Below are 57,280 nucleotides of genomic sequence, written 5' to 3'. Positions count from 1 at the left end.
ATCCAACCTTATCGCCAATAAAGGTCACCGTGCAGGAGGCCTTCACAGCAATACCCGGTACCGCACCGGTGTCGGCAACCAATCCAGAGGGAATATCAATCGCCAGGACTGGCTGCTTTGCAGCGTTGATCGTTTCAATAGCACGCTTGAAGCGCCCCTCTACTTCACCGGTCAACCCGGTACCCAGCAATGCATCAACAATCACTTCGCCGGTGAGCTCAATCCCAGCGTGCCACTCCTCGCAGCCCACGCCCGCGGATGTTGCTAATTCTGCGGCACGGGTCGCGGCGCCGCTGAGCTCTTCAACGGACTTAAGGGTTATCCGCTGTACTTTGAGGCCCGACTGCATGGCTAGCGCTGCCAGCACGTGACCATCGCCACCGTTGTTGCCACTCCCACATAGCACGGTGATACTACGTGCTTGTGGCCAGCGGGAGCGGAAGCTGTGCCAGGCGCTTGAGGCGGCGCGCTGCATCAATGCAAAGCCATCGATACCCCCGGCGATCGTGCGCCGATCGAGTTCCTGAACCTGGGCGGCTTTATAGAGGGGGCGTAGCATGGAAGTATTCGGGACTGTCACGATCGCTCCTTTCACATGTTTTGATGGCTGCCAATGCGTTAGCATAGCGCGCTTAATGCCTTGCTGTTGATTGACTATGTCGAATTCCACTGCCTTTGCACGTTCTGATGGTGCAATGACTGACCAGAAACTTGCTCGCCTTGCCGACCTGATTAAAACCTGGGGGCGAGAGCTGGGTTTTCAGCAGGTGGGCATCACCGATACTGAACTGTCGGCTCATGAAGACCACCTCGACGCGTGGCTGGAAAAGGGCTACCACGGCGAAATGGGCTTTATGGCCAAGCATGGCACCAAGCGCACTCGCCCAGAGGAGCTGGAACCCGGCACTCAACGCATTATCAGCGTGCGTATGGATTACCTGCCCGCCGAGGTGGAGAGCACCAAGGTGCTCGGTCAGCCCAACCGCGCCTATGTATCGCGCTACGCCCTTGGCCGTGATTATCACAAGCTAATCCGCAAACGGTTAGCCCTATTAGCAAAAAAAATTGAGCAGGAAGTCGGCAGCTTCGGTTACCGCGCTTTTGTCGACTCAGCGCCGGTGATGGAACGCGCCCTGGCTCAAAAAGCGGGGCTCGGCTGGTTTGGCAAAAACGCCATGCTGCTCAACCCCAAGGCGGGTTCGCTGTTTTTTGTTGGCGAACTCTATACTGACCTTCCATTGCCCATTGACGCACCGTTTGAGCACGAACACTGCGGTAGCTGTAACGCGTGCAAAGTGGCCTGCCCCACCGGTGCCATTGTTGACGATAAAGTGGTCGACTCGCGCAAGTGCATTTCGTATCTCACTATTGAGTTGCACGGGGCGATTCCAGTCGAGTTTCGTCGCGCCATGGGCAACCGTATTTACGGCTGCGATGACTGCCAATTGGTATGCCCTTTTACGCGTTTTACCCATATTACCCAGGAAGATGACTTTGAGCCGCGCCATGACCTGGATCGCGCATCGCTTATTAGCCTGTTTGGCTGGGGCGAAGCGGAGTTTCTGGATAAAACCGCTGGCAGCCCCATTCGGCGCATTGGCTACCAGCGCTGGCTGCGCAATATCGCCATTGGCCTGGGCAACGCGCCCTGGAGCGAGGCCGTTGAAGCCGCGCTCTGGGCGCGCAGAGCCTACCCAAGCTCGCTGGTGCGTGAACACGTCGGCTGGGCGCTTGAGGAGCAGCGCCTCAAACGCGGTGAGCTAATTACTACTGACGGGGCTTAAGCGCTTACTCTTCTTCGTCGCTGCGCTGATCAACGCGTAAAAATGTATTGCGGTAGTGGGCCAGCTCGGCAATCGACTCTTTAATATCGTCCATGGCCAAGTGCACATTCTGTTTACTAAAGCCCGCCAGCGCACCGGGGTTCCAGCGTTTGGCCACTTCTTTTATGGTAGACACATCAAGATTGCGGTAGTGGAAAAAGTTGAGCAACGCAGGCATTTCACGCTCGAGAAAACGACGATCCTGATGGATGCTGTTGCCACACATGGGCGACGAACCTGCCACTGCGTACTGCTGCAAAAACGCCAGGGTTTGCTGCTCAGCTTCCGCGGTTTCCACTTGGCTTGCCTTCACGCGTGCGACTAAGCCTGATTCGCCGTGGGTTTTCTGGTTCCAGTCATCCATCTGCGCCAGCAGACTATCGGGCTGCTTCACCGCAATAACCGGCCCCTCGGCGACCACATTCAAATCCGCATCTGTAATGAGCGTGGCTACTTCAATGATGCGCTCTTTATTAGGATCGAGACCGGTCATCTCTAGATCAATCCACACCAGCAGATCATTCCGCGGCGCTGTTTTTCCTTCTGTTGCACCCGTCGTATCGTTGCTCATTACCGTTATCCTTTTGCCTAAATGGCTATTCAAATCATGCCATTGTGCCTTAAATTTACGCTTACAGTTAAACAAGGGCCTGTGGACGTTTCAGCGTGAATCACGACGAAACGTCCACAGGCCCTATAAATTCTCGCACTTTAACACGAGAGGAAACAGTTCTGCATCTGCCGCTGAAGCTATATCATCAGCAAACTATGCCGTTTTAATTATGGGTAAAGATTCACAAGCAGATCTCTGATTTAATTGGCATTTAAGTAGAAACAATGTTCACAAGATCGCCGTCACCCTTGGAAAGTTTATTAATATTGCGTGCCATCGTTAACTGGCGGCGCTTTACCGTACCGTGTGTCCATCCTGACATGTGCGGGGTCATAATCACGTTGTCTAATTCATGGAAAGGAAGAGAAGCGGGTAAAGGGTTAGACTCTGAGCCTGCTGGATAGACATACCAAGTATCTATGACCGCGCTAGCAATTCTCGACTCATTTAGGGCATCAAATAACGCTTTCTCATCAACCACGCGGCCACGACCAACATTGACAAAAACAGCGCTCCTCTTCATATCTTTAAACTCTTTTTGACCAATAAAACCTTCAGTATCTTTAGACAGCGGAAGCGTATTAACGACAATATCGACATCTTTCAACATAGAAGATAGATCATCAAAAGCATAATATTTTTTTATTTGGTTAGACGCTTCAACTATGCTCCTATTTGCTATTGAAACATCCATTCCAAAAGCATGAGCTCGACTTGCCAATTCTTTCCCAATATGTCCAAAACCGATGATACCTATGGATTCAGAAGATAGCTCAGTGCGTAGGCCTGATGCACCACCAGCCCAATACTCCCAGTCACCATGTCTTAATTTTTTATCAGCATCCGCTAGAGGAACATGTCTCAGCAGCAGAGCTGATATAATATACTCAACGATGGCTTGCTCATGGCCAAAACAATTACAGACCGTTGTTGTGCTTGGAAGCAGAGAGAGGTCTAAACCGTCATAACCAGCGCCTGGGACATGAAACAACTTTGTTTTTGTTAAAGTAGGTAGCGATGAATCATGTTTGACACCAACAATGACATCGGCACCAGCATAGCAAGCAATATCTTCTTCGGATTCGAGCGTATCTGGCAACAGTTTTATGGTGTGATCGTCCTCAAGAAGGGATTCAAAATTGCTAAAAAATGTTTGTGCATTTTTGCCATGAAAGACTATGTCCATGGAAGCTCCAGTATTGTTATTAAATTAAGGTTGTTTAAATTCCATTCTTACATCAAAGACACTAGGAGGTAATTCATCGCTTAAAACCGGCAACATATCTTTCACAAAGTCAATAAGCTTATCAGATGCCAGTGCGGCTTGTTCTGGCTTACCGGAAAGTATGGCATCCAGGACAGCGATATGACCTTCCACGGTACTATCAAGACTTTCCCCACCGGCAGTATAGGAATGATAAACCCAGCCAATTCTTCGAAAAATAGTATGCAGAGGTCTAAGCGTATACTGTAGAAAAGGCTCACCGCACGCGGAAAGCACCATTTGGTCTATTTTGCTATCATAAGCATTGAATTCAGAGATAGTTAAAGACTCACTTGTTTTTAACAAGTTAGCTATGTGGCGAAACTGACTTCTTTGCGCGTCGCTTGCCCTTTGGCTAGCCAGCGATATAACAAACCTTTCAAGGTCTCGACGTAAGTCAAGCAGTAATGAAGCACGAGACAAGTCTATTGGTGAAATCTGGACACCTTGTCGCGGATGAATAATCATTAACGTATCAGCAGCCAAACGAGTTGTCGCCTGATACACCGGCATTCGATTAAAGCCTGTCATCGTTTGTAAGTCTTGAATCCTAAGATGGCTGCCTGGCTTTAGCTCGCAGGTGACAATGAGTTCTTCAAGCTTATCATAGGCGAGATCAAGCAGGTTCTGACCCGCATTACTAGTTTTATTGCTCATATCTATTCAGCCATTGTTATCGGACAAAACTTACCTATTTTTCCATGCATAAGCTCGCCAAATAAAATATTATGCTTGGTAAATAAATAAAAATACTCATCGCACCTTTCATAGCAAACATAAATTTAACATTCAATCAACCTCTATCAAAAAAGCACAAAAAATTACCATGTAAAAAACTCATTTTCCGTCAAAATCAAGCTGAACTTTCATGGATTTTTCACGCAGAGAAGCTAGATCGAAAGCAGACTTTGCCTCTCCAAAAGGTATAACTGAAGATACGAAAGGTTTTAAATCAACCACCTTTCTATCAATAAGATCAGCTGCCTGGGAAAATTCCTCGTCAAAGCGGAAGCTCCCCATCATCTTAATCTCTTTAGCAACCGCTAAATTTAAGGGAAATGGAATCTCACCACCTAAACCGACCAAAATAATAATACCGCCGGGCTTAATAATCTCTAATGCCGACGCAAGTGCTTTGGGGCTACCCGAGCATTCAAAGATAACATCTTGGCTACCCTTCCCGTGAGCAAGGGAGGTCAACGCATCTGGTTGGCTATTGAGATTAACACTACGATGCGCACCTAATTGAGCCGCAATCGCTAAAGGAGCATCAGAAAGATCTGTCGCGGTAATATATTGAGCCCCAGCACGAGCAGCAGAAAGTACCGTTAAGCAGCCAATCGGCCCGCATCCCGAGACTAATACGTTACTCCCGACCAAAGAGCCTGCTTGGCGTACAGCATGGAGGCAAACGGCTAAAGGCTCTGCGCAAGCAGCATATGTCAGGTCAGTATCGGGTTGTAGCGGGTAGAGTTGTTGGGCTGGAATCGTGACATTTTGGCGAAACAACCCCTGTTGATGAGGAAAACGCATGGCACTTCCAAAAAAACGCATGTCTTCGCATTGGTTTCGTTGGCCATTTTGACAGTACTGGCATGTGCCACAAGGCATAGAAGGATTCACAGCCACCTTATCGCCCACTTTCAAATGTGAAACACCTATGCCAAGTTCCGCGACAACACCAGCTACTTCATGCCCTAGAACCATAGGCTCTTGCAACCTTACCGCACCAAAACCGCCGTTATGGAAGTAATGAAGGTCAGAGCCGCAAATACCACCTTTACTAATCGTTATTTTTGCTTCACCTGAACCAGGCGGATGCGCTTCTTGATGCTCTTCAACGCGCAAGTCACCGGGGGAGTGTATAACTATTGTTTGCATAAAGGCCCCCTATAGCACTGATATCATGCCGCCATCAGCATAAATTATTTGTCCATTAACATAGGCTGAAGCAGCGGAGCTAAGGTAAATGGCTGTTCCTGCGAGTTCCTCAGGCTTTCCCCAACGACGGGCAGGTGTTCGGCTTTTTACCCATGCATCAAAATCTGGGTTTGAGGTTAGGGCTTCATTCATATCAGTCAACATATAACCAGGCCCAATGGCGTTAGCCTGGATACCATGCTCTCCCCACTCAGCTGCCATCGCCTTAGTCAGCATTTTAACGCCGCCCTTGGCTACCGTGTAGGGAGCAACCGTTGCCCGGGCTAGCTCACTGGTTAGGGATCCAATATTAATGATCTTGCCGTAACCACGCTCAATCATTCTTTTTGCCGCTTCTCTGCCGACAACAAAAGCTGAGGTTAAATTAGTATCAATTACACGATGCCAATCGGATGTTTCAAGCTCAACCATCGGCTTTCTAAACTGCACCCCGGCATTATTAATCAAAATGTCAATATTGATACCAGCTTTATCGAATTTAGCGAAGGCTGATTTAACCTCGCTTTCATCGGTAACATCAAAAGCAGCGATTTCGACATGATAGCCACTCTGAGTCATCTCTCTTTCAGCAGCTTCTAGTCGCTCTCGGTTCATTCCGTTAAGGATGATCGAAGCTCCAGCACTGGCAAGCCCCTCGGCAAAAGCGCGACCCAAGCCCCGTGAAGAGCCGGTAATGAGAGCGGTTTTACCTGTTAAATCAAAAAGATTCGTTGCCATGGGTATCTCCTTTAAAGTGACGTTTTTCTCACGCTCAAATCGGAGCGTTTAAAGAAAGTGGGCAGAAGCTCAACACCAAGCCCTGGCCCTTCCATGGGGTATACAAAGCCATTCTCGATTTTGGGTACAGCCGTTACCAACTCGGTGTACCAGCCTCGATAAAAAGCTCTTACACTCTCCTGAATGAGCGTGTTTGGCTGGCTAAACGACATATGAATGGTGGCCACAAACCCGACCGGGCCAATACAGTCATGAGGAGCAAAAGGGCGATGCCAGGTTTCGGCAAGGGAGGCTATTTTGCGCCCTTCTGTTAACCCCCCAGTCCAGCAGAGATCGACCATGACCACATGGGTTGCGTCACGATCCAGCATGTCTTTATAGGGCCAACGAGAGCCAAGCGTTTCACTGGCACACGTCCAAACAGAGGTAGAAGCAGCAAACTCAGCAAGTGCTTGCGGTGAGTTCATTCGAATTGGGTCCTCATACCAAGTAGGATTAAATTGCTCCAATTCCTTAGCAATATTTTTTGCAGTAGGTAAATTCCACTGAGAATGGAACTCAACCATAATGTCCATATCATCGCCAACGGCCTTACGTATTTCTTCGAAGGGCTTTATGGCTTTTTTCATTTGCGGTGAGGTGATGTACTGGCCACGCGTTTCAGCAGCAATAGGGTCAAATGGCCAGATTTTCATTGCCGTAATACCCGACTCCAGGAGATTTTCAGCTAACTGCGCTGGGCGGTTCATAAAGCCGTCCAGATCCTCATAAGGCCCCTCTGAGGCACCTATATTCCAATTTGAAACCGGCTTGATATTGTTGGTTCGAACGTAACGATAACCTGCGCAAGTGTTATATATACGAATTTTCTCCCAACAAAGCCCCCCTAACATTTGGTGGACTGGCTGGTTACATACTTTACCGAAGATATCCCAGAGAGCTATGTCGATAGCAGAGGCTGCGCGGTATTCAGCGCCTGTTGAAGACTGCGCCATGGGGAGTGATACCATCTCTTTGTGCAAAGCCTCAATATGAAGAGGATCTTTGCCCAACAACCGCTCGGAAAGTGTTTCGTGTATATGGGCCTCTACAGCCCCAGCACCATAAAATGTTTCACCTAAACCGACGATACCAGCATCCGTTTCAACGTGCACCCAAAGCACATTGGAAAATTCTTTTAGTCGATATGTTTTTATCGCTGTTATTTTCATTTTTAATCCTTTTTAGCTGAGTGCGGCAGGCAACCAAAGTGCTATACCAGGAAAAGCCAACATAAATACCAGTATTGCTATTTGTATAAGCATAAATGGCCAAAGCGAAGCATATATTGTTTGAAGGCTGATCTCAGGTGGGGCAACACTTTTCAAATAAAATGCAGCCGGCCCAAATGGAGGTGACAAAAATGCAACTTGCATCGTTAGTGAAAAGAGCACACCAAACCATACTGGGTCATAACCTAAATGAGTTACAATGGGTACAAAAATAGGAATTGTAAGAAGCAGTATTCCAATCCAATCCATAAACAGTCCAAGCACAAAAAACACTAGCATCATAACCAAGATTGTTGCAAAAGGAGAAATACCTAGCCCAGCAATAAAGCTAGTAACATACTGTTGCCCCCCTGAGAGATTGTATATTCCAATTAATACCGCTGCGCCAAAAGTTACCCATAAAATGATACCGCATGACAGGAGCGTCCTTTTAAGCGCTTGCCACACTAACTCTTTGCAAAGCTCTTTGCGTGCATATATCACCATAAGGGTGGCGCCCACAGCTACCCCAGCTGCTTCTGTAATTGATGTTACTCCTCCATAGATGCACCCAAACACGATAAAAATTAGCAACAGAAACGGAAGGAAACCATGAATGATGTCCTTCCAACCAATGGCTTCGACTTCTACTTTATCGGGCATTGGGGCTAGGTTTGGATTTAACGTACAACGAATATAGATATAAGCATAATAGGCAAGCGCTAATACAAAGCCTGGAAAAAATGAAGCGAGAAACAATTTATGCACTGAGACTTCGGCGGTGAGCCCATAAACAATTAGCACAATTGACGGAGGGATCATTGTCCCCAAGGAACCGCCAGCACAGATCACTCCAATTGCCAGTTTTTTATCATAGTTAAGCCTCAACATTTGAGGTAGTGCCACTAGACCGAGCAGAACAATCTCACCACCTATGATACCGCTTATGGCAGCCATAAAGATGGATATAACAAGCGTAACGGTCATTACGCCACCTTTTCGGTGCCCAAATAGTTTATTGAGACTATTGTAAAGGTCGTGGGCTATTCTCGATCTTTCTAACAGCGTTGCCATAAATATAAACAACGGAATAGAGAGTAACGCATACTCAGTAGCCAGCCCATATATCGTTTTGTGGGCAATGGCGATGACGGGAGTACCATAATTAAAGTAAGCGATTGTGATCGCAAGAGAGCCCGCAGCAAAGGCCAGCGGCACACCTATAGCCATCAGAAATAGAACGCCAAGAACAAGTACTAGGGTAATTAACTCAATCGACACGTCCCTTCTCCTCAGCCAGTGAGCGAGTGTCGATCCCCCGCATATTGTTGACGAAATTGATAATCGCGTAGATCGCTATTATCAGTGCTGCGAACACTATGGCAGGCTTGACTGTCGCAGGTATGGGAGGGTTCCAAGCGGTACCAAAGCGCTCCCACGTTGACAATGCTTTCCATGAACTGGGCCAACCGAACCAGGATACCGCCAAGCAGTAAGTAAGCACGCAAATAAGCTGGATACAGTCGAATACTCGCTTTAGCCAAGATGGCGAAGCGTCATATAAGACGGTAATACGGAGGTGTTGGTCGAGCTGCATTGCATAGACACCTGCCGCCGCATAAAGAATCGCAGATAACCAAAGTGCCAGCTCATTGGCCCAAAGGGTGGGAGCTTTAAATATATACCTGGCTAACACTTCGTAAAAAGTGACGGCCACAATCACGAGTAGCAGCAAAGAAAAAAGTGCCGTTATTGTTTTTGCAATCGATGACTTATGCTTAGCAGGTGGCATAGAGTCTCTCCTTGAGTAAGCCGAGGCCTAATGGCCTCGGTTTATTGGCATTTTCATCTATTCAAGGATGCCTATTTTCGTCATATAGGCGATATGTGAATCGTACGCGGCTTTCGCTTCAGGACTACGTGTCGACCAATCTTCCCACACTGCTTGAGCTGCCTCCCTGAATGCCTGACGGTCTTCCTCGCTCCAATCGTGTAGAGTTACGCCTTCTTGTCTAAGTTCTACTGCTGCTTGACGATCGAGCATTGTGGAGTCTTGAACTATCTCCAATGCAATGGTATCCAGAGCAGAACGAAGTATTTGTTGCTCTGCTTCACTAAGGCTATTCCACTTTTCAAGATTCATCGCCACGTGCTCAATGGGCATTGAATGAAAACCCGGATAAGTAGCATGCTCTGCTATATCGTAGAGACCTAAACCTTTATTCACTGCCAAGGTGGATGCATCCGCGCCGGAAACGGTTCCTGTGGACATCGCCGTAAACACTTCACCAAAAGGCATTACAACTGGGCCAGCTCCCAAACTTGCAAATATTTCAGACTCCATACCAGGAGGAGAGCGGAACTTCCAACCATCTATATCTTCTATCCCCGCTAACTCAGTAGTCGAGCTGAGCGCTTCAGGAGTCGCGATAAACACTCCAACCAAGTGCATATCAAACTTGTGGTATAGTTCGTTAGCTAGCTCTAATCCGCCTCCATCTTTATACCAACCGATTAACTCGAGAGGTGTGTTGTACCCTCCCATGATATCGCCATAAAATTGAAAGGCTGGATTTTTACCCGTTATATATCCTGCCCCTGTTGCATCACCATCAATAATTCCCATGCTGGCTGACTCAAATGCCTCAGACGCTTTCACTACTGCTGAGTCAGTATGCATTTTTATATCTAAACTACCGCCTGACATTTCGTTTGCCAAATCGGCAAATCTAATAAGAGCCTCCCCTTGTAGCGATGAGGAACTATGATGCGTTTGAAAGTTAAGCGTTGTTACATCTTGCGCGTAACTGTTGGTTAAAGGCGTGAGTAAAGCAATGCCAAGCGCTGCTACGATAGATCTTTTTATAGTTTTCATAAGCTGCTCCATGTTTGCGATGCATGCTGTGATATATCACAAAATATTAATAGCAGTCCTCAGATTGCTGTGTCAAATAGCCCTTGGTGAAGATTTTTTAAAGACCCATAAAAAGACTAGTGAGACCTATGCTTATACAACCCTATAATTCAGCCTGGCTCAGAACATAAAATGTATTCTTATACATTTTATGTTATATAAAACAATTCCTTACGAGAGCCACTCCGATTTCAGGTGCATACGACATAAGGTCATCTGATTTGACGCCCACAGTAAATGCGTAGTGAGCAGCTACAATGCCTTATACTAATTGATGAGTGCTCTTGAGACATTTCACCAGACAGAGCGAGCGCACAACCTCCGCGAATCTCACCTTGAGCACGGTTACGATACCTTGTAATGCTTAGACTTTTTAGGTGTTGATGAGAGCACTGCAATGAGTAGCAGACGTGAATGCAACCTGAATAGTGAAAAACAAAATAATACTTAAAGAGCCTCTGATTAACGTAATGAGTGAAGGCCAGACAAGGCAAAAATCAACGAAAAATCGGAGTTTACGGGTTGTAAATGAGCATTTTGATCGGACTCGCGCACGAGGCGATTTTTAACGCCGTATGGTCGAGCGCAATAGTTAATCAGAGGTTTCTTAAATAACACTGAAAATAGACCCTTCAAGCAGCTACAAAGGAGAGCTTGGCTACTTGATGGCATCTTTGATAAGTACAATCACACCTTTGATAGGTACAATGACATCTATTGTAGCGATCATCAGGTGGTCATGAGCAAACGTAAATTAAGTCGCCAGCAACAGTGGCGCGTCGAGAAAGTCCAGGCGGAACGTGCCCAGCGTGCAGAAAAGCGCGATGTTCAAGACGCTGAAAAGCTCGCCGCCGGTGAATACGGTGCCGAACAGCCAGGCCGTGTCGTTGCTCACTTTGGACGCACCTTGGAGGTGCGCAATAGCGATAATGAACCGGTGCGCTGTCACTTACGCGCCAACTTGGACGGCCTAGTCACCGGCGACAGAGTGATATGGCGCGCAGGGCAAGAAGGCTCCGGCGTGGTGGTGGCCCGTGAAGAGCGCGATAGCGTGCTTAAGCGCCCAGATGCTCGCGGCCTGCTCAAGCCAGTGGCCGCCAATATTGACCAGCTGTTGATCGTGTTTGCGGTGGAACCCGCACCTCACGCCAACCTTATCGATCGCTATCTGGTCGCCGCCGAGGCCACCGGTATAGCGCCAGTGCTGGTGCTCAACAAAACCGATCTGCTGCCAGAAGATGGCGGCGAGTTAGGCAAATTATTAGAACGCTATCGCGATTTAGGCTATCCCGTCGTGCGCACCACCACAGCTACCGAAACCGGGCTGGATGATCTGCGCAGCCAGCTTGAAGGCCGTACCTCGGTATTCGTCGGTCAAAGCGGCGTGGGCAAGTCTTCGCTAATCGACCTGCTGCTACCCGATGAAACCCTGCGCATTGGCGCGCTCTCGGAAGACTCGCGTAAAGGTACTCACACCACCACCACGGCACGCCTCTACACCATGAGTCGTGCTGAAGTGGCCGATGGCGATCTCATCGACTCACCGGGTATTCGCGAGTTTGGCCTGGTGCACCTCAACGAGCAGGAAGTCACCGACGGCTTTATCGAGTTTCACGACTATATTGGTCACTGCCGCTTCCGCGACTGCCGCCACCGCAATGAGCCAGGCTGTGCTTTACTCGCAGCGGTCGAGGCAGGCAAGATTCATCCAGCACGCTTTACCAGCTACCGGCGCATACTTGATAGCTTGGATAGCTAGGATTTAGAGGAGTTACTCATGAGCACCGAAAGCCAATCGTCGGAATCCAACCTGCTGCCGCTAATCGTTGAGCCCGAACAACTGCAGGAACATTTGGATGACCCACAGCTGCTGATTATCGATGTACCGGTCAACGGCGATAGCTATCGCCAGGGCCATGTGCCTGGGGCTATCTTCCTCGATTTTCGCTACTTGATGCGCGGTGAAGGGCCTGTGCCCAGCGACGTTCCCAGCGTCGAGGCGCTATCAAGGCTGTTCAGTGCCCTGGGCTTAACCCGCGATACTCACGTGGTCGCTTACGACGACGAAGGCGGCGGCTGGGCGGCACGGTTACTGTGGACGCTAGACCTGATCGGCCACACTCGCTACTCCTATTTGAACGGCGGCATTCACGCCTGGCGCGATGCGGGCCTGGAAGAGAGTACAGAACCGACCGCCCCAACCCCCAGCGAATACCACGCTGAGTTTCTCAACCCCCAAGCCCTGATTACCTGCGACGAAATCAAAGAAAAGCTCGATGATAGGCAGTTTGCGGTATGGGATGCGCGCTCCAAAGATGAGTACGATGGCTTACGCGGTAACAACAAGCACCTGGGCCATATTCCGGGGGCGGTCAATATGGATTGGCTCCATGCCATGGATCGCAACCGCGCGCTACGTATACGCGATTACGCCGAGCTGATCACCGAGCTAGGCGCCCTGGGCCTCACGCCCGACATGGAAATTGCCACCCATTGCCAAAGCCACCACCGCAGCAGCTTCACCTGGCTGGTGGGCAAGGCGCTAGGCTTTAATATGCGCGGCTATGCGGGTTCCTGGGGTGAATGGGGCAACCGCGACGACACACCGATTGAGAAGTAATAACACACTCTTCCCCAATGTTTAAAACAAATATGTGCTCGATCAAGAGCGCCGGGGACAGGTTGTAGAGGGGGTCATTTGCCATGGCCGGAAAATGTTCCATACCATTCCGGCATTTCCGCCATCCATGGCGGTCAGATGGCAAATGTAGCGCCCAAGGAAGGGTTCACAGCGCCCCCTCGTAGACCTGTCACCGGGGTAGCTCTTAATGACAATATCCCACTACAAGCCACTGCCAAAAAGTAACCACTGTGACTCTTTCCCAAAAAACCTTTTCGCTACTCCAATATCCGCTGCCTCACCACGCGATCTCGCGCCTAACCGGCCAGTTCGCCCAGTGTGACAATCCCTGGGTGAAAAACACCTTGATTAAAGCGTTTATCAAACGCTTCAACGTTGATATGAGCCAGGCGCTAGAGCCAGACCCTACCGCCTACGCTACGTTCAACGACTTCTTCACCCGTGCGCTCAAAGCGGATGCCCGCCCGCTAGGCGACGGTATTCTCAGCCCCGCCGATGGTACGCTCTCCCAATACGGACGCCTACAGGCCGGACAACTGGTGCAGGCCAAAGGCCACACCTACCCCGCGCAAACCCTGCTCGGCGGCGATACGGCACTGGCAGAAGAGTTCTTAGGCGGCAGCTTTGCCACCGTTTACCTCTCCCCTCGGGACTACCACCGGGTGCACATGCCGGTGACGGGTACGCTTAGGGAAATGATCTACGTGCCGGGGCGACTATTCTCGGTCAACCAAGCCACTGCCAACTGCGTGCCAGGCCTCTTCGCCCGCAACGAGCGCTTAGTATGTATCTTTGATACCGAGCACGGCCCCATGGCGATGGTACTGGTTGGTGCGATGATCGTCGCTGCCATCGAAACCGTCTGGTCAGGGCAGGTGACGCCGCTTGCGGGCTGCCCTCAGCGCACACAATTTAGCCAACCTATCACACTTGAAAAAGGCGCTGAGATGGGCCGCTTCAAGCTCGGCTCAACGGTGGTGATGTGTTTCGCCAAGCCGCCCAATTTCGCAAACAATCCGCTGGGCAGCATGGTGCAGATGGGGCAAACGCTGGGAGCTTATTGATGACCTTTCCCCCTGAACGACCTAGGTCGAAGCACTAGCCGCACCTGAGAGGAAGAGCTCGACACAGCGTCGAGCTCGAGCGTTGCACCGCGTCTCGTCAAGACGCACATGGCGACCAAGCAGAGCGTCAATGTGCCATTCACCAAGCAACATGCCCATAAACATACCGGCCGCTTCACGCGGATCGTCGAGGTCAAGACGGCCGCTATCCACCTGCTCGCTTAAGTAAGCAGCTAGCGCCTGACGGGTCTGGTCGGGGCCGCGAGTGAGAAACAGCTCACCAAGCTCCGGAGCCCGTTCGGCCTCAAAGGCTAAGCCGCGAACTAAACGGATCACGCCCGGCTCGAACACCAACGTCAGCATTCGGCGGCCTAGCTCGTACAGCACCTGCTCTAGGGCTTGGTGATCCCGTCGCCCCTCCTCCAGCACTGCCCAAGCGGTGGAGATATGACGCTCCATCGCCGCTGTGAATAATCCCTCCTTGTTACCGAACTGCTTATACAGCGTCGCCAAAGATCCGCCGGCGCGGGCAACCACTTCGTTAACGCTGGCACCGGCATAGCCCTGTTCAAGAAAAACATCCCGGGCAGCATCCAGCAAACGTTCACGGCGCGCCACGCCGCGCGACGTTACGCCATCAGTTATGTTGCGACCGAGCATATCTGGCGCGGTTGAGCGTGGCATTGACACTCCTATAGAGGTATATAAAGAAGGATTAATTATAAAGACGCGGCGCACAGAAGTAATATTTTTGCCCTGGAAATGTAATGTAGCATTCATTACACTATTTGTCTTTTTCCCAAGGGAGGTGTCTTTGCCTCACAGGGAGCCCCTAGCAGGAGCGCTATTGCCTTAAGGAGTGGTCATGACATCGAATACTAAGCCGGGCGAACCCCCGGATGAGCGCCAAAGCAGCCATACCGTCGCGGGTCAATATGCCCACTCCAGCGGCAAAACTAGCCGCAAGTTACTCGCTATGGTGGCGGGGATTATCGTCCTGGCGGCGCTAATTTGGTGGGGCATGGGCTGGTGGCAAACCGGGCGCTTCATGGAAGAGACCGACAATGCCTACGTGCGCACCGACAGCGTCGCGGTACGCGCCGAGCTATCAGCGCGGGTCGTCGAGGTGGCGGTAGATGATAACCAAACGGTCAAGCAAGGCGATCTGCTGATACGTCTAGACGCCGAGAGCTACCGCGACCAGGTGACCCAGGCCGAGGCCCAGCAGGCAGTGGCCGCAGCCTCAATCGCCCAATCACACCGCCAGGTAGATTTGCAACAGGCGGCTATCGATCAGGCCACGGCTCAGCAGCAGGCGGCCCAGGCTAATCTCGACCAGGCGCGCCAGCATCTGGAGCGCTCCTCGTCGCTTGCCGCCAACAACTATGGCTCCCGTCAGCAGCGCGAAGATGACCAAGCCGCACTGAGTGTCGCCCAGGCAAAGCTTGCCGAAAGCCAAGCAGCGGTTGTCTCGGCCAGGCGGCAGCTAGCCGTGGCCGAGAGCGACGTGACCCGCGCTGAAGCCAATCTGGACGCCGCTAGCGCCGATCTTGACTATGCTCGCCACCAGTTGGATAAGACCCGCATCGTCGCCCCCCGGGACGGCGTGATTGGCAATCTACGCGTTGAGGTCGGCACCTTAGCGCAGCCGTCGCTGACGCTTTTGCAGCTGGTACCCATCGAGTCGGCCTACGTGGCAGCCAACTTTAAGGAGACCCAGCTCAAACGGATTCGCGTCGGCCAGCCAGTCGCGGTGCATTTGGATGCCTATCCGGATATTACCTACGAAGGCATCGTCGACAGCCTGTCGCCAGCCACCGGCACCGAGTTCAGCCTGCTGCCCCAGGACAATGCCACCGGCAATTTCAACAAAATCGTCCAGCGGGTGCCGGTCAAGATCCGCGTCACCGGCCCCACCGAGGCGCTGAGCCAACTGCGCGCCGGGCTATCGGCCGTGCCCGAGATCGATACTCGTCATATTGAACCACAAAATGACTCCCGCCCTGCCCAGCAGTTGGCAGCGGAGCGGCCCAAGTCATGAGCGAGACGGTCGCCGGCCCGGTGACGGGCGTTAACGACATGCCACCCTGGCCACAGCGCATTGGCTTCATTGCTGCGGTGTTTGGCATGTTCATGGCAATTCTGGATATTCAGATCGTCGCCAGCTCGCTCAACGAAATCCAGGCGGGGCTCTCAGCCAGCGAGGATCAAATCTCCTGGGTGCAGACCGCTTACCTGATCGCCGAGATTGTGATGATCCCGCTGTCGGGCATGCTGATGCGCATTCTCTCCACCCGAGTAGCCTTCACCCTGTCGTGCGTCGGCTTTACTCTGGCGAGCCTGGGCTGCGCGCTGGCCACCTCGATCGAGCAACTGATCGTGCTGCGCGCTATTCAGGGCTTTATGGGTGGAGCGATGATTCCCATTACCCAGGCTGTTAGCTTTTCGATCTTTCCCCGCCGGGTAATGGGCAGCGTGCAGGCGGTGATCGGCATGGTTGTCACCATGGCACCCTCGGTGGGTCCCACCGTGGGCGGCTACATCACCGAGACGCTCAGCTGGCACTGGCTGTTCCTGGCCAACGTGATCCCCGGCGTTCTGGTCTGCTGGGCCGCCTGGACATTTCTCGATATCGATAAGCCCAACCACGCGGTCGCGCGCCACCTAGACTTGATCGGCCTGGTATTGATCGCGGTGTTTTTGGGCTCGCTAGAGTTTGTGCTTGAAGAAGGGCCCGGCGATGACTGGTTTGCCAGCCAGCGAATCTTGCTGTTCAGCCTGACCTGCCTAGTGGCGGGAGCCTGGTTCTTCATCCGCACCCTACGCAGCGACCACCCAATCGTCGATCTGCGCGCCTTTACCAACCGCAACTTTGCCATCGGCGCCGGGATGGGCTTTATCATCGGCATCGCGCTCTACGGGCTGGTCTACATCATGCCGCTGTTTTTTGGCTATGTGCGCGGCTATTCGAGCCTGCAAATTGGCCAGGTGATGTTCGTCACCGGGCTGACGATGTTTCTTTGCGCGCCTATTGTCGGTCAGTTGTCCAACCGCCTCGATCTGCGCATTATGCTGTTTATGGGCCTGCTGCTGGTCGGTGTGGGCACCATAATGAACGCCAATCTTACCGTGGAGTCGGGCTTTTGGCAGTTCTGCGTGCCGCAGATCGTGCGCGGCATGGGGCTGATCTTGTGTATCATTCCAGCCTCGCGTATTGCCCTGGGCACCCTGCCGCCGAGCGAGGTAGGCAACGCCAGCGGGCTTTTTAACGTGATGCGCAACCTGGGGGGTGCCATGGGACTGGCGCTGATCGATACGGTGCGCGACATCCGCGAGGACTTTCACTGGAATCAGCTCATCCCTGCTATCGATACTAGCCGCGAGGTCGTGGTAGCGGAGATCGCCAAATACCAAGCGATGCTCGCCGGCTCGGTGCCCGATACCTATCACACCGCCGTCGCCATGCTGGCGCAACGAGTCTCTCAGCAGGCACAAGTGCTGGCCTTTAACGACATCGTTACTTGGATGGGACTGATCTACATTGCCAGCGTACCGCTGGTATTCCTACTGCGGAGAATTTCGGCTTGACGGCTTGCAGCCTGTTAGCAACTAGCCGCTAACAGCTGGGCGTTGAGAATGTAAGCACGTCTTCCAGGCGTGCTTTGCCGAGTGCCAACTGAATCAAGCGATCTATCCCCAGCGCCACACCGGCGCCTTCGGGCATTCCGTGCTCAAGTGCGGCCAGCAGCCGCTCATCCACATCCACTTCCGGTAAGCCCAAACGGCGGCGCTCAGCGTTATCTTCAGCAAAGCGCGTGCGCTGCTCAGCCGCATCGGTCAGCTCATCGTAGCCGTTAGCCAACTCAATACCGTTAAGATAGACCTCAAAGCGGGAAGCCACCCACTCACCATCTGCATCTTGATGGCGTCGCGCCAAGGCTGCTTGGCTAGCCGGATAATCAACTACCACGCTTAGCTCCTGCTGGCCTAACTGCGGCTCGATCACCACGCTCATTAACAGGTCAAGACAGGTCTCGCGGCCTTCATCAGCTAAGGATTGGGCAGACATTTGTGCCCGCTCGGCAGCTATCGCCCTCAGCCTATCCAGAGACGTCGTGAACGGATCAACCTCTACGTAAGTATGAAACAACTCCCGGTAGCGGTAATGCACAGGTGGGCCGGGAAAACTGGGCAACAGTGACATAATGAGCGTCGCAGTCTCATCAATCAGTTGATCCAGCGTAAATTGGGGCCGATACCACTCCAGCATAGTGAACTCAATATTATGGCGGGCGCCGATTTCGCCATCGCGAAAACTGCGCGCAAGCTGAAAGATCGGCCCACTGCCCGCTGCAAGCAAGCGCTTCATATGGAATTCAGGGGAGGTTTGTAGCCATAGACGGCGCTGCCCTTTGTCCGTGCGCGCCAGAGTGTGCAGCGAGACCAAATGGATATCCGTGCTTCCCCCCTGCCCCAGCACGGGCGTTTCCACTTCCAGCACGTCACGCTGGGCAAAAAAAGCGCGCACTTTGGCCATTAACCGCGCCCGTTCGCGCAGCGTTTCAAAGGACGCTGAGGGTTGCCAATCAATGGCCATAACGACTCCTTGAAAAAATCACCTTAAATAATAATGGCCACGCACAAAGCGTGGCCATTAAGACATACAAGCGCCCTGGAAAGCGATCAAGCGCGTGAGACGTAGTCCCCACTGCGCGTATCGATTTTCAACACTTCGCCCTGGTTAATGAAGAGCGGCACACGCACCACAGCGCCAGAAGACAACGTCGCAGGCTTAGAACCACCCTGTGCCGTATCGCCTTTCAAACCGGGATCTGTTTCCACGACTTCCAACTCGATAAAGTTAGGCGGCGTCACGGAAATGGCCTTATCATCCCAAAGCGTAATGATATAGGGCACCTGCTCTTTCAGCCACTTGATGGTATCGCCTAGCGCTTTTTTCTCTACCGCATACTGCTCAAACGAGCCATCGGTCTTCATGAAGTGCCACATATCACCATCGGTGTAGAGATACTCCATTTCTAAATCCATGACATCGGCACCTTCCAGTGAGTCACCGGATTTGAAAGTCTTCTCACCTACGCGGCCAGTCATCAAATTCCGCAGTTTAACTCGGTTAAACGCCTGCCCCTTACCGGGCTTGACCAGCTCGTTCTCAACGATCGCACAAGGATCGCCGTCGAGCATTACTTTCAGACCGGCCTTGAATTCGTTGGTAGAATAGTTCGCCATAATGTCTCTCAATCATCCATTTCAGTTATTTGTATCAACAGGTGGTGCGCGAAGCCATACTTTGCCGCTGTCAGCAGGTTTATATACCAGTAGCTATATGCCAGCAGCGTTGCAAATGGCGTCGTTAAATAAGTGCGCGCATGATAACCCGAAGGAGGGCTTTTTTGCAGGAGAACATCATTATTGCCGCGTCTGAAACGCAAAGCCATCGCGACTCACTGGCGCATTCCACTTGGCAGCAGCAGCTTTCTCATGCCATTCGTGATCCGCAAACACTTTGCGAACGGCTGGGCCTAAGCCACGACTGGTTGGCGGGCGCCAAGGCTGGACATGCACTGTTTGACGTATGTGTGCCTGAAGCGTACCTCAACAGAATAGCCTATGCCGACATAAACGACCCGCTGCTGCGTCAGGTACTGCCGCTTGGCGAGGAAGCACTAACGCCACATGGCTACGTCGTCGATCCGCTTGAAGAAGCCGAACATCGGCCCGCCAAAGGGCTGATCCATAAGTATGCTGGCCGAGTGCTGCTTATCGCCAGCCCCAACTGTGCCATCAACTGCCGCTACTGCTTTCGCCGCCATTTCCCCTACAGCGATAACTCACCCTCCAGAGCGCAGTGGCAGGAAGCGCTGGATTACCTGCGCGCTGACACCACTATTCACGAGGCGATTCTGTCTGGCGGCGATCCGTTGGCCGCCAGCGATCGCCAGTTGGCATGGCTGGTGGAGCAGCTAGAAAGCATCCCGCACCTAAAACGGCTACGCATTCATACCCGCCTGCCGGTGGTGATTCCCGATCGGGTCGATGACGCTCTGCTTGGCTGGCTTTCCTCTACACGCCTGCAAAAGGTGGTGGTGTTGCATATTAACCACGCCAATGAAATCGACCAGGCGGTGGTAGACGCCTGCGCGCGCCTTAAGCAGGCGGGTGCAACACTACTCAACCAGAGTGTACTGCTGCGCAATGTGAACGATAGTGTCACGGCCCTTACCGCACTTTCTGAACGGCTATTCGAAGCAGGTATTCTGCCCTATTACCTGCATGTACTGGATCCTGTGCAAGGCGCTGCGCATTTTGATGTGCCGGACAGCGAAGCACGCGAGCTGGTTGCTCATCTTCGCGATCATTTACCCGGTTTCTTAATGCCACGCCTAGTGCGAGAAATTCCTGGAAGGGGAAGTAAAACGCCGTTGTGACGCATGTTGAAGAAACAGCGGCACTGAGACGTTTGAATGGCTCAGTGCTGAAGCCTTAAGCCACAAGTTAGTTATACCCTCCGAATAGGCCCAGCATACTGAGCCACCAGCTCATCCGCAGTAAGCAGCAAAAATCCCTCAGCTTCTGCCTGGGCCACCAAAATTCGATCAAAAGGGTCTTTGTGGATGACTGGTAAATGAGCAACGTTAAGTGTATGCAATGAATTGATAGAAAGTTCTAAATAACCGTTATCCAGCAGCCCACGACGCAGCAAGTGCGGGTCAACGTGAAAATCAGGGCGTTGCAGACTGTTCTTAATGACCACTTCCCATATGCTGGCAGCGCTAAAATAGAGCCTGTTATCTTCGTCATTAATCATAGCTCGCGCATCAGCAGAAAGCCTCTCCGGCGCTGCCGCCGCCCAGAGCAAAACATGCGTGTCCAGAAGTAGATTCACATCAACCTCCAAACATCTCGGCTATTTCCTCCTGTCCCATACGATCAAAATCATTAGGTATCTTAAACTGGCCTGCCAGAAACCCCAGACGCTTTTGCTGGCCAGAAGCAGGGCTATCAATGGCCGTCACGCGTGCCATCGGTTTGCCTGCTTTGGCAATAATAAACCCCTCCCCCTCGGCAGCCCTCGCCACCAGCTGAGACAAACGTGTTTTAGCTTCGTGAATATTGATAGCCTCCATATAAAATCTCCTAAAAATGCGGCTTTGTTAGTAAGCTTAGTTTAATAGGTTTAGTTTAGCCGAGGCGAACGCTTTTACAATGCATCCCCTTCATTGAAAAAACAGCGCTAGGTGTTGCTACAGTTAATCAAGACATGTCACCCAGATCGTAAAAATATCGTTTTCTGCTAAAGTTATAGTGCTAACGATTTCTGACGTTGAATTAGCCTCAACGTTGGGCATCTCACTCAGCAGGAGGCCATAGCGTTATGTCACCATCCCTCTCGTCCAGACCGGGCGCTTTCGTCCTCTTAATAGCCTCGCTTGCCGGGCTTGCCATCGCTTTATATGCCTATTTCACACCACTAACCGGCGTCACTGGAACGCTTGGGGCACTGGTCGCCATTGTGGCCTGCCTCGCCCTTGCGGTGATGGCGTTACTTCTCTTTAAAGTTAGAGGGCGTGGTGCTTCCATCGTACTGCGGATACTCATACTGATGGGGCTTGCCGGTACATCTTTCGCCGGAATGCTGCTGCATCAGTGGTGGATCAGCGCAGCCATGGTAGTCGGTCTGATCGGCTTGATTGTTGATATGGTTCGCGCAACCCATCACGCCCGTCTCACCCACACCTGAGGAGCCGCCCATGCCGACATTATTACCCACCCCGTTTAAATCGATAACCCCAGGCTTAGGCGCAGTCACCGCCCTGGCGATCTGTTTTACGCCCTTGCCGTTACTGGCTCAGGGTCAACCCAGTGAGCAGGAGAATCCCGAGCAAGAAGAAGCGCCCAGTCGCGCTCCCATCCCGCTGGTGCCTGGCGAGCCGACCTGGAACAGCTTCCATGGCCAGCTTAATGCCCAAAAATATAGCCCGCTTGATCAAATCAATACTGATAACGTTGGCGAGCTGGAGAAGGTATGGGAAGTGCATACCGGCGATGTCGCGGATGGCTCAGGTGAGTTGCCAGCCACCGTTTGGTCAGCGACCCCGGTGTTTGCTAACGATACCCTTTATATTGGTACTCCCTTCTACCGCATACTCGCGTTAGACCCCGGTAGTGGCGAAGAGAAATGGAGTTTCGATACTCAATCCTCTCTGGAAGCGCTAACTCAACCCGCCTTGAAAAACCGTGGTGTGGCCTATTGGGAAGCCGACGATCCGGTAGCAGGCGAGCCCTGTCAGAAAATTATCTATATGGGCACCATGGATGCACAGCTTTTCGCGGTTGATGCCGATAGTGGCGAACAGTGCGCCGACTTTGCCGATAACGGTGTGCTCGACGTCAACCAGTGGAACGACACCAACGACCGCTGGCCGCTTTCGCTACTACAACCCCCTACCGTGGTGGGAGACCACTTAGTGCTCGGCTGGGCGGGGATGGACTGGGCCTACGAACAGGCGCCACCCGGCACTGTTTACTCAATTAATGCCCGCACTGGAGAACGTGAATGGACGTTCCAGGCACTTTCAGATGAGATGCGCGATCAAAGCGGCACCGCCAATGTCTGGACACATATGTCCGCCGACGAGGAGCGTGGTTTAGTCTATCTGCCGGTTTCCTCACCCTCGCCGAACTACTGGGGCGGCAATCGCACCGAAGAAGTGCCTCTGGGCACATCCACCACTGCCCTGGATATCGAGACCGGCGAAGTGGTTTGGTCGCGGCAGTGGGTACATCACGATATCTGGGATTACGATATCAATGCCGCACCAACGCTGATGGACATCACAGTAGATGGTGAAGAAATACCGGCACTCATCCAAGCAACCAAAATGGGCTTTCTGTTCGTGGTTAATCGCGAAACAGGCGAAGACGTTTGGCCGATTGAGGAGCGCCCGGTACCCAGCGGCGACGGCAGCGTTGAGGGCGAAGTTTACGCGCCAACCCAGCCTTTCCCGACTAAACCGGAACCGCTGTTAGATCAGTCTGAAAAGCCCAACGTCTGGGCGCTGGCCGACGCGGTTAGCTTCGGAGAGTGTTCCGCATTGTGGGACGATCTTCACTATGAAGGCATGTACACCCCGCCCACTACCCAAGGCGAAGGCACGCTCGGCTATCCGATCAGCGCAGGCGGCGTACAGTGGGGTGGTGTGGCCTTTGATCCGAAGAGCCAAACAGCAATCGTCAATACCTCGCACATTGTGCAGTACATAAAACTCTATAATCGCGAAGATTATGACAAAGCGGATAGCGGATCCGGCAATGAAAGCGGTTTTGCCCCACAGGAAGGCGCGCCCTATGGGATGCGTCTTGAGGTAGCGCTTAACCGGCTAGGCATGCCCTGCTGGGAGCCCCCCTTTGGCGAGCTTGTCGCCCTGGATATGACCAGCGGTGATATCAAATGGCGTCGTCCGGTGGGTGCATCGCAACAGTATGGCTTTTTTATGCCTGAGAGCTGGGGCTCGCCCACCATCGGTGGCCCGGCCGTAACCGCAGGCAATATTATCTTTATTGGCGCTTCCATGGATGCCAAGGTGCGTGCCTACTCCCTTGAAACCGGCGAGGAGCTCTGGTCAGACCAGACCGAAGCCCCCTCCGTCTCGAACCCCGCGGTCTACAAGTACAATGGCCGCCAATATGTCGCCTTTGTTTCCGGTGGCAATACCATTCTGAAGGACCAGGTGGGTGATCAGATCGCGGTCTACGCGCTGCCAGAGTAACCCTTAGCGTAAAACGGGGCGGCCTCAGAGGCTGCCCCGTTTACGTTAACAACTACTTTCTCTCACTGCTTCAGCCAAGATCACGGGTCTGAGGCTTGGTACGCCTGGCTAACTGATTGTTTGCCGCCCTAAAGCATACCCGCATCAGCGGCACCAGCAGCCACAGTATCGGCGTAAGTAGCCAGCGGTAAATAAAGTGCGCAATAAAGAGTACTGGCAGTAGCACGATGAGCCAGATAAGAAACTGACCCAGCCAAACCGGCCAGCCAAGCCAGGAAGAGAGATTGGCGCCAAGTGCGCTTACTAAGCTTGGGTGGCGAACCACCACATAAGCGGTACCCGCCACAGCGGCAACTTTGGCCATGCGAGGCAACGCCGCAAAACGCCCACCACCACTCATTAACGCGCCTTGGCGCAAACCAGCACGAGCGCCCTGTGCTTCTACGTTGCCCACTCGGGCAGCACGAGCGGCCTTGCCTGCCCGCAGCACCTTCACGGTGCTGGCCATCACCAGTAGATCGACACCGGCCCAGCCTAGATCAGCGGCGCCAATGTCGTCGCCCCGCCGCCACTGGCTTTCCAAATCGCGTAAACCACTGGTGAAGAAATCGCTCAGGCCCGCAACCAGACGCTCACCCTGTAGCCACTCCACGTCGCTTTGTTCACTAACCACAAACTGGTTGAGCAGCGCGTGGCCATTGGCATCCAGCAGCGCAATACCCATCTGCCCGCGGCGGTAAGGGGTGAACGCTGAATCCGCATCTCCCTCCTCATCGCTCCACCAGCGGCTGAATTGCTGATAACGCTCACCGACCCAGTACTGCGCCTTTAGCGTGGCCACATCGTGGTTGCGAAAGTAGCTAATGGGAAGTACGGCGTCAGCCCCATAGCGCACCAGTACTCGCTGAAAATTGGGCAGTAAGCCGTACTCCACTAATACATCGCGGGCCATATCACCGTGGCGCAAAATCGCCAAAGAGGCGCTCATCCACAGCGCCTGATCGTCAGCATAACTGAGAAACAGCGCATTGAGCTCCGCTGTTTCCTGCTGAAGCGCCGCCTCTAGCGAGGGCAATGCCCGCTGAGCTTCCAATCTTACCAGTTTGGACTCAAACGGCTCATGAGAGGCCAATGTTGATGCTAGCCCGGCGATCACTATCGCGGTTACTACCATTATCTGCCAGGGCCGCATTGCAATTCACCTCGCTCAACTGGTAACTGCAGTATTACCCCAACGTCTCTGCCGTTACGTTGGCCGCCGCAGGCTGGGTCGAATAGTGGCGATTGATCGCACTCAATACCCCCTTCATCGACGCGCTGGTAATGCTTTCATCGTTACCTACACCGAATACCGCTTTGCCGTCGATACGCACTTCCACATAGGCGATCGCTTCAGCGTCGGCGCCCTGGCCACGGGAGTGCTCGTGGTAGTCAATAATCTCTACATCGTGCCCTGCGGCTGCCAGTGCTTTAACAAAGGCCGCTAACGGGCCGTTGCCCTCGCCCTTTAACGTTTGCCGTGTGCCGCTCTCCTCAATCACGGCGTCCAGCGTGACTTTGGGGCTGTCGGGTTCAGACGACAAACGGTGGTTAACTAATGCAAAGGGCACTCGCTGCTCTAAATACTCATCCGAGAACGCCTGATAGATCATCTGCGAGGTGATCTCACGCCCGGTGCGCTCTGCCACTTCCTGAACGACCTGACTAAACTCGATGGAAAGCCGGCGCGGTAGCTCAATACCGTGTTCCTGCTCAAGCAGGTAGGAAACACCGCCTTTACCCGATTGGCTGTTAACCCGAATCACCGCTTCGTAGCTACGGCCCACGTCCAGCGGATCGATAGGCAAATAAGGCACATCCCAAACGGCATCAGGGTTGGCGCGACGATCCGCCATGCCTTTTTTGATCGCATCCTGGTGAGAGCCGGAGAAGGCGGTAAACACCAAATCGCCCACGTAGGGGTGGCGCGGATGCACCGGCAGTTGGTTGCAGTACTCCACTTCGCGCATGATGGGCGTGATATTGGAAAAATCGAGCTGGGGGTTAACGCCCTGGGTATACATATTCATCGCCAGGGTGACGATATCAACGTTGCCGGTGCGCTCGCCATTCCCAAACAGCGTACCCTCAACGCGATCAGCTCCGGCCATCAGCGTCAGCTCTGCCGCCGCAACGCCGGTACCGCGATCGTTATGGGGGTGAACGCTGACAATCAAGTGGTCGCGGTTTTTGACGTGGCGACAGAACCACTCGATCTGGTCGGCGTAGTTGTTGGGCGAGGCGACTTCTACCGTGGCAGGCAGGTTCACGATCATGGGCTTATCGGCGCGGGTGCCATAAGCGTCCATGACCGCTTCGACGATCTCAACGGCAAAGTCCATCTCGGTGGTAGTGAAGAGTTCCGGCGAGTACTGGAACGTCCAGTTGGTTTCTGGTGCGGCGTCCATCTGCGCGCGAATCTGCTGGGTTGCTTCGACGGCGATTTGCACGCATTCAGCTTTATCGACATTGAACACTACCCGGCGAAACATGGGATCGGTAGCGTTATAGACGTGGGCGATAGCGTTTTTGGCGCCTTGTAGCGCTTCAAAGGTGCGTTCAATCAAGTGCGGACGTGCCTGGGTTAGCACTTGAATGGTCACATCGTCAGGAATTTTATCCTGCTCAATCAGCGAGCGAACGAAATCGAAGTCGGTTTGGGAGGCTGACGGAAAGCCCACTTCTATCTGTTTAAAACCAACACTAAGCAGCATGTCGAATAAGCGCTGTTTGCGCTCCTGATCCATGGGGTCGATCAGCGACTGGTTGCCGTCGCGCAGGTCAACGCTGCACCAGATAGGCGCCGTCTCGATACGCTTGCTCGGCCACTGGCGGTCGGGCAGATCAACGGCCACAAAGGGGCGGTACTTTTTGGCAGGATCAGTCAACATCATGGCGGCTCTCCTAAAATCAGTCAGTTGTGGGCTTGTCGCTGTGCTTACCGCCCGCGTCATTCTGGTGTGTTGGGGCTGTCGAGTATGCTTGAGAGAGCGCTGACTCCATACGGTCAAGCTGCGCTTTCAGCCCGCGAACATCATTGCGCAGCGACTGCAGCTCGGCTTCTTCGCCTTCGCCGTTGTCCAGCGCCATTTGAGCGCTCTCTTTCTGCATCACGTCCAGCACAATACCAATCATCATATTGAGAAAGATAAAGGCGTTCAAAAAGATAAAGGTGAGAAAATAGATCCAAGCGTAGGGGTAGACCTCCATGGCCGGATATAGCACAGCGGTGGCCCAGCTCTCAAAGGTCGCCACCTGAAATAGCGTTAGCATGGCCAGGGAAATATTGCCCCACAGCCCCTCGTCTACATTGTGAAACAGAAAGCTCCCAATGGCAGCGTATATATAGAAGATGATAAACATCAGCAGGACCACATAGCCCATCCGTGGCACCGACTTCACCAGGGCGCTGAGTAGCATCTGAAGTTCAGGAATCATCGACACCAGGCGCAGTACCCGAAAAATGCGCAGCAGCCTGGCCAGTAGCACCATTTCCGAGTCATCCATGGGGATGAGACTGGCAGTCACAATCAGGAAGTCAAAAACGTTCCAGCCCTTTTTGAAGAAGTCGAGCAGGGTACGCTCTGCGGCCATTCTGATTAAAATCTCAATCAGGAAAAAGATCGTTACCGCGATATCGAGATAGAGCAGCCACTGCTCAACCTGAGTGGTTTCGTCGTAGGTTTTTGCCCCTATCACCAGGGCGGAAATGACGATAATGGCGATCACCATCGCTTCAAAAAACTTGTTTGACCGTAGCTTTTCAAAACGGGCCTGCCAGTTAGTAAAGGACTCACTCATGTAACAAAAAATCTCTCAACGGTTAATTCGCACACTTTATACTAAAATTACACACCTGCTACACAAGTGATATCCTGTTGTTTCACTTGATGTATCCTACGCCACCAGAACGCCTCTTTAGACGCCCTGTTGGTACTCTTTTGACTTTTTTTACTTTAGCCGCTGGATGATCCCCATGACACTGCTTTGGATAGCCTTATTGCCTCTGCTAGGCGTACTGGTGCCGGCACTCACCGCACGGCGCGGGCGCGGTTTCTGTTCCCTTGCAACGGCGGTGCTGCCCGCTACCGCCCTAGTAATGACGCTACTCAACGTGCCAGCTCTTTTAGATGGCGAGCAGCTACGTTTTTCGGTCACCTGGATGCCGGAACTGGCACTGAACTTGGCGTTCCGCCTGGATGGGCTATCGCTGCTGTTCAACCTATTGATACTCGGCATCGGTCTGCTGATTATTCTTTATGCTCACTACTATTTAGCCAAAGACGAACCCTATGGCCGATTCTACGCCTTCCTGATGCTTTTTATGGCGTCAATGGTGGGTATTTCAATGTCGGACAACCTGATTCTGCTATGGCTCTTCTGGGAGTTAACCAGCCTCTCTTCGTTTTTGCTGATCGGTTACTGGTCGCACCAGTCGGATGCCCGTAAAGGCGCACGCATGGCGCTAACAGTCACCGGCGCGGGCGGCCTTGCGCTATTGGCGGGCTTACTGCTGTTGGGCGATATGGCGGGCAGCTTCAATATGGGCGATGTACTGGCTAGCGGCGAAGTGATTCTGGCGGATTCCCGCTACCCGCTTATGCTGGGTTTGGTACTGCTGGGGGCGTTTACCAAATCAGCACAGTTCCCGTTCCACTTTTGGTTGCCCCACGCCATGGCGGCACCCACGCCAGTATCAGCCTATCTGCACTCGGCCACCATGGTTAAAGCGGGCATTTTTCTGATGGCACGACTGCACCCAGCCATCGCGGGTAGCGAGCTGTGGAGCGTGGTGGTCTCCCTAGTGGGCATCGTGACGATGCTATATGGCGCTTGGTTTGCACTGATGAAGACCGACCTAAAGGGTATTCTGGCGTTCTCCACCGTTAGCCATTTAGGCTTGATTACCGTGCTGTTGGGTATCGGCAGCCCCATGGCGATTTTAGCTGCCCTGTTTCACATTCTGAATCACGCCACCTTTAAAGCCGCACTGTTTATGAGTGCCGGTATTATCGATCACGAGACCGGCACCCGGGAGCTGAAACAGTTGGGCGGGCTGAAAAAAGCCATGCCAGTGACGGCACTCTTGACCACGCTAGCGGCTGCCTCAATGGCGGGCGTACCGCTATTTAATGGTTTCTTATCCAAAGAGATGTTCTTCACCGAAGCGCTAGCGACGCCCGTGTTAGGCGGCCTTAGTTGGCTATTGCCCGCGCTGGCAACACTGGGCGGTATCCTCTCTGTGGCTTACTCGCTGCGTTTGGTGCACGCCGTTTTCTTCAAACCGGCCCGTGAAGCACCACCGAAATCGCCCCACGAGCCGCCGCACCTTATGCGTTTGCCGGTAGAAATATTGGTAGCCCTGTGCGTGGTAGTGGGCCTGTTCCCGGCTTTTATGGCAACGGGATTATTAGAGCTCGCCAGCCAAGCGGTGATTGGTAGCCCACTGGATTTCCACCTGGCTATTTGGCACGGCGTGAATCTACCGCTCATCATGAGTTTGCTCGCCTTTGTGGTGGGTATTGCACTCTATTGGCGCTATGGCGAGGTGCGTCGATTTACCCAGCAGTTTGCCGGGGTCGATGCCCGGCGGGTGTTTGAGCGCATGCTTGTCTCCATGGGCTATCGCGCCGAGCAGCTTATTGCCAAGCTTGAAGGCAATTCGCTACAGCGTTATGTGGGCTGGCTCTGGCTAGGCGCATTAGTCATGGGTGGGATCGGCCTGGTTCAGATCACTGACTTAACGGGTGCTGCTGGCAATCAAGAGCTGGATGGTATCCTCATACTCGGGGCGGGGATGCTGATGTTTGGCGGCGTGGCCACCGCTGCCACTCACCGCTACCGGCTGATCTCTCTGCTGATGCTATCGGTCGTCGGGCTCTTTGTGGCGCTCACCTTTGCTCGTTTCTCAGCACCCGATTTAGCGCTGACACAGCTTTCGGTGGAAGTGGTGACCATGATCCTGTTGATGCTGGCGCTATTTTTCTTGCCCCAAAAGACCCCGCGCGAATCCAGCCCACTGCGCAACGTTCGCGATATGCTGCTGGCAGGCACGCTAGGCTTGGTGATTGCCAGCCTTAACTACGCGGTCATGACCCGCGAGACGCTGTCGATTTCCAGTTTCTTTGTGGAAAACAGCAAGCCCGGTGGTGGCGGCTACAATGTGGTCAATGTGATTCTGGTCGACTTCAGGGGATTTGATACCCTAGGTGAAATCACCGTACTGGCCATCGCTGGCCTGGCGATATTTAAGCTGCTAAACCGCTTACGCCTGTTTATGCCGCACAGTGACGGCGAAGGCCGGGTATGGTCACCTGACCGCTACCCAGCGGTACTCACATCCATTTCAATGACGCTGCTGCCACTGGCACTGTTGGTATCTGCATTTATCTTCCTGCGCGGCCATAACCAGCCAGGGGGTGGCTTTATCGCGGGGTTGATTACTGCGGTAGCCTTGATCCTGCTGTACATGGCCCGGGGTGTGGCGTGGGCGCAAGAACGTTTGGACTTCCCTTTCCAACCGGTAGCCGTCATTGGGGTGGCGATAGCCACTCTAACCGGGCTGGGTAGCTGGCTATTTGGTCACCCGTTCTTAACATCCGCATTTGGCTATTTCAGCCTACCACTCATCGGTACCTTTGAACTGGCCACCGCGCTGCTCTTTGATCTGGGTGTCTACTTAGCGGTGGTGGGCGCTACGCTGATGATTCTTGCCAACCTTGGTAAGGTCACCACCGCTCACCGCCCGGTGACCGAAGCAAGCGAACAGGATGCAGATGCCAGCGCCGCCGCCACCTCTGCCAAGGAGCCTCGTTAATGGAACTGCTTTATGCGATGACCACCGGTGTATTGACTGCTTCTGGCCTCTATCTAACGTTACGCGGCCGTACTTTCCCGGTCGTGGTGGGCCTTACGCTGCTCTCTTACGCAGTGAATTTGTTCCTGTTTTCGATGGGGGGATTAACCACTGATGGCGCTGCCATTGTCTCTGAGGGTGCAGGTTTCGCCGACCCGTTGCCCCAGGCACTAGTGCTCACGGCCATAGTGATTGGCTTTGCGATGACGGCGTTTGTGGTGATCCTGGCCATGCGGGCGCGGAGTGAAGTGGGGAACGACCACGTCGACGGTAAAAAGGAAGACCGAGAATGATGCAGCATCTAATTGTTTTCCCTGTCGTTCTGCCGCTAGTCGCGGGCATATTGCTGCTCTATCAGCGCCAAGGATTAGTGCGTTACAAGCGCACGGTGAGTGTTGTGGCCACGGTGCTACTGCTGCTGGTTGCGATAGGCCTATTACGCCAAGCCGCCAGTGGGGAGATCACCTACTACGCGCTGGGTGACTGGCAAGCCCCGTTCGGCATCGTATTGGTACTCGATCGCCTCTCGGCGTTAATGCTACTGCTGACTGCCGTATTGGCCGTTGGCGCAGTGGTGTTTGCCTGCGCTGGTGACGATGAAAAAGGCAGCAACTTCCACGGCCTTTTTCAGTGGCAACTGCTGGGCATTAACGGTGCTTTTTTAACCGGTGATTTGTTTAACCTGTTTGTCTTTTTTGAAGTTCTGCTGCTGGCGTCCTACGCCCTGCTGCTTCACGGCGGCGGTAAAGCGCGCATTCAAGCCAGTGTCCACTACGTGGTGCTCAACCTAGCGGGATCTTCGCTGTTTCTGATTGCAGTGGGGATTCTGTATGGCGCAACAGGCACGCTCAATATGGCCGATATGGCGATCCGGGTAGCCGAACTACCCGAAGAGCGTGACGGCTTAGTGAGCGCTGGGGCACTGATGCTGCTGGTCGTGTTTGGGTTAAAAGCCGCCATTCTGCCGCTCTACTTCTGGCTACCCAAAGCTTACGCCTCGGCCCCCGCGCCAGTGGCGGCGCTGTTTGCCATCATGACCAAAGTGGGCATTTACGCCATTCTGCGCGTCTACTCGCTCATTTTTGGCGATAGCGCTGGCGGTTTGGAGGCGCTGGAACAGCCCTGGGTGTGGTGGCTATCGCTCGCTACCCTGGCTGCCGCAGGCGTTGGGGTAATGGCCGCAAGGGACTTACGACTGCTGGTTGCTTATTTAGTGCTGGTGTCAGTGGGCACGCTGCTGGCGGGTATCGGCATGCGCTCGCCACAGGCGGTCTCTGCACTACTCTACTATTTGATCCACACTACGTTGATCACCGGGGGTCTGTTCCTGCTAGCGGAAATGATTGGCCTCCAGCGTGGCAAAGCGGGTACTCGCATAGTCAAGGGCCGCCCTATGGTGCAGGGCGCAGCACTCGCCATGTTGTTTTTTGTCGGCGCTATCGCCGTCGCAGGCATCCCGCCGTTCTCCGGCGCTTTCGGCAAAGCATTGATGCTCAATGCTGCCGAAGGCACCCAGCGACTATGGCTATGGCCGCTGCTGCTGCTAACCAGTTTAGCCTCGCTGATAGCCCTCTCCCGGGCTGGCTCTACGCTGTTTTGGCGTAGCCACCGGGGCACGATCAGCGGTACGCCGCTTTCCCATTGCCAGTGGTTTGGGGTTATTTGGCTGCTGAGTGCAGCCCCTCTATTAGTCGCCATGGCCGGGCCAGTGAGCAGCTACACTCAAGCCACGGCTGAGCAATTAGCCAACCCCCAGGTGCTGATTCGCACGCTACTACCTGATGCTGGAGATGCCCAATGATTGCTCCGCGCTCCTGGCTACCCACGCCTGTTTTATCGATACTACTGCTCGTCGTTTGGCTGCTGCTGGTACGCAGCTACGCCTTTGGTCAATTCGTACTCGGTGGCTCGTTAGCCATTTTGATCCCTCTGCTGACCCACCGCTTTTGGGATGCACGCCCCCGGATCTCTAAGCCTCTCGCCTTACTGCGCTTTGTACTTCGAGTACTAGGCGATATCGTAGTGGCCAATTTCGAAGTCGCGTATTTGATTGCCAACCCCTGGCGAAGGATGAAACCTCATTTTATTGAATATCCATTAATGCTAGAGGATCGATTTACTATCACGCTGCTGGCTAGCACCATTAGCCTGACTCCCGGTACTGTCTCCGCCAATCTGCGCCTGGATGGCAAGTCACTGCTGATTCACGCCTTAGATGTAGACAATGAGGAGGCGCTGATTAACCAGATTCGTGAGCGCTATGAACGCCCGCTCAAGGAGATTTACGAATGCTGAGCATTGCGCTTTATATCACCTTATCCCTGGTGGTGATGGCACTGTTGATGAATCTCTACCGGCTTACCATCGGCCCCAGCCTGCCCGACCGGGTACTCGCCCTGGACACTATGTACGTCAACTCGATTGCACTGATCGTGCTGCTGGGACTATGGCTGAACAGCAAAACCTATTTCGAGTCGGCGCTGCTGATCGCGATGCTAGGTTTCATCAGTACCGTTGCGGTGTGCAAATATATTCTGCGCGGAGATATTATCGAATGAGTACCGTGATCGTCGCCTCCATAAAGAGGCAGCCGCTATGCCAGAAAGGCTCATGCCAGGGGGCGTTATGTCAGGAGTAATAGAGGCGGTTATTTCGCTGCTGCTGGTTGCTGGCGGCATCTTTGTGTTTATTGGTTCGCTAGGGATGGCCCACTTGCGTGACTTTTATATGCGCCTGCATGGCCCGACTAAGGCCACCACTCTGGGTATCGGCTGTATGCTGATCGCTTCGATGATGTATTTCTGGAGCGTGGATGGCAAACCCGATATTCAGGAAATGTTGATTACGCTCTTCCTGTTCATTACCGCCCCCGTTAGCGCCCACTTGCTGGCCAAGTCCGGCTTGCACCTGCGTTTAAAGCACGCTGATAAAACCCAGGGTAAGCCAGTAGAGCTGCGCCCGGAAGAAGTCGGCGATAAACCGGTACCCCACCCGGATAAAGGCCATGGCTGAAAGCTAAGCAACCTCGCTTTTGTCATTGCGAGCGAAGCGCGGCAATCCTGAATCTGTCATTGCGAGCGAAGCGCGGCAATCCTGAATCTGTCATTGCGAGCGAAGCGCGGCAATCTTGGGTTGAACTGCGCCTGCGCAGGTTGAGATTGCCGCGTCGCAGGCTCCTCGCAATGACACTTTGCGCGACTGTGCCAAAGCAGAATTTACGGGGTTAAATCCTGCTGGTGATAGCCCAGTAGATAGAGCAAGCCATCAAGGCCCGAGGTTGAAATCGCCTGGCGCGCCTGGGCACGCACCAGGGGCTTGGCCCGAAACGCAATCCCCATACCCGCTTTGGCAAGCATTTTCAGATCATTGGCGCCATCCCCTACCGCAACCGTTTGGCCCAGGGTAAAACCTTCGCGCTGAGCAATGGACTCTAATAGTTCGGCTTTGCGCTCGGCATCGACGATCGGCTCACTTACTTCGCCGGTTACCTTGCCATTTTCGATGATCAGTTCATTGGCATGGATCTCGTCAAAGCCCAGCTTCTCCTGTAAGTGGCGAGCAAAGTAGGTGAAGCCGCCGGAGAGGATGGCGGTGCGAAAACCTAAGTGCTTCAGGTTAACCATTAAGCGCTCTAAGCCTTCCATTAGCGGCAATTCCTCAGCGATCTCCGCCAGCACGGACTCATCCAAACCTTCAAGTTTGCTCATCCGCTCACGAAAGCTCGCTTTGAAATCCAACTCGCCGCGCATGGCACGCTCGGTGACTTCTGCGACTTCATCACCCACACCATGGCGGCGGGCCAGTTCGTCAATCACTTCAGCTTTGATCAGCGTGGAGTCCATATCGAAACACACCAAACGGGGCTGAACGTGATCACGAGTATCTGCTTGGATAACAATATCAGCACTCAGAGTTTCGCTCAGTACCCGTGCGGCATTACGAACCGCTTCAACATCCACCTCACCTACCAGACGATGCTCGATACAGTCGATGCACTTATTCTGCTGTAACGAGGCGTCGGCAAGTCGCCGGGTGCTCCTTTTCTGCAGACCAAATTGCACGATCAGGGCGTCTACCTGGGATTGAATATCTGCGGTTAAACGTGCCGCTAAAACGGTTAGGATCAAGTCACCGCCTGCCATCACTTAGCTCCTGCCATTATTTACTCTCCTGCCTCTAAACGGTCGACTTTCTGGAAGCCACGGGGCAACTTGCTACCGCGGCGGCCACGCTCACCGCGATAATAAGCTAAATCGTCGGCTTTTAGGGTTAGCTTGCGCTTACCAGCATGAATCATCAGCGCATCACTGGCAGCGAGAACCACAATGCCGGTAACAAACTCCTCCCGGCGGGCAGCGCGTGGGCCGGGGATATCGAGCATCTTATTGCCTTTGCCCTTGGACATTTCCGGTAGTTGATCCAAGGGAAACAGCAGTAGCCGGCCTTCGTTTGAAACCGAGGCAACCCACAGCTCGTCGCCCTCTGGCACTTCAACCGGCGCCATCACATTGCAGCCTTTGGGCAGGCTAAGCACCGCTTTACCTGCTTTGTTTTTACCGGTAAGTGTATCGAGCCGTGCCACAAAGCCATAACCGCCGTCAGTGGCGAGCACGAAGCGCCGCTCCGGCGGTGCGAACATCAGTCCCGCCATTTTCGCCCCAGCGGCAACGTTCGCGCGACCGGTGACCGGCTCCCCCTGCCCCCGCGCACTGGGAAGATTGTGAGCAGACAGCGTATAGGCACGACCGGTGTCATCCAGCAGTACCAGCGGCTGATTGGTTTTACCTTTCGCCGCCAGTTGGAAGCTATCCCCGGCTTTATAGGAGAGCCCCTCGGGGTCGATATCGTGCCCCTTGGCCGCCCGAATCCAGCCTTTATCGGAGAGCACCACGGTAATCGGGTCAGCGCCCAGCAGCTCCACCTCTGAAAGCGCCTTGGACTCTTCGCGCTCGACCAGCGGTGAGCGACGCTCATCGCCATGCTCTTTACCTGCTGCGCGGATCTCTTTTTCAATCAGCGTAGTGAGCTTGGCTTCGCTGCCCAGCAGCCCCTCTAGATATTTGCGCTCTTTTTCCAGCTCATCCTGCTCGCCGCGAATTTTCATTTCTTCGAGCTTGGCAAGGTGACGCAGGCGTAACTCTAAAATGGCTTCGGCTTGGCGCTCAGAGAGACTAAACGTTGCTATCAGCGAGGCTTTAGGGTCGTCCTCCTCGCGAATAATGCGGATCACTTCGTCCAGATCAAGGTAGGCAATTAGCAAGCCTTCCAGGATATGCAGCCGGTCTTCGACTTTGCCTAAGCGGTGCTCTAAACGACGACGCACCGTGCTGCGCCGGAACTGCAGCCACTCACCCAGCATTTCGGGCAGCGGCATCACCCGTGGGCGGCCGTCCAGGCCGATCACGTTCATGTTCACCCGCACGTTCTTTTCCAGGTCGGTGGTGGCGAATAGGTGCGCCATCAACGACTCTACATCAATGCGGCTGGAGCGTGGTTCGATGACCAGTCGAGTCGGCTCTTCGTGGGTCGACTCATCGCGCAGGTCAGCCACCATGGGCAGCTTTTTGGCCTGCATTTGCGCGGCAATCTGCTCCAATACTTTGGCACCGCTGACCTGATAGGGTACGGCGGTGATAACAATATTGGCTTCTTCGCGGATGTAGCGGGCACGCAGCTTGACCGAGCCACGCCCGGATTCGTAGAGCTTCCGAAGATCCGCGGGCGGGGTAATAATTTCTGCATCGGTGGGGAAATCCGGCGCGGGCACGAATTCCATTAAATCAGCGGTGGTCGCCTTGGGGTTACGTAGTAGATGACAGGTTGCTTCGACCACTTCCGAGACATTATGGGGAGGAATATCGGTGGCCATGCCAACCGCAATCCCTGTGCCGCCATTGAGCAGCACATGGGGTAACTTGGCCGGCAGTACCAGCGGCTCTTGCATGGTGCCGTCAAAGTTGGGCGCCCAATCGACGGTGCCTTGGCCTAGCTCGCCCAGCAGCACTTCGGCGAACTTGGAAAGCTTGGCTTCGGTGTAGCGCATGGCGGCGAAGGATTTGGGGTCATCGGGGCTACCCCAGTTGCCTTGGCCGTCTACCAGCGGGTAGCGGTAGCTAAATGGTTGCGCCATCAACACCATGGCTTCGTAGCAGGCGCTATCCCCATGGGGGTGGAATTTACCCAGCACGTCACCGACGGTACGCGCCGACTTTTTGTACTTGGCGTTGGCGTGCAGCGCCAGCTCGCGCATGGCGTAAATAATCCGCCGCTGCACGGGTTTCATGCCGTCGCCAATATTGGGCAAGGCGCGGTCGAGAATGACGTACATCGAGTAGTCGAGGTACGCTTTTTCGGTGTAGTCGCGCAGGGAGAGACGCTCGACGTCTCCTTCCGCTACTTGAATATCCATGTCGATCATATCCTACCTTGACAACAAAACCGCCCCTGTTGGGGCGGCTGATAAGCGGACACGCGGCCACTTAACATGGCTCGCTATGTTAATTGATACCTTTCGTTTGATGCATTGGATAGCGCTGCCGTAGATGACGCTTCTTGAGAACTACCGTGAAACTCGTCTAACAGCCCTTTTAAGCGCTGAGCCTGTAATGACAGCTCATTGGCAGCACTCGCCGCTTCGCTAACCAACCCGGCATTTTGCTGCGTCACCGTATCCATTTGCGTGACCGCCCGGTTGATCTCATCAATACCGTTGGTCTGCTCGCCAGACGCTTGGCTGATTTCGCTAATACGTGCAGTAACCTCTTCAATCGCCACCACGATATCTTTCATGGCGGATTCAGCTGCTTGAGCATAGCCACTACCGGTGGCAATCTGCTCTGAGGTGGTTTTAATCAGCCCATTAATGTTTCTGGCAGAAGCAGCGCTACGCGACGCCAGCTCACGTACTTCGCTGGCCACTACGGCAAAGCCACGCCCATGTTCACCGGCTCGCGCCGCCTCTACAGAGGCATTTAACGCTAAAATATTGGTTTGGAAGGCAATGTTTTCAATCACATCGACTATCGAAGAGACCTCAGTAGAGCTTGCGTTGATAGCCTCCATGGATTGCGCCAGCCGTGATACCTGCTCTCCACCTTGTTTCACTTTTTCTGCTGACTCTTTCGCTCGCTGATCCGCCTCTTGAGCGTTATCAGCATTGCGCTTCACCGTAGCGGCCATCTCTTCCATCGTAGAAGAAGTCTCTTGCAGAGAAGCCGCTTGCTGCTCAGTGCGGCTAGAAAGCTCGGTATTGCCCGCGGCAATTTCCGTCGATTCACTGGCAATGGCATCCGCTACGCCACGCACATCACCAAACAGGCGCTGCAACTTCTCCGCGTAGCGATTCACAGCACCGCGTAGCTCGCCGATTTCATCATCGCGATAAATGGTCAGTTCACGACTGGAACCGCCCTGGCCCAGTTGATCAATCTGCCCAGTAGTGCTGCGAATCTGACGTAACAAGATACGCCCACCCCACCAGCCTAGCGCGAGCAGCAGCGCCAACAGCGGTAAAATAAACATCAATAAATCACGCGTTAAGGTGCGCGCCAAGGCTGTTACCTGTTCGCTAGGCGTTACCAAGCCGAGTGTCCAGCCAGTGTCTGGCATATCAAACAAACGCACTGCCGCAGGCTCGTCCAATACGCCCGCACTTTCTACATTGGCCTCATCACGGCCAGCCTCAACGGCCTCTACAACGGGCTGAAGCCAAGGCATATCCCCCACTAAATCGCCCAGGCCGCGCATTTCATCCGACGCCTGCTCAACGCCCGGTAGGTCAATCACGTTGTGATCTTTATCCAGTACAAAGGCATAGCCGCCCGTTCCACCACCATTTTCGGCGAGAAACTCAGCAACACCGTTTAACTGCATATCAATGGTGGCCACACCTGCAAAGTCATTATCGAGGTAATAAGGCACACTACAGGTCACCATCGCGACGCCGGTCGCCGGATCGCGATAAGCAGCAGACCAAACACACTGCCCGGGGGTCGCATCACGGGCACTGCTGTACCATGCCTCATCATGATAGGCGGCAATATCGCTTGCGTTATAGTCATCCAAAAATTCCAGCTCGCCCTGGGCATTGCGTGCCCAAAAAAAGCTAAAGCGCTCGACACCCGAGGAAAATGCGCCGGGTTCAGGCCAAATACCGCCGCCCGCCACCGTGGCATTGCCGTTGTCATCAACGACATTTGGCAAGGCCTCAAGGTAAATGGCTTCTTCACGCGGCAGCGATTCGGCCAAAGCCGCCAAGCTCGATGTATTGCCTTCGACCCGGGCTAATTGACCATTGAGCGCATTGACAATCGAGCCCCCCGTACGCTCTATCAATGACTGGCTCGCATCGATAACCAGCGGCTGACCTCGCCACGCCATTACGCCGTAAATACTGGCCGCCATCAGAAGCATAAGTACGACTGCAGACAGCGTTAACTGTCGAGATATCGTGTTAAACAAAAGCCTTCCCCTTATATATGAATGTACGTTTATTACGTCTTTTTAGTATGTAAGCTCTACATTCAACTATCGGCTAAAGTACGCGTTACTGTAACAACGGCTTGTTAACGCTTGTCTGCTTTTACCTACACTTCGATATCGGCAAGATTGCCGTAATCTTCCAGCCATTTTTTGCGATCACCGGCACGCTTCTTGGCCAGCAGCATATCCATCATTTCCATGGTGCCGTCGCCGACGGTCAACGTCAGTTGCACAAGGCGACGGGTTTCCGTCGACATGGTGGTTTCACGTAGCTGTAGCGGGCTCATCTCACCCAGACCTTTAAAGCGCTGCACATTAGGTGTGCCACGCTTATTGGCCAGTTGCTTGAGAATGGCGGCTTTTTCGCTCTCATCCAGGGCGTAGTGCACTTCTTTACCCAGATCGATACGGTAAAGAGGTGGCATGGCGACATACACATGGCCTGCGTCTACCAGGCTCGGAAAATGGCGTACAAACAGCGCGCACAGTAGCGTGGCAATGTGCAAGCCATCGGAGTCGGCATCGGCGAGAATACAGATCTTGTGATAGCGCAGCTTTTCCAGATCAGCGCTGCCGGGGTCAGCGCCAATGGCGACGGCGATATCGTGCACCTCCTGGGAACCGTAGATATCGTGCGTTTCCACTTCCCAGGTATTCAGGATCTTACCGCGCAGGGGCAGTATCGCCTGGGTCTCGCGGTTACGCGCCTGCTTGGCACTGCCGCCAGCGGAGTCCCCTTCGACCAAAAACAGCTCACTCTGGGCAGGGTCTTGGCCGGAGCAGTCCGCTAGCTTACCGGGCAAGGCCGGGCCGGACGTGACCTTTTTACGGGCGACTTTTTTGGCTTTTTTCTGGCGATTTTGCGCCGCGCTGATGACCAGCTCGGCAATCGCTTCGGCTTGATCCACATGGTGGTTCAGCCATAGCGAGAAAGCATCTTTAACCACGCCGGAAACAAAACCGGCAATCGTGCGCGATGACAGCCGCTCTTTGGTTTGCCCGGCAAACTGCGGGTCGAGCATCTTCACTGAGAGCACAAAGGAGGTGCGCTCCCAAAGGTCATCAGCGGTGAGTTTGATGCCGCGGGGCAACAAGTTGCGGTATTCGCAGAATTCCCGCAGCGCGTCCAGCAGCCCGGAACGAAAGCCGTTTACATGGGTACCGCCCTGAGGGGTGGGAATAAGGTTAACGTAGCTCTCCAGCAGCGCTTCGCCGCCTTCTGGTAGCCATTGAATCGCCCAATCGACACCGTGCTCGTCGTCATTGAAGTGGCCTACAAAAGGCTCCTTGGGCAGTACTTCATAACCATCGGTGGCTTCAACTAAGTAGTCGCGCAAACCATCGGCGAACTCCCACTCTGTGGAAGTGCCGTCAGGTTCTACCAGCGTGACTTTCAAGCCGGGACACAGCACCGCTTTGGCACGCAGCAGGTGTTTCAACCGGGTTAGCGCTAACTTGGGGCTATCGAAGTAGCTCTCATCCGGCCAGAAACGCACCAAAGTGCCACTTGCCCGCTTGGGGGCTTTACCAATTTCATGCAGCTCTTCGACTTTCTCACCGAACTCGAAGGCCATGGCATGGCGTGCCCCATCCCGGGTAACTTCGACATCCAACCGGCGCGATAGCGCATTAACCACCGAGACACCTACCCCGTGTAGGCCGCCGGAGAAGCGGTAGCTAGTGGAGGAGAATTTGCCACCCGAGTGCAATTTGGTAAATATCAGTTCAACGCCCGAAACACCGTGTTCAGGGTGTAGGTCGATGGGCATACCACGGCCATTATCCTGCACCTCAATCCCGCCGTCGCTATGCAGCACGACGTTAATCATGGTGGCGTGGCCCGCTAGCGCTTCATCGACGCTGTTATCAATCACTTCTTGAGCAAGGTGGTTGGGGCGTGTGGTGTCGGTATACATACCGGGACGCTTACGTACCGGCTCGAGGCCCGACAGGACTTCGATGGAACTCGCGCCGTACTGAGAGGCATCAAACTGGGTCATGTAACGTCGGTTCCCTGAAAAATCGTACTGGCAGCCATATCAAATGCTGAAAAGTGTCATTGCCGACTTGCAAAGAGGCACAGGATAGCGGAAAAGCAAAAAGCTGTATATCTAGCCATGCTTATCAATGGCAAAGCGGAAAGGGCTTCCCCGTCGATAAGTCTACGAGGGGGCGCTGTAACCCCATCCCTGGGCGCTACATTTGCCATCTGCCCGCCATGGACGGCGGAAATGCCGGAATTGTATGGAACATATTCCGGCCATGGCAAATGACCCCCTCTACGACTTATCCACGGCGCCCTTTCTGTATGTGCTCACAATATACTAGCGACAAAATTGCACCGCTCACTCCTGCTCAGCCGCCCAAAATGCTTCAATCAATCCCTTACTGGAAGCATCCATCCGCGATAGATCTCCCTCATGGTCGATAATTTTTTGGGTATCCGTGGCAATCTGTTTGCCTAGCTCAACGCCCCACTGATCGAACGGGTTGATATCCCAAATCACCGCCTGAACAAAGACTTTGTGCTCGTAAAGGGCGATAAGCGAACCCAGGGTCGCCGGGGTGAGCTGGTCAAGCAGCACCGTTGTCGAGGGCTGGTTACCCCGATAACGCTTGTGCTCTGGCCGTGGGCCGTCGTCTTCCAAAGCGTCATCACCAAGCATTAATACGCGGGACTGCGCAAAACAGTTGGCCAGTGCCAGGCGATGCTGGGTTTTAAGGTGGCGGCGGGTATCTGGATCTTCCACCTCATCGTAGCGCTTGAGCGGCGCGATAAAATCACACACCACCGGTTGAGTGCCCTGATGCAATAGCTGATAAAACGCATGCTGGGCGTTGGGGCCAAGCTGCCCCCAGAGCACAGGGCAGGTGGAGTAGTTAATCGGCTGGCCTTGACGGGTAACCGACTTGCCGTTGGACTCCATCTCAAGCTGTTCAAGATAGGCGGCGAAATACTCCAAGCGCCCATCGTAGGGCAGAATGGAGTGCGCACGGATATCCAGGAAGTTGACATTCCAGATTCCCGCTAACGCCAGCAGCACGGGCAGGTTCTCCGCCATTTCTGCCTCAGCAAAATGGCGATCCATGGCGTGCGCACCGGCTAAAAACTCGCGGAAATTCGCCATCCCAACCACCAGCGCAATGGGTAAACCAATGGTGCCCCATAGCGAGTAGCGCCCGCCTACCCACTCCCAGAAGGTTAATTGATGATCGTCAGCAATGCCCCACTCGGTCATTTTCTCAGGGCTCGCCGACACACCAATAAAGTGCTGACGCACCACCAACTCAGCGCTAATCGGCGTCGCACCATGCTGGGTCAAGCGGCTAAGTAACCACTCCCGTGCGGTGTTAGCGTTGGAAAGTGTATCAATGGTGGTGAACGACTTGGATGACAACACAAAGATAGTGGTTTCAGGATTCAACCGGCTCAGATAGTCCGCTAACTGGGAGCCATCCATGGTGGAGGCAAAATGCACCTCAACCGGATGAATATCTTTGGGTCGGAAATCTGCCAAGGCATGGGTGACCATTAGTGGGCCTAGATCTGAACCGCCTACACCCAGGTTAACCACATGCCGAATCGGCTTGCCGGTGGCACCACGCCACTGCCCTGCGTGCAGCCGGCTGACCAAGCGCTCCATTTGGGCAAGGCTTTCATGCACGGCAGCGACGATATCTTCCCCCTCAACCTCAAGCGTCGCATCGGCGGGTAAACGCAGCGCCGTATGTAACGCCGGGCGGTTTTCGCTGACGTTCACTCGCTTACCGCTCAACAGCGCTTCAATAGCAGAGGGTACGCACGCTTCACTAGCCAGCGTAAACAGATGTTCGAGGGTATCATCATCCCAGCGCTGCTTGGAAAGATCCAGCGTCAAGCCCGCCACCTGGCGAGTAAAGCTTTCCCAGCGGGAAGGCTCGGTGCCAAACAGCGTTTTCAAGTGGACATGCTGCAGCGTTTCAGCGTGATGCTTTAACGTCTGCCATGCCGGTAACGTATCGGGTGTAGCGCTTGATGCTGAGGCCATTTAGCTTCTCCAGTGGCGTCGATCCTTGCAGCGGGGTTCATTAAACAGGTTAATAACCTTAAACAGGGCTGTTCTAAACGAGTCTGTGCTAGACAGGCCTGTTCTAGTCAATTAAGGGCGCGTAAACTAGCACGCCTTTTCCATGATCCCGGCTTGCCCATGAGTGATGCATCTTACCGTGACGCTATCTTTTCGACACCCCTTGACCGAGTCGCGCGGTTCTCTTTCGACGAAAAGGTGGTCGCCTGCTTTCCTGACATGATCCGCCGATCGGTACCCGGCTACGGGCAAATTCTTGGCATGTTGAGCTTAATTGCCCAGCGCCACCTGCGCCATGGCGCCCATGTCTATGATCTAGGCTGTTCGCTGGGCGCTTCCGGCCTTGCGCTGGCAGGGGCGCTGGCGCCTGACGCCTTTCGCTATACGGGCGTTGACCTATCGCCCGCCATGGTCGCCCAGGCTCAGCAAACCTTTGCTGACGAGTGCCCAGCGTACGCTATGCAGGTCGAAGAAGCCGACATTCGTACCCTCGAGTATGCATCTTCGGGCATGATCATTCTCAATTTTACCCTACAGTTTCTACCCGCCGCCGACCGCGATGCACTACTGGCGCGGCTTTATGCAGCGCTGGAACCCGGCGGCGTGCTGATTCTCTCGGAGAAAACCGTCGACGCCGACGAGCGCGACAACGCCTGGCGGGTAGAACGCTACCACGATTTCAAGCGCGCCAATGGCTACAGTGATCTGGAAATCAGCCAGAAGCGCACCGCTCTTGAGAACGTACTGGTGCCGGATACCCTCGATGCACTTCATGGTCGTTTGAAACAAGCAGGTTTTCCACGTTCGATGACCTGGTTCCAGTACCTTAACTTTGCCTCACTGATTGCGTTTAAGGAGGGTTAAAGGTGGCGCCACTACCCGACGATCATCGCGCAATTTATCAGGCGTTTTTAGATCAAGCTACGCTTGATGCCTCACTAACGCCCTGGTTAGCGAAGCTTCCCGAGCAGTTAGCTCACGGGCTTGACCGTAACCGCCACGGCGATTTATCCGCCTGGGAAAAAGCCGTGGCCAAGCTTCCGGTGCTGCCCGCCGAGCGGCGCGTGGATTTAAACAGCGACACCGTCAGCGTTGATCTCGATCTTAGCGATAGCCAGCAGCGCCAATGCTTTAACCTGCTTAGAAAGCTTGCCCCATGGCGTAAAGGCCCTTTTCAGCTAGGCGGCATTTATATCGACACCGAGTGGCGCTCTGACTGGAAGTGGCAAAGAGTGGCGCCACACCTGGCACCGCTAAAATATCGCAAAGTGCTCGATGTGGGTGGCGGCAGCGGTTACCACGCTTGGCGGATGGCCGGGGCAGGTGCTGCTTTTGTGCTAATCATCGACCCTTCGCCACGTTTCTACTGGCAGTTTCAGGCAGTACGCCACTTTGTGGGTGATGCGGATGGCGGCAAAACGCAGTTTTTACCCGTGGGCATTGAAGATGTGCCTGAGAATCTGGGCTTTTTCGATACGGTATTTTCCATGGGCGTGCTCTACCATCGCCCTGCCCCGTTGGAACATCTTCAGCAGCTAAAAGCCGCGTTAGTTCCGGGCGGCGAGCTGGTGCTAGAAACCCTGGTAGTCGAAGGCGACGAGCAGACCGTATTTGTGCCCGGCGAACGTTACGCCGCCATGCCCAACGTCTACTTCCTGCCCTCTTCTCAAGCACTCTGCCACTGGCTGGAGCGCTGCGGCTTTACCAACGTGCGCGTGGTCGATGAAGCCGTTACCACGTTAGACGAGCAGCGCTCGACGGAGTGGATGACCTACCAATCGTTGGCTGATTTTCTCGACCCCAACGACCGCACCCGCACCATTGAAGGCTACCCTGCACCGCGGCGGGCGGTGATTTTGGCGAATAAGCCGGGCCAATTAGCCGTTAGCCGTTAGCCGTTAGCCGTTAGCCGTTAGCCGTTAGCCAAGTGTGCGAAGAAGGTGTCAAAACCGCCCCGGCGTCCGCCAAGCCGCCGCATTGAATTGCCCCCCAAATATTGACTTATACTAAAACTCATAGTAACAGTAACTTTTCCGAGGGGTGCCTATTATTCAGGCTGAGATGGAGTTATCCAAACCCTTTGAACCTGATCCGGCTGATACCGGCGTAGGAACGGACATAAACCATATATGAATCTGTTTTGACACCTACGCCTGTATTATCCGAATCTCAATGCAGGAGTGTATCGTGTCGCAAGGTAACTCAACGCCCGCTAACGCATCTACGCTCAGTAGTACCTCCCCTTTTAACACGTCTGATAAAAACCGCCTGAACTCCGTACTTGCCAAGCCACGCTTGGCAGCAATCGCCGTAACTCTGCGTAATAATGAAGTTCTCCTCGTCCAACGCAGTAAAGAACCTCAACGGGGCACTTGGGGCTTCCCCGGAGGATCAGTGGAACCGGGAGAAAGCCTACATTGTGCAGCAAAGCGCGAATTAATGGAGGAAACCGGTATCACAGCATTGGTAGGACCGTTAATTGATGTAGTAGAAGTAATCGGATATGACCCAGAGGGAAGTCACCACCACTTCGCCTTGGTTGCCCTTTTATGTCACTACGTTGATGGCGAGCTACGGCCTGGTGATGATGCTGCGGACTGCCGCTGGGCGAAAGTTATAAACGGAAAACTCAACTTCAATGAAGCCTTAGCTGATCACGTCGCAGATACTGTCGTGAAAGCCTTTAATTTGCACAGTTTGATCGTCAAAGAAAAATCAAACGCGATTCACAGCTCCAATTCAGCTTTTTAAACTACTCGCCATCATTCGTATCAGCAAAATACGCCTCTTTGTCCACCGAAAGAGATGAATATAATGATGCACAAACATTATACGAATTTCACCAGCCTCTACAGAGATACACTGCATAAAATCTGCTTTGAATATGAATATGTTAACTCACCTAGAGGAAATAAAGAGCGAGAACTCATTGGCTTCAATATCCGACTCGACAATCCTCCTGATCGTTTTTGTCTAAGCAAAATACGCAAACAAAATGTTGTTTTTAATTATGCAGAAGCGTTATGGTATTTATCAGGTAAAAACGACTTAGCATTTATTTCCTGGTACGCCCCTTCAATGCAACGCTACAGCCCAGATGGTATAAGCTTACCTGGTACTGGTTACGGAGCTCGTCTTAAAAACTTTGGTGCAGACACGCTCGATCAAATCGAACGAGTGATTGATATCCTTAAAAATGACGATCCCGACAGTAAGCGCGCTGTCCTTCAAATATTTAGTGCGGAAGAAGATCTTTATCGACGCAATATCGACGTTTCATGTACCTTGGGTCTTCAGTTGCTACTCCGCGAAGAAAAGTTGAACATGGTCAGCTATATGCGTGCAAATGATGCCTACGTTGGCATGCTGAACGATATTTTCTCTTTTACTTTCTTGCAAGAGTATATTGCTGCCCGCATAGGCTGCAAAATCGGTCACTACACACATCAAGTTGGTTCTATTCACGTCTATGAAAGCACACATGAGCGTGCGCTTGAACTTTTGAATAGTAATGAAACTATACCCCAGCCAGGCACAGTACCTTTAATGCCAATTGGCACCTCCCCGACGACCATACGCAAACTATTGGAATATGAGTCAGAGATCCGTAGCGGCTTGTTGACGTTTAATGATATGGCTAATCTTAACCTAACGACGTATTGGCGAGATGTGCTGATGTTGTTCTGGATCTATCGCCAAATCAAGATAGGGAATGCGCTGCCTCAAAAGGCGTTAGAGATAATTAACCCCTACTATCAACCGTTTCTTATTAATCGCTGGGGATAGTACAAGCATTCATACATGAGCAAATATTAGGGGATTTATTTTTATGAATACTAATTGGACTGAACAAAATATCGCCGAGCTTTTTGACGCTTATGATGATTGGGTGGAGAATGCTTTTGGCTATCAACCACTCATCGCGGAGTTAACCTGCTCTTATGGCAAGGGAATTAGTGTATTGGACTACGGCTGTGGCAGCGGCAAAGTGTCCAGAAGATTAAGAGACGACGGATTCGACTATGTCACCGGTGTTGACATCTCTCCAACAATGATTGAAAAAGCAATATCCGCAGGCACTAACCGTCTTCGCTTTGAGCAAATCCATGGTCCAAATTTGCCATTTCCTGATAACAGTTTTGAAGCTGTCATTAGTTGTTTTCTGTTTATTAACATTCCCGAAAGACGTGAACTAGTACGCATCACTACGGAAGTAATGCGCATACTTAAACCTGGCGGCTCCTATTACATCCTCGACACTCATCCTCAAACCACCGGAGTCGATTATCCGACCTACCGCAATGGAGAGCATGGTATTTCCTATCAAGACGGAGATAATCGCCCAGTCTACCTCACGATACCGGGAAGGCAGCAACCATTAGAGATTGTCGACAAACAATGGGGTTTATCCACATATCGAAATACATTCGCCGCAGCGGGGCTTTCACTAACCACAGAGCGTAATCTACCATTTGACAATTCGCAGTTGCCAGTTCATACGAGTGAATTCCGCACTCTACAGGACACAAAACCCTATATTCTACTGCGCGCCACAAAGCAATAAAGACAGACAATAGGTATTAACTAAGTGCCTATGCAAAAGTAAATCAGGTATAAATATCTAGTAAGCTACTGATTTTTTTATAACCTTTAATGCACGAAAAATTATGCATAGACACTTAGTGGCACTGAAAACACAGCTTCAATACACGCTCACCGCCGCAAAATCACCAGCCAGCGTCCCAGGTTCATAACACTGGCCAGCGAGGCGGCCACGTAGGTAAACGCGCAGGCGGTGAGTACGTGCCGGGCACCGGGCATATCGTAAGGCGGGACGTACTCTTTCAAGAGCGGCAGCGCGCGGTTAAAGCTGGCATCAAACTCAACCGGCAGAGTCACCAAATGTACCAACGCTGCGGTGCCAAAGCTGATCACCGCCATGGCAATTACAATGGCCAAACCACCCGGCAGACGCGTCAATAAAAACAGAAAAGGTGCAGCCATCATCAGTACAGCGCCGAGTTTCTCAGCTTTTTGGGCAACGCCGACTAAGCGGCTACGCGCCAGTAGCGGCGCGTAACCCTGGTGATGCTGAATGGCGTGCCCTACTTCATGGGCAGCCACCGTGACGGCCGTTAGCGAACGCCCATCGTAGTTATCCGGTGAAAGACGTACGCAGCGGGTTTCTGGGTCATAATGGTCACCATACTCAGTGCGCTCAACGCTTGCGCCCTCAATCCCCAGTCGGCGCAGCAAATGATCGGCAAGCTCTGCACCCGTGCCCGGGTAATCGTCACGGCCGCGGGTATGGCGTTTAAGCACCCACTTGGCCCAAACATTGGGGAGCACAAATACTGCCAGCGCAAAAATGATCAGCACAACAACCATGGCAGCCCCTATCTACAAATAACCGTCGTTAAACACACTTCTTCGTAGCGTACTTTTACCATGGGGACTGACTTGGCAACAGCGTTATGCGGGATCGTTGCGGTGCTCCTCAACTTCGCGCTGTACTGCCGCTAAGCCGTGGGCAGAGATATCGCCCTGGGCGTGGGCGTGTTCGGCAATCAGCACGCTATCTGCGGCGAGCACTAAATCACACTGGATGCCGGCCAACTCATCCCGCAACCGCTGGATCGCCTGCTCGCGCCTGGGGTTTTTATCCACTTGACGAATATAAATCGCTTTAATCCGATCTGGGTAGGCTTTCACTATCTCGGTATACACTTCTGGATCGTGTTGACCGCTATCGCCAATGAGAATACACGGCATATCATTATAAAGCGTCAACATACGGTCGATCAGTTCGCGCTTATGCTCTTCTGCACGGCGCGGCCAAGGCTTGCGCAAAGAGATGCCCCATTCGCGTAAAAAGATAATCGGCCCAACGGGGATGCGGTTGATCTGAAAAAAGGTTTCGAGCATTTCGTATATCGCCCAAGGGCTACGGGATACATACAAAATGGGCCGCTCAGCGCGTTCACTAACGCCACGATGTAAAGCTTGATAAAGCGGCGCAACACCGGGGAAAGCGGTGCGGCGATGAGGTTTTTTAACAAATAAGCGATAAAGCATTTTGAGCTTTTCCGCCACCCCGGTAAACATAACGGTGTCATCAATATCACTGATGATCAGCAAATCCGCCTCTGACGGAGGTACATAAACTTCTACGTGAGTACGTACCGGCGTCTGCCCCGAGCAATGCACTAAAATATCGGCGCGGTGCCAGGAGACATCAATGGGCAGGGTGTGACTAATCGGTAAGTGGACGTCGTAATAGCCATCTCGATCCGTGCCGACGCAGAGCTTATTTTCGCCGATGTGAATTTCTACCTGCGCATCGGCCAGCCCCCGGCGTAAAACGCGCCGTGCCACGTCCGCAGTATCGCGTAGCATGCCATGGCGAGGAATGGCTCGACCTAGTGCGGCTTGGCGAAACACCCGGCCCATGACAAAAACTTCACGCTGGGAACCATAGCCGCGGTAAGGATGAACCACCATTCCGCCGCGGCTACTGTCTCCTTTGATAGGTTTGGCAATAACGTGGACAAGCCTTTTGATAAAGCTTGTCCACTGACGCAATACGCTCATCAAGCGTGTTGACCGGAGTGACGCCCTTCCTGCAGCTCTTCGAGTAACTTGGCGTTAAAGGCATCCAAGTCCTTCGGCGTACGGCTGGTCACAAGACCGCTGTCCACAACAACTGGCTCATCGACCCACTCAACGCCGGCATTGCGTAAATCTTGCGCGACGCTGTGTACCGAGGTCATGCGGCGGCCTTCAACCACGCCCGCATTAATTAAAATCCACGGCGCATGGCAAATAGCAGCAACAGGCTTACCTGCCTGGAAAAACCCTTTTACAAAACTCAAGGCATCGTCGTTAATGCGCAGTTCATCGGGGTTGAATAAACCACCCGGCAGTACCAAGGCGTGGTAGTCAGACTCACTGGCATCAGCAAGGGCTTTATCGGCTTCATAGGTGTCGCCCCAGTCGGTTTCCGCCCAAGCGCGGACTCCTTTACCGTCGGGGGTGACCACATGAACCTCAACACCCTCTTTCTGTAAGGCGGCGCGCGGTACGCTCAGCTCAGACTCTTCAAAACCATCTGCGGCTAAAATAGCAACACGCTTACCGTTTAGTCCTTGTTTCATCATGCTCTCCTTTTCGTGATGATTTGCGTTAGTAACGCCCCACTAGTGTGGCGTATATTGAATCAGGGTCAAGCTCTCCTGCTGACACCGCAGATTAGCGAATAGCGCGCTAGGCGTTATGCACAATCCTTCCTAGCTCAGCAACATCATAACCCCCTAACTGTGTTGCCCTCTCGGCAAAACGCGCTTGATGAGCAAACGCCAACAGGCGCTGTATTGAAGGTTCGAAATAACTGCGCCGCTGCATAATCAAATCAAACGGCTCATCGCAAAGTGTCACGAAGCCGAGGTGCTGGCGATGGGCGGCGGCTTCAACCCCCAGCCCAACATCCGCCTCACCCTGACCAATGCTAAGCGCCAAATCATCTTCACTTAAGGAGGCATGGGGCGCCCAGTTGATCGCCAAGCTTTCAATGCCTGCTTGTTGTAGCAAACAGTGCAGCAACCGTGCTGCTCCAGCGTCGGGCTGGCGATGCGCCACGCGGATCCCGGGCCGTTTTAAATCATTTAGCCCAGAGATGCTCATCGGGTTGCCAGCGGGTAAAAGCAGCCCTTGGCGGCGCTTTGCCCAATGCACTATCAACAGATCACGCATGCCGCTTAAGCCGAGCGCGCTGGGTTCGTTATAGCGCTGAGTAGAAGCATCCAGCAGATGAATGCCCGCCAGCATCGCCTTGCCGTCAAGCAACCGCCGCACGCCGTCGCCACTGCCTTGGCAGAGCATCGCCAAATCAGAGCCGCTTTCCCGAATAGCCCACTCCAACAGTGGATCCTGGCTACCGGCTGCTACTAGCGGCACTGATAAACGCTGCGCCTGATCGCCTTCTAAATGGTTCAGCACCCATAAATCGATCTGTTGGCGGGGAAACAGCAACTTTCCCGTTACCCGACTACAGGGAATCTGGCCTTGGCGCACCAAGTCATACACCTTGCGCTCTTTTAAACGCAAATAGTCAGCGACTTCTGCGGTGGTCAGGTAAGTATGTGGTTCAGACATCGCAAGGTAGCCTCGCTGGGTAAAATGCAAACCTCTTTTGTATTTTAACTGCATATGACTGCATAAATTTCAGGACGCAGTGCATTAAGTCATTTTTCGATACATCATGCCAATTCTCAGATAACAGTTTTCCTACAACAGCTCTTCATACAAAAGTGAAACCGACGCTCAATGCTCACCAGTGATAATGCTTTTAGTACTGCTCTCACCCTGATCCTGAGTATGGATAGCGCGCTAATCTCCATCGTGATGCTCTCGCTGCAGGTATCGCTGATGGCGGTATTGATTGCCAGCCTGATAGCCCTGCCCTTAGGCGCTGCTCTGGCGCTATGGCGCTTTCCTGGACGTAACGTCGTGATTGTCGCCCTCAATGCCCTGATGGGCTTACCGCCAGTCGTGGCAGGGCTTTGTGTCTACCTACTGCTTTCGCGGGCAGGCCCACTGGGTGAATGGGGGCTGCTGTTTACGCCAACAGCGATGGTGATAGCCCAAGTGATCCTGGTACTACCCATTATTGCCGCCCTCACCCGCCAGCAGGTTGAAGCGCTTTACGGAGAGTATGCCGAGCAGTTGAACTCACTGGGGCTAACGCGCCTACGCATGATCCCCACCCTGCTATGGGACGCACGCTTTGGGCTGTTAACGGTGATCCTGGCAGGCTTTGGCCGCGCCAGCGCCGAGGTGGGCGCAGTGATGATTGTGGGCGGGAACATCGACGGCGTCACCCGCGTGATGACCACCAGCATTGTGTTGGAAACCAGCAAGGGCAACCTGCCTATGGCCCTTGGCTTAGGGATCATTCTGCTCGCCCTGGTCACCATGATTAACGCGATTGCCCACATAATCGGCGAAACGGCGAAAAGGCGGCTGGGATGAACGCACATCATACGCCCCCCGTCGCCACCCTTGAGCTCGACAGCGTGAACTTTATCCATCGCGGCCATACCCTGCTTAGTCCCACATCGATGCGCCTTGCAGGCTGCCAGCGAACGCTAATAATGGGGCCGAACGGTGCGGGCAAAAGCCTATTAATGCGTCTAGCTCACGGCCTACTAACGCCCTCCAGCGGTTCGGTTCGCTGGCAAGGGGCTCAGCCTGCGCAAGCCATGGTTTTCCAACGCCCTGTGCTGTTACGCCGCTCAGCGCTGGATAACCTGACCTATGTGCTAGCCATCAATAAAGTGGCGCGTCCAGAACTGAAAGCGTTACCTCGAAAAACCCAGGCGATGAGTGCCCTTGAGAAGTTTGGCTTAGCACACCTAGCCAAACGGCCTGCGCGGGTGCTTTCCGGCGGCGAGCAGCAGCGTTTAGCGTTGGCACGGGCCTGGCTGCTCAATCCCCAAGTTCTGTTTTTAGACGAACCCACCTCGGCGCTCGACCCCGCCGCCATCAAGGCCGTTGAAGATGCCGTACTGGAGTTTCATCACAGCGGTACACGTATCGTTATGACCACTCACGACTTGTACCAAGCACATCGCTTAGCCAATGACGTGGTGTTTTTGCACAACGGCGAACTACTTGAACACACCCCTGCCCGCGACTTTTTTACCGCCCCCACCTCACCTGAGGCGGGGGCGTTTATTCGCGGCGAGTTGGTCTGGTAGCTCCAATATGAGTGAGCCCTAGGATTGAAGTAAAACGATTCATGAAAAGCGATCAAGGAGCAAAAATGAACAAAACTACCGCACTTATCACCGCTGGCACCCTAGGGCTGACCTTCAGCGCTACGCTGATGGCGGCCGATGACTACATTACGCTGGCCTCCACGACCTCTACCGAAAACTCTGGCCTGTTTGACGCCATCATCCCCGCATTCAGCGAAGAGACCGGGATTGATGTGCACGTGGTCGCCGTGGGCACCGGCCAGGCATTTGAAATTGGTCGCCGTGGCGATGCGGATAGCCTGCTGGTTCACGACACCGCAGGTGAAGAAAAGTTTGTGGCCGATGGCTACGCCACAGAACGCTTGAATGTAATGTACAACGATTTCGTGATTGTTGGCCCGAGCGATGACCCTGCAGGCATTAGTGATAGCGACACCGTTATCGATGCCATGCAGCGCATTGCCGAGAGCGAGTCCCCCTTCGCCTCACGCGGGGACGATAGCGGCACGAACCGCGCGGAATTGCGCTTATGGGAAGATGCTGGGGTCACGCCACAGGGCGAGTGGTACCGCGAGCTGGGCAGCGGCATGGGCCCTACGTTGAATACCGCCGCGGGCATGGACGCCTATACGTTTACCGATCGCGCCACCTGGGTCGCCTTTGACAACCCACAAGACCTTACCTTGCTGTTTGAGGGCGATGAAGCGCTATTCAATCAGTATGGCAGCCTATTGCTCTCGGCAGAGCGACACCCGCATTTGAAGCACGACCTCGCCGCCCAGTGGCACGAGTGGCTGGTTTCTGAACAGGGCCAGCAAGCGATTGCGGATTTTGAGGTAGATGGTCAGCAGCTGTTTTTCCCTAATGCTGAGTAAATCTAATCACCTACCGCCATTGCGAGTAGCTTGCGACGAAGCAATCTCATACCGGCGATGGCACTAACTTTGAGATTGCCGCGACAAAAGCAAGATTGCCGCGTCGCTTCGCTCCTCGCAATGACATAAGGAGAACTCCTCGCACGGATGTGAGGAGGCTCATGACCAGAGCTTATGCCGGTTAGCGGCTGAATAAACCGCTGATATCTTTCGCTTCCCAGTGAGGGAAATGCTTACGCACTAGGGCATTCAAGTCACGCTCAAAGTCGGCCCAATCGGTGGCGTTTGAAGCATTGCCTGGGGCGCTGGCGGTACCGCGGATCATACCGGCGCCTACGGTCACGTTGGTCAGCCGATCAATGATGATAAAGCTACCGGTACCGGGGCTGGTGCGGTAATCATCCACGGGAATAGCAGCTGTCAATTCCACGTCGCAGCGGGCAATAGCATTTAGCCCCAGCGAGTGAGTGGCATGCTTCTCCAGAGTATTGACGTCGATTTGGTAATCAATCGCACTGATCTGACCGGAAAGATCGCGGGTCGCCAGTTTGAAATCGTAGAGCTTACCTGGCGTTAACGCCTCTTCCTGCATCCAAACAATATCGGCTTTAAAGGTGTTGGAGAGCGGCAGTTCGCTATCCGCTGCCACCAGCCAGTCGCCACGGGAGATATCGATTTCATCTTCCAGAGTCACAGCGATCGCCTGACCTGGATAAGCGGTCGCAAGGTCACCATCAAAAGTGACAATCCGTGCAACCCGCGACGTTTTACCCGATGGAAGTGCCTTAACGGCTTGACCAGGACGTAATACACCCGCGGCTAAGGTGCCGCAGTAACCGCGAAAATCAAGGTTCGGGCGGTTAACGTACTGAACCGGTAAACGCAGATCGCTGAGGTTCTGGTCGCGGGTAATCTCGACACTCTCTAATAGCTCGATCAGCGTTTGCCCCTGGTAAGTATCGCTAAAATACCAGGGCGTTTGTTCGCTACGATTGACCACGTTGTCGCCATTCAGTGCCGACATCGGCACAAAGCGAATATCCGGTGCTTGGAGGTTAGTGGCAAAGGCGCGGTACTCATCGACTATCTCGTTGAAGCGCTGCTCGGAGAAGTCCACCAGATCCATCTTATTGACCGCAATCACCAGATGCTGAATACCTAGCAGGTCGGCAATAAAGCTATGGCGGCGAGTCTGGGTCTGCACACCGTAGCGGGCATCGATCAGGATAATCGCCAGGCTGGCGGTTGATGCCCCCGTGGCCATATTGCGGGTGTACTGCTCATGCCCAGGCGTATCGGCGATAATAAACTTGCGCTTATCGGTAGAGAAAAAGCGGTACGCCACATCGATGGTAATGCCCTGCTCACGCTCTGACTGCAGCCCATCCACCAACAGCGCCAGATCAACGGTATCACCAGTAGTACCACTGGTTTTAGAAGCCTGAGTGATCGCCGCCAGTTGATCTTCAAAGATCATTTTCGAGTCGTGAAGCAGACGGCCAATCAGCGTCGATTTGCCGTCGTCTACGCTACCGCAGGTGATAAAACGCAGCAGGTCTTTGTTTTCGTGCTCGTGCAGGTACTGCTCGATATTATCGGCGATTAAATTAGATTGGTGAGACATCAGAAGTACCCCTCGCGCTTTTTCTTCTCCATCGAACCCACCTGATCGCGATCGATGGCGCGGCCACTGCGTTCACTGGTTCGGGTCAGCAGCATCTCTTGAATAATTTCCGGAAGCGTCGCGGCTTCGGATTCTACCGCGCCGGTTAGCGGGTAGCAGCCAAGCGTTCGAAACCGTACCGACTTCATTTCCGGCACTTCGCCAGGTGCTAACGGCATACGGTCGTCATCGACCATAACTTGCATACCGTCGCGCTCGACTATGGGCCGCTTGGCCGAGTAGTAGAGCGGCACGATGGGAATCGACTCTAAGTAGATGTACTGCCAGATATCCAGCTCGGTCCAGTTAGAGAGTGGGAACACGCGGATCGATTCACCTTTATTGACCTTGGCGTTATATACGTTCCAAAGCTCAGGGCGCTGGTTCTTGGGATCCCAACGGTGATACTTATCGCGGAACGAGTAGACGCGCTCTTTGGCACGCGAGGCTTCTTCATCACGACGCGCGCCACCAAAGGCCGCATCAAACCCATACTTATCCAGCGCCTGCTTGAGCGCCTGGGTTTTCATGATATCGGTGTATTTGGCGCTGCCGTGGTCGAACGGGTTGATATTGGCTGCCCGCCCCTCTTCGTTGGTGTGCACGATCAGTTCCATACCCGCCTCTTCAGCCATGCGGTTACGGAACTCGATCATTTCGCGAAACTTCCACGTGGTGTCCACGTGCATCAGCGGGAATGGCGGTGTACCGGGGTAAAAAGCTTTGCGCGCCAAGTGCAGCATTACCGACGAATCTTTACCGATGGAGTACATCATCACCGGGTTGGCGAACTCAGCGGCAACTTCACGGATGATATGGATAGACTCGGCTTCTAATTGCTTGAGGTGGGTCAAGCGCGCGGCATCAGGGGCATTAAAAGCCTCCCCCTGCGTCGCTGAAGATGAAGAACGCGTCTCTGAAGACCGCTCTTTTGACGACAATGTAGACAATTGGGTCATGGCCCCTTACCTCACAAGAACAAGCTCGTCACACAAGCTAAAATCAGCGTACGTTATAGATAAATGTACGTTCGAATGTGAGTAGGGTAACGCCGAGCCGGTAATAACCCAAAAGAATTAATAACTATCTTTTTATTCCTAAAAAACCTATCCAGAAATGGGAGAGAAATAAGAGAGCAATTAACGTCTAATCAATGCGCTCTATCCAGCTCTGCCACTCGCTTCCCTGGACATCGCTATACGCCAAATCGATAACCCGATAGCCAGGGCGGGAAGCTTCATCAATGGCAAACTGCTCGGCACCGGGCAGAAACTGATCGGCCATCGCCGGGCAGCCATAAACATCAATAGTGGCCTCACCTATGCCTCTACCTGTGCCTAAAATATGATGCTCGACGTAGGCTTGGTGCGCGTGACCAAACAGGATGATCTTGACGTGCGGGTGTTTACTTAGCAGTTGCCAAAATGCGTCGCGATCTTGTAGGCCAATGGCATCCATCCACACCGCGCCGACGTCCACCGGCGGGTGGTGCATGGCTATCAGCGTGGGCCGGTCATCGTTCTCTA

At 53.5% G+C, this 57,280-nt stretch carries 53 protein-coding genes and 1 riboswitch (2 of these 54 running past the window's edge); of the genes, 23 read left to right on the top strand and 30 right to left on the bottom strand.

Features of this window, described 5'->3' with window-relative positions; genetic code table 11:
• Positions 1 to 559: the start of an NAD(P)H-hydrate dehydratase gene (locus tag YERSI8AC_RS09075; protein ID WP_159177920.1), read on the bottom strand. The gene continues 914 nt to the left of window position 1, outside the view; 559 of the gene's 1,473 nt are visible here — the first part of the coding sequence; its start codon is at positions 557 to 559; the stop codon falls past the left edge of the window.
• Between the two features lie 97 nt (positions 560 to 656).
• Between YERSI8AC_RS09075 and queG the strand changes: the two genes are divergently transcribed.
• Positions 657 to 1,784, top strand: a complete 1,128-nt coding sequence (gene queG / locus YERSI8AC_RS09070; RefSeq protein WP_414727630.1) for a tRNA epoxyqueuosine(34) reductase QueG — start codon at positions 657 to 659, stop codon at positions 1,782 to 1,784.
• A gap of 4 nt (positions 1,785 to 1,788) precedes the next feature.
• Here queG and orn read toward each other — a convergent pair whose 3' ends face one another.
• The 9 genes from orn to YERSI8AC_RS09025 form a co-directional block, all read right to left on the bottom strand.
• Positions 1,789 to 2,394: an oligoribonuclease gene (gene orn, locus YERSI8AC_RS09065; protein WP_039859766.1), complete on the bottom strand. Its 606-nt coding sequence runs from the start codon at positions 2,392 to 2,394 to the stop codon at positions 1,789 to 1,791.
• A 253-nt stretch (positions 2,395 to 2,647) separates the two neighbouring features.
• Entirely contained in the window at positions 2,648 to 3,622 is a 975-nt protein-coding gene (locus YERSI8AC_RS09060) for a 2-hydroxyacid dehydrogenase (RefSeq protein WP_009287756.1), read from the bottom strand.
• Between the two features lie 24 nt (positions 3,623 to 3,646).
• Complete coding sequence (locus YERSI8AC_RS09055) at positions 3,647 to 4,357, bottom strand: GntR family transcriptional regulator (protein WP_051052087.1); 711 nt, start codon at positions 4,355 to 4,357, stop codon at positions 3,647 to 3,649.
• A 180-nt stretch (positions 4,358 to 4,537) separates the two neighbouring features.
• Positions 4,538 to 5,581, bottom strand: coding sequence for an L-idonate 5-dehydrogenase (locus YERSI8AC_RS09050; protein WP_159176618.1), 1,044 nt, complete (start codon positions 5,579 to 5,581; stop codon positions 4,538 to 4,540).
• A gap of 9 nt (positions 5,582 to 5,590) precedes the next feature.
• A complete protein-coding gene (locus YERSI8AC_RS09045) occupies positions 5,591 to 6,358 on the bottom strand; it encodes an SDR family oxidoreductase (RefSeq protein WP_159176617.1) in 768 nt (255 codons plus the stop codon).
• Positions 6,359 to 6,369: 11 nt separating this feature from the next.
• Entirely contained in the window at positions 6,370 to 7,569 is a 1,200-nt protein-coding gene (locus YERSI8AC_RS09040) for a mandelate racemase/muconate lactonizing enzyme family protein (RefSeq protein WP_159176616.1), read from the bottom strand.
• A 12-nt stretch (positions 7,570 to 7,581) separates the two neighbouring features.
• Complete coding sequence (locus YERSI8AC_RS09035) at positions 7,582 to 8,889, bottom strand: TRAP transporter large permease (protein WP_022523978.1); 1,308 nt, start codon at positions 8,887 to 8,889, stop codon at positions 7,582 to 7,584.
• A complete protein-coding gene (locus YERSI8AC_RS09030; protein ID WP_159176615.1) occupies positions 8,879 to 9,400 on the bottom strand; it encodes a TRAP transporter small permease subunit in 522 nt (173 codons plus the stop codon). Before YERSI8AC_RS09030 ends, YERSI8AC_RS09035 begins: the two co-directional genes overlap by 11 nt.
• 57 nt (positions 9,401 to 9,457) lie before the next feature.
• Positions 9,458 to 10,483 carry a TRAP transporter substrate-binding protein gene (locus YERSI8AC_RS09025; RefSeq protein ID WP_236557279.1) on the bottom strand — a complete coding sequence of 342 codons (1,026 nt, stop codon included), beginning with the start codon at positions 10,481 to 10,483 and terminating at the stop codon, positions 9,458 to 9,460.
• Between the two features lie 778 nt (positions 10,484 to 11,261).
• On the opposite strand from YERSI8AC_RS09025, the gene rsgA reads away from it, so the two are divergent.
• From rsgA to asd, 3 genes are all read left to right on the top strand, one after another.
• Positions 11,262 to 12,281 (top strand): small ribosomal subunit biogenesis GTPase RsgA, encoded by a 1,020-nt coding sequence (gene rsgA, locus YERSI8AC_RS09020; RefSeq protein ID WP_022523982.1) that lies wholly within the window; start codon positions 11,262 to 11,264, stop codon positions 12,279 to 12,281.
• 18 nt (positions 12,282 to 12,299) lie between these two features.
• Positions 12,300 to 13,142 carry a sulfurtransferase gene (locus YERSI8AC_RS09015; protein ID WP_022523983.1) on the top strand — a complete coding sequence of 281 codons (843 nt, stop codon included), beginning with the start codon at positions 12,300 to 12,302 and terminating at the stop codon, positions 13,140 to 13,142.
• 251 nt (positions 13,143 to 13,393) lie between these two features.
• Positions 13,394 to 14,227 carry an archaetidylserine decarboxylase gene (gene asd, locus YERSI8AC_RS09010; protein ID WP_022523984.1) on the top strand — a complete coding sequence of 278 codons (834 nt, stop codon included), beginning with the start codon at positions 13,394 to 13,396 and terminating at the stop codon, positions 14,225 to 14,227.
• Positions 14,228 to 14,248: 21 nt separating this feature from the next.
• On the opposite strand, the gene YERSI8AC_RS09005 is transcribed toward asd, so the two are convergent.
• On the bottom strand, positions 14,249 to 14,911 hold the full coding sequence (locus YERSI8AC_RS09005) for a TetR/AcrR family transcriptional regulator (protein WP_022523985.1): 663 nt from the start codon (positions 14,909 to 14,911) through the stop codon (positions 14,249 to 14,251).
• Between the two features lie 181 nt (positions 14,912 to 15,092).
• Here YERSI8AC_RS09005 and YERSI8AC_RS09000 point away from each other — a divergent pair, with 181 nt between their 5' ends.
• Positions 15,093 to 16,268 (top strand): HlyD family secretion protein, encoded by a 1,176-nt coding sequence (locus tag YERSI8AC_RS09000; RefSeq protein WP_201304207.1) that lies wholly within the window; start codon positions 15,093 to 15,095, stop codon positions 16,266 to 16,268.
• Positions 16,265 to 17,815, top strand: a complete 1,551-nt coding sequence (locus tag YERSI8AC_RS08995; RefSeq protein WP_159176612.1) for a DHA2 family efflux MFS transporter permease subunit — start codon at positions 16,265 to 16,267, stop codon at positions 17,813 to 17,815. The genes YERSI8AC_RS09000 and YERSI8AC_RS08995 overlap by 4 nt, the downstream gene beginning before the upstream one ends.
• Positions 17,816 to 17,843: 28 nt before the next feature.
• On the opposite strand, the gene epmA is transcribed toward YERSI8AC_RS08995, so the two are convergent.
• Together epmA and efp are read right to left on the bottom strand one after the other, a co-directional pair.
• On the bottom strand, positions 17,844 to 18,824 hold the full coding sequence (epmA, locus tag YERSI8AC_RS08990) for an EF-P lysine aminoacylase EpmA (RefSeq protein ID WP_009287746.1): 981 nt from the start codon (positions 18,822 to 18,824) through the stop codon (positions 17,844 to 17,846).
• Between the two features lie 86 nt (positions 18,825 to 18,910).
• Positions 18,911 to 19,477 carry an elongation factor P gene (gene efp / locus YERSI8AC_RS08985; protein WP_022523987.1) on the bottom strand — a complete coding sequence of 189 codons (567 nt, stop codon included), beginning with the start codon at positions 19,475 to 19,477 and terminating at the stop codon, positions 18,911 to 18,913.
• Between the two features lie 164 nt (positions 19,478 to 19,641).
• Between efp and epmB the strand changes: the two genes are divergently transcribed.
• Positions 19,642 to 20,676: an EF-P beta-lysylation protein EpmB gene (gene epmB / locus YERSI8AC_RS08980; protein ID WP_027959051.1), complete on the top strand. Its 1,035-nt coding sequence runs from the start codon at positions 19,642 to 19,644 to the stop codon at positions 20,674 to 20,676.
• Positions 20,677 to 20,747: 71 nt separating this feature from the next.
• On the opposite strand, the gene YERSI8AC_RS08975 is transcribed toward epmB, so the two are convergent.
• Positions 20,748 to 21,146, bottom strand: a complete 399-nt coding sequence (locus YERSI8AC_RS08975; RefSeq protein WP_236557278.1) for a type II toxin-antitoxin system VapC family toxin — start codon at positions 21,144 to 21,146, stop codon at positions 20,748 to 20,750.
• The gene (locus YERSI8AC_RS08970; RefSeq protein ID WP_022523990.1) at positions 21,136 to 21,375 is read right to left on the bottom strand and encodes a type II toxin-antitoxin system Phd/YefM family antitoxin; all 240 of its coding nucleotides are present in this window, start codon (positions 21,373 to 21,375) and stop codon (positions 21,136 to 21,138) included. Before YERSI8AC_RS08970 ends, YERSI8AC_RS08975 begins: the two co-directional genes overlap by 11 nt.
• 248 nt (positions 21,376 to 21,623) lie before the next feature.
• On the opposite strand from YERSI8AC_RS08970, the gene YERSI8AC_RS08965 reads away from it, so the two are divergent.
• Both YERSI8AC_RS08965 and YERSI8AC_RS08960 read left to right on the top strand, forming a co-directional pair.
• The gene (locus YERSI8AC_RS08965; RefSeq protein ID WP_022523991.1) at positions 21,624 to 21,989 is read left to right on the top strand and encodes a hypothetical protein; all 366 of its coding nucleotides are present in this window, start codon (positions 21,624 to 21,626) and stop codon (positions 21,987 to 21,989) included.
• A 10-nt stretch (positions 21,990 to 21,999) separates the two neighbouring features.
• Positions 22,000 to 24,018: a pyrroloquinoline quinone-dependent dehydrogenase gene (locus tag YERSI8AC_RS08960; protein WP_159176611.1), complete on the top strand. Its 2,019-nt coding sequence runs from the start codon at positions 22,000 to 22,002 to the stop codon at positions 24,016 to 24,018.
• Between the two features lie 70 nt (positions 24,019 to 24,088).
• Here the strand turns inward: YERSI8AC_RS08960 and YERSI8AC_RS08955 are convergent, their stop codons facing one another.
• Genes YERSI8AC_RS08955 through YERSI8AC_RS08945 form a run of 3 tightly spaced genes read right to left on the bottom strand, consistent with a single transcriptional unit; the run spans position 24,089 to position 27,858 of the window.
• Complete coding sequence (locus YERSI8AC_RS08955; protein ID WP_159176610.1) at positions 24,089 to 25,210, bottom strand: hypothetical protein; 1,122 nt, start codon at positions 25,208 to 25,210, stop codon at positions 24,089 to 24,091.
• Between the two features lie 34 nt (positions 25,211 to 25,244).
• Complete coding sequence (gene leuA, locus YERSI8AC_RS08950) at positions 25,245 to 26,951, bottom strand: 2-isopropylmalate synthase (protein WP_159176609.1); 1,707 nt, start codon at positions 26,949 to 26,951, stop codon at positions 25,245 to 25,247.
• 16 nt (positions 26,952 to 26,967) lie between these two features.
• Positions 26,968 to 27,858: an ion transporter gene (locus YERSI8AC_RS08945; protein ID WP_159176608.1), complete on the bottom strand. Its 891-nt coding sequence runs from the start codon at positions 27,856 to 27,858 to the stop codon at positions 26,968 to 26,970.
• Positions 27,859 to 28,033: 175 nt separating this feature from the next.
• On the opposite strand from YERSI8AC_RS08945, the gene YERSI8AC_RS08940 reads away from it, so the two are divergent.
• From YERSI8AC_RS08940 to YERSI8AC_RS08915, 6 genes are all read left to right on the top strand, one after another.
• The gene (locus YERSI8AC_RS08940; protein ID WP_041158019.1) at positions 28,034 to 30,874 is read left to right on the top strand and encodes a monovalent cation/H+ antiporter subunit A; all 2,841 of its coding nucleotides are present in this window, start codon (positions 28,034 to 28,036) and stop codon (positions 30,872 to 30,874) included.
• Positions 30,874 to 31,206 carry a Na+/H+ antiporter subunit C gene (locus YERSI8AC_RS08935; RefSeq protein ID WP_022523997.1) on the top strand — a complete coding sequence of 111 codons (333 nt, stop codon included), beginning with the start codon at positions 30,874 to 30,876 and terminating at the stop codon, positions 31,204 to 31,206. The genes YERSI8AC_RS08940 and YERSI8AC_RS08935 overlap by 1 nt, the downstream gene beginning before the upstream one ends.
• Complete coding sequence (locus YERSI8AC_RS08930) at positions 31,203 to 32,714, top strand: monovalent cation/H+ antiporter subunit D (RefSeq protein ID WP_141441301.1); 1,512 nt, start codon at positions 31,203 to 31,205, stop codon at positions 32,712 to 32,714. Before YERSI8AC_RS08935 ends, YERSI8AC_RS08930 begins: the two co-directional genes overlap by 4 nt.
• Positions 32,711 to 33,208, top strand: a complete 498-nt coding sequence (locus YERSI8AC_RS08925) for a Na+/H+ antiporter subunit E (protein ID WP_138800046.1) — start codon at positions 32,711 to 32,713, stop codon at positions 33,206 to 33,208. Before YERSI8AC_RS08930 ends, YERSI8AC_RS08925 begins: the two co-directional genes overlap by 4 nt.
• The gene (locus tag YERSI8AC_RS08920; protein ID WP_138800045.1) at positions 33,202 to 33,471 is read left to right on the top strand and encodes a K+/H+ antiporter subunit F; all 270 of its coding nucleotides are present in this window, start codon (positions 33,202 to 33,204) and stop codon (positions 33,469 to 33,471) included. Before YERSI8AC_RS08925 ends, YERSI8AC_RS08920 begins: the two co-directional genes overlap by 7 nt.
• Before the next feature lie 67 nt (positions 33,472 to 33,538).
• The gene (locus YERSI8AC_RS08915) at positions 33,539 to 33,925 is read left to right on the top strand and encodes a Na+/H+ antiporter subunit G (protein WP_027959043.1); all 387 of its coding nucleotides are present in this window, start codon (positions 33,539 to 33,541) and stop codon (positions 33,923 to 33,925) included.
• Between the two features lie 203 nt (positions 33,926 to 34,128).
• Here YERSI8AC_RS08915 and serB read toward each other — a convergent pair whose 3' ends face one another.
• From serB to pgi, 5 genes are all read right to left on the bottom strand, one after another.
• Entirely contained in the window at positions 34,129 to 35,055 is a 927-nt protein-coding gene (serB, locus tag YERSI8AC_RS08910; protein WP_159176607.1) for a phosphoserine phosphatase SerB, read from the bottom strand.
• 20 nt (positions 35,056 to 35,075) lie between these two features.
• Positions 35,076 to 37,331, bottom strand: coding sequence for a DNA topoisomerase IV subunit A (gene parC / locus YERSI8AC_RS08905; RefSeq protein WP_236557277.1), 2,256 nt, complete (start codon positions 37,329 to 37,331; stop codon positions 35,076 to 35,078).
• Between the two features lie 74 nt (positions 37,332 to 37,405).
• The gene (locus YERSI8AC_RS08900) at positions 37,406 to 39,325 is read right to left on the bottom strand and encodes a methyl-accepting chemotaxis protein (RefSeq protein WP_159176605.1); all 1,920 of its coding nucleotides are present in this window, start codon (positions 39,323 to 39,325) and stop codon (positions 37,406 to 37,408) included.
• A 173-nt stretch (positions 39,326 to 39,498) separates the two neighbouring features.
• Positions 39,499 to 41,394: a DNA topoisomerase IV subunit B gene (parE, locus tag YERSI8AC_RS08895; protein WP_009287735.1), complete on the bottom strand. Its 1,896-nt coding sequence runs from the start codon at positions 41,392 to 41,394 to the stop codon at positions 39,499 to 39,501.
• Positions 41,395 to 41,739: 345 nt separating this feature from the next.
• The gene (gene pgi, locus YERSI8AC_RS08890) at positions 41,740 to 43,422 is read right to left on the bottom strand and encodes a glucose-6-phosphate isomerase (protein WP_159176604.1); all 1,683 of its coding nucleotides are present in this window, start codon (positions 43,420 to 43,422) and stop codon (positions 41,740 to 41,742) included.
• 159 nt (positions 43,423 to 43,581) lie between these two features.
• On the opposite strand from pgi, the gene cmoA reads away from it, so the two are divergent.
• The 5 genes from cmoA (at position 43,582) to YERSI8AC_RS08865 (ending at position 48,025) form a co-directional block, all read left to right on the top strand.
• Positions 43,582 to 44,325 carry a carboxy-S-adenosyl-L-methionine synthase CmoA gene (cmoA, locus tag YERSI8AC_RS08885; RefSeq protein WP_159176603.1) on the top strand — a complete coding sequence of 248 codons (744 nt, stop codon included), beginning with the start codon at positions 43,582 to 43,584 and terminating at the stop codon, positions 44,323 to 44,325.
• A 2-nt stretch (positions 44,326 to 44,327) separates the two neighbouring features.
• Complete coding sequence (gene cmoB / locus YERSI8AC_RS08880; RefSeq protein WP_159176602.1) at positions 44,328 to 45,356, top strand: tRNA 5-methoxyuridine(34)/uridine 5-oxyacetic acid(34) synthase CmoB; 1,029 nt, start codon at positions 44,328 to 44,330, stop codon at positions 45,354 to 45,356.
• Positions 45,357 to 45,487: 131 nt separating this feature from the next.
• Positions 45,488 to 45,591: riboswitch (TPP riboswitch) on the top strand.
• 57 nt (positions 45,592 to 45,648) lie between these two features.
• Positions 45,649 to 46,212: an NUDIX hydrolase gene (locus YERSI8AC_RS08875; RefSeq protein ID WP_022524007.1), complete on the top strand. Its 564-nt coding sequence runs from the start codon at positions 45,649 to 45,651 to the stop codon at positions 46,210 to 46,212.
• Positions 46,213 to 46,275: 63 nt separating this feature from the next.
• Positions 46,276 to 47,247: a thymidylate synthase gene (locus tag YERSI8AC_RS08870; protein ID WP_236557276.1), complete on the top strand. Its 972-nt coding sequence runs from the start codon at positions 46,276 to 46,278 to the stop codon at positions 47,245 to 47,247.
• Between the two features lie 43 nt (positions 47,248 to 47,290).
• A complete protein-coding gene (locus YERSI8AC_RS08865) occupies positions 47,291 to 48,025 on the top strand; it encodes a class I SAM-dependent methyltransferase (protein ID WP_022524009.1) in 735 nt (244 codons plus the stop codon).
• Positions 48,026 to 48,174: 149 nt separating this feature from the next.
• On the opposite strand, the gene YERSI8AC_RS08860 is transcribed toward YERSI8AC_RS08865, so the two are convergent.
• The 4 genes from YERSI8AC_RS08860 to YERSI8AC_RS08845 form a co-directional block, all read right to left on the bottom strand.
• Positions 48,175 to 48,849 (bottom strand): zinc metallopeptidase, encoded by a 675-nt coding sequence (locus tag YERSI8AC_RS08860; protein WP_022524010.1) that lies wholly within the window; start codon positions 48,847 to 48,849, stop codon positions 48,175 to 48,177.
• An 84-nt stretch (positions 48,850 to 48,933) separates the two neighbouring features.
• The gene (locus YERSI8AC_RS08855; protein ID WP_159176600.1) at positions 48,934 to 50,052 is read right to left on the bottom strand and encodes an App1 family protein; all 1,119 of its coding nucleotides are present in this window, start codon (positions 50,050 to 50,052) and stop codon (positions 48,934 to 48,936) included.
• A complete protein-coding gene (locus YERSI8AC_RS08850; RefSeq protein WP_159176599.1) occupies positions 50,052 to 50,615 on the bottom strand; it encodes a type 1 glutamine amidotransferase domain-containing protein in 564 nt (187 codons plus the stop codon). Before YERSI8AC_RS08850 ends, YERSI8AC_RS08855 begins: the two co-directional genes overlap by 1 nt.
• A 109-nt stretch (positions 50,616 to 50,724) precedes the next feature.
• Positions 50,725 to 51,612 (bottom strand): helix-turn-helix transcriptional regulator, encoded by an 888-nt coding sequence (locus YERSI8AC_RS08845; RefSeq protein ID WP_159176598.1) that lies wholly within the window; start codon positions 51,610 to 51,612, stop codon positions 50,725 to 50,727.
• A 171-nt stretch (positions 51,613 to 51,783) separates the two neighbouring features.
• Between YERSI8AC_RS08845 and YERSI8AC_RS08840 the strand changes: the two genes are divergently transcribed.
• From YERSI8AC_RS08840 to YERSI8AC_RS08830, 3 genes are all read left to right on the top strand, one after another.
• Positions 51,784 to 52,488 (top strand): ABC transporter permease, encoded by a 705-nt coding sequence (locus YERSI8AC_RS08840; RefSeq protein WP_159176597.1) that lies wholly within the window; start codon positions 51,784 to 51,786, stop codon positions 52,486 to 52,488.
• Positions 52,485 to 53,216, top strand: coding sequence for an ATP-binding cassette domain-containing protein (locus YERSI8AC_RS08835; RefSeq protein ID WP_159176596.1), 732 nt, complete (start codon positions 52,485 to 52,487; stop codon positions 53,214 to 53,216). The genes YERSI8AC_RS08840 and YERSI8AC_RS08835 overlap by 4 nt, the downstream gene beginning before the upstream one ends.
• A gap of 65 nt (positions 53,217 to 53,281) precedes the next feature.
• Positions 53,282 to 54,091 carry a substrate-binding domain-containing protein gene (locus YERSI8AC_RS08830; RefSeq protein ID WP_159176595.1) on the top strand — a complete coding sequence of 270 codons (810 nt, stop codon included), beginning with the start codon at positions 53,282 to 53,284 and terminating at the stop codon, positions 54,089 to 54,091.
• 181 nt (positions 54,092 to 54,272) lie between these two features.
• Here the strand turns inward: YERSI8AC_RS08830 and cysN are convergent, their stop codons facing one another.
• The 3 genes from cysN to YERSI8AC_RS08815 form a co-directional block, all read right to left on the bottom strand.
• Positions 54,273 to 55,715, bottom strand: a complete 1,443-nt coding sequence (gene cysN, locus YERSI8AC_RS08825) for a sulfate adenylyltransferase subunit CysN (RefSeq protein WP_159176594.1) — start codon at positions 55,713 to 55,715, stop codon at positions 54,273 to 54,275.
• Positions 55,715 to 56,713, bottom strand: a complete 999-nt coding sequence (gene cysD, locus YERSI8AC_RS08820; protein WP_009287723.1) for a sulfate adenylyltransferase subunit CysD — start codon at positions 56,711 to 56,713, stop codon at positions 55,715 to 55,717. Before cysD ends, cysN begins: the two co-directional genes overlap by 1 nt.
• 187 nt (positions 56,714 to 56,900) lie before the next feature.
• Positions 56,901 to 57,280: the 3' portion of a phosphodiesterase gene (locus YERSI8AC_RS08815; protein WP_159176593.1), read on the bottom strand. 385 nt of this gene lie beyond the right edge of the window; only the last 380 of its 765 coding nucleotides appear in the window; its start codon lies off the right edge, out of view; the stop codon is at positions 56,901 to 56,903.

Origin of the sequence: Halomonas sp. 113 (assembly GCF_904067645.1) — a bacterium.
GTDB classification, from domain to species: domain Bacteria; phylum Pseudomonadota; class Gammaproteobacteria; order Pseudomonadales; family Halomonadaceae; genus Vreelandella; species Vreelandella titanicae.
This window is presented reverse-complemented; position numbering and strand designations above follow the sequence as displayed.

Excerpts from the sequence above, each read along its gene's own strand:
- queG (WP_414727630.1), top strand. The coding sequence starts at position 657 with ATGTCGAATTCCACTGCCTTTGCACGTTCTGATGGTGCAATGACTGAC.
- orn (WP_039859766.1), bottom strand. The coding sequence starts at position 2,394 with ATGAGCAACGATACGACGGGTGCAACAGAAGGAAAAACAGCGCCGCGG.
- YERSI8AC_RS09060 (WP_009287756.1), bottom strand. The coding sequence starts at position 3,622 with ATGGACATAGTCTTTCATGGCAAAAATGCACAAACATTTTTTAGCAAT.
- YERSI8AC_RS09055 (WP_051052087.1), bottom strand. The coding sequence starts at position 4,357 with ATGAGCAATAAAACTAGTAATGCGGGTCAGAACCTGCTTGATCTCGCC.
- YERSI8AC_RS09050 (WP_159176618.1), bottom strand. The coding sequence starts at position 5,581 with ATGCAAACAATAGTTATACACTCCCCCGGTGACTTGCGCGTTGAAGAG.
- YERSI8AC_RS09045 (WP_159176617.1), bottom strand. The coding sequence starts at position 6,358 with ATGGCAACGAATCTTTTTGATTTAACAGGTAAAACCGCTCTCATTACC.
- YERSI8AC_RS09040 (WP_159176616.1), bottom strand. The coding sequence starts at position 7,569 with ATGAAAATAACAGCGATAAAAACATATCGACTAAAAGAATTTTCCAAT.
- YERSI8AC_RS09030 (WP_159176615.1), bottom strand. The coding sequence starts at position 9,400 with ATGCCACCTGCTAAGCATAAGTCATCGATTGCAAAAACAATAACGGCA.
- YERSI8AC_RS09025 (WP_236557279.1), bottom strand. The coding sequence starts at position 10,483 with ATGAAAACTATAAAAAGATCTATCGTAGCAGCGCTTGGCATTGCTTTA.
- rsgA (WP_022523982.1), top strand. The coding sequence starts at position 11,262 with ATGAGCAAACGTAAATTAAGTCGCCAGCAACAGTGGCGCGTCGAGAAA.
- YERSI8AC_RS09015 (WP_022523983.1), top strand. The coding sequence starts at position 12,300 with ATGAGCACCGAAAGCCAATCGTCGGAATCCAACCTGCTGCCGCTAATC.
- YERSI8AC_RS09005 (WP_022523985.1), bottom strand. The coding sequence starts at position 14,911 with ATGCCACGCTCAACCGCGCCAGATATGCTCGGTCGCAACATAACTGAT.
- YERSI8AC_RS09000 (WP_201304207.1), top strand. The coding sequence starts at position 15,093 with ATGACATCGAATACTAAGCCGGGCGAACCCCCGGATGAGCGCCAAAGC.
- YERSI8AC_RS08995 (WP_159176612.1), top strand. The coding sequence starts at position 16,265 with ATGAGCGAGACGGTCGCCGGCCCGGTGACGGGCGTTAACGACATGCCA.
- epmA (WP_009287746.1), bottom strand. The coding sequence starts at position 18,824 with ATGGCCATTGATTGGCAACCCTCAGCGTCCTTTGAAACGCTGCGCGAA.
- efp (WP_022523987.1), bottom strand. The coding sequence starts at position 19,477 with ATGGCGAACTATTCTACCAACGAATTCAAGGCCGGTCTGAAAGTAATG.
- YERSI8AC_RS08970 (WP_022523990.1), bottom strand. The coding sequence starts at position 21,375 with ATGGAGGCTATCAATATTCACGAAGCTAAAACACGTTTGTCTCAGCTG.
- YERSI8AC_RS08965 (WP_022523991.1), top strand. The coding sequence starts at position 21,624 with ATGTCACCATCCCTCTCGTCCAGACCGGGCGCTTTCGTCCTCTTAATA.
- YERSI8AC_RS08960 (WP_159176611.1), top strand. The coding sequence starts at position 22,000 with ATGCCGACATTATTACCCACCCCGTTTAAATCGATAACCCCAGGCTTA.
- YERSI8AC_RS08955 (WP_159176610.1), bottom strand. The coding sequence starts at position 25,210 with ATGCGGCCCTGGCAGATAATGGTAGTAACCGCGATAGTGATCGCCGGG.
- leuA (WP_159176609.1), bottom strand. The coding sequence starts at position 26,951 with ATGATGTTGACTGATCCTGCCAAAAAGTACCGCCCCTTTGTGGCCGTT.
- YERSI8AC_RS08945 (WP_159176608.1), bottom strand. The coding sequence starts at position 27,858 with ATGAGTGAGTCCTTTACTAACTGGCAGGCCCGTTTTGAAAAGCTACGG.
- YERSI8AC_RS08940 (WP_041158019.1), top strand. The coding sequence starts at position 28,034 with ATGACACTGCTTTGGATAGCCTTATTGCCTCTGCTAGGCGTACTGGTG.
- YERSI8AC_RS08935 (WP_022523997.1), top strand. The coding sequence starts at position 30,874 with ATGGAACTGCTTTATGCGATGACCACCGGTGTATTGACTGCTTCTGGC.
- YERSI8AC_RS08930 (WP_141441301.1), top strand. The coding sequence starts at position 31,203 with ATGATGCAGCATCTAATTGTTTTCCCTGTCGTTCTGCCGCTAGTCGCG.
- YERSI8AC_RS08925 (WP_138800046.1), top strand. The coding sequence starts at position 32,711 with ATGATTGCTCCGCGCTCCTGGCTACCCACGCCTGTTTTATCGATACTA.
- YERSI8AC_RS08920 (WP_138800045.1), top strand. The coding sequence starts at position 33,202 with ATGCTGAGCATTGCGCTTTATATCACCTTATCCCTGGTGGTGATGGCA.
- YERSI8AC_RS08915 (WP_027959043.1), top strand. The coding sequence starts at position 33,539 with ATGTCAGGAGTAATAGAGGCGGTTATTTCGCTGCTGCTGGTTGCTGGC.
- serB (WP_159176607.1), bottom strand. The coding sequence starts at position 35,055 with ATGGCAGGCGGTGACTTGATCCTAACCGTTTTAGCGGCACGTTTAACC.
- parC (WP_236557277.1), bottom strand. The coding sequence starts at position 37,331 with ATGATCGACATGGATATTCAAGTAGCGGAAGGAGACGTCGAGCGTCTC.
- YERSI8AC_RS08900 (WP_159176605.1), bottom strand. The coding sequence starts at position 39,325 with ATGCTTCTGATGGCGGCCAGTATTTACGGCGTAATGGCGTGGCGAGGT.
- parE (WP_009287735.1), bottom strand. The coding sequence starts at position 41,394 with ATGACCCAGTTTGATGCCTCTCAGTACGGCGCGAGTTCCATCGAAGTC.
- pgi (WP_159176604.1), bottom strand. The coding sequence starts at position 43,422 with ATGGCCTCAGCATCAAGCGCTACACCCGATACGTTACCGGCATGGCAG.
- cmoA (WP_159176603.1), top strand. The coding sequence starts at position 43,582 with ATGAGTGATGCATCTTACCGTGACGCTATCTTTTCGACACCCCTTGAC.
- YERSI8AC_RS08870 (WP_236557276.1), top strand. The coding sequence starts at position 46,276 with ATGATGCACAAACATTATACGAATTTCACCAGCCTCTACAGAGATACA.
- YERSI8AC_RS08865 (WP_022524009.1), top strand. The coding sequence starts at position 47,291 with ATGAATACTAATTGGACTGAACAAAATATCGCCGAGCTTTTTGACGCT.
- YERSI8AC_RS08860 (WP_022524010.1), bottom strand. The coding sequence starts at position 48,849 with ATGGTTGTTGTGCTGATCATTTTTGCGCTGGCAGTATTTGTGCTCCCC.
- YERSI8AC_RS08855 (WP_159176600.1), bottom strand. The coding sequence starts at position 50,052 with ATGAGCGTATTGCGTCAGTGGACAAGCTTTATCAAAAGGCTTGTCCAC.
- YERSI8AC_RS08850 (WP_159176599.1), bottom strand. The coding sequence starts at position 50,615 with ATGAAACAAGGACTAAACGGTAAGCGTGTTGCTATTTTAGCCGCAGAT.
- YERSI8AC_RS08845 (WP_159176598.1), bottom strand. The coding sequence starts at position 51,612 with ATGTCTGAACCACATACTTACCTGACCACCGCAGAAGTCGCTGACTAT.
- YERSI8AC_RS08840 (WP_159176597.1), top strand. The coding sequence starts at position 51,784 with ATGCTCACCAGTGATAATGCTTTTAGTACTGCTCTCACCCTGATCCTG.
- YERSI8AC_RS08835 (WP_159176596.1), top strand. The coding sequence starts at position 52,485 with ATGAACGCACATCATACGCCCCCCGTCGCCACCCTTGAGCTCGACAGC.
- YERSI8AC_RS08830 (WP_159176595.1), top strand. The coding sequence starts at position 53,282 with ATGAACAAAACTACCGCACTTATCACCGCTGGCACCCTAGGGCTGACC.
- cysN (WP_159176594.1), bottom strand. The coding sequence starts at position 55,715 with ATGTCTCACCAATCTAATTTAATCGCCGATAATATCGAGCAGTACCTG.
- cysD (WP_009287723.1), bottom strand. The coding sequence starts at position 56,713 with ATGACCCAATTGTCTACATTGTCGTCAAAAGAGCGGTCTTCAGAGACG.